At 44.7% G+C, this 56,088-nt stretch carries 65 protein-coding genes and 2 pseudogenes; 3 read left to right on the forward strand and 64 right to left on the reverse strand.

The window, feature by feature from the left end; genetic code table 11:
* Window positions 1–152 precede the first annotated feature (152 nt).
* From B5G11_RS16610 to B5G11_RS01880, 20 genes and pseudogenes are all read right to left on the reverse strand, one after another.
* A pseudogene (locus B5G11_RS16610) lies at window positions 153–290 on the reverse strand (ATP-binding cassette domain-containing protein); the annotation flags it as partial.
* A gap of 462 nt (window positions 291–752) precedes the next feature.
* On the reverse strand, window positions 753–3,344 hold the full coding sequence (locus tag B5G11_RS01790) for a transglutaminase domain-containing protein (protein WP_144289658.1): 2,592 nt from the start codon (window positions 3,342–3,344) through the stop codon (window positions 753–755).
* A 72-nt stretch (window positions 3,345–3,416) separates the two neighbouring features.
* On the reverse strand, window positions 3,417–4,163 hold the full coding sequence (locus tag B5G11_RS01795; protein ID WP_087251967.1) for a copper homeostasis protein CutC: 747 nt from the start codon (window positions 4,161–4,163) through the stop codon (window positions 3,417–3,419).
* Window positions 4,164–4,291: 128 nt separating this feature from the next.
* Window positions 4,292–4,750 (reverse strand): signal peptidase I, encoded by a 459-nt coding sequence (locus B5G11_RS01800; protein WP_087251968.1) that lies wholly within the window; start codon window positions 4,748–4,750, stop codon window positions 4,292–4,294.
* Complete coding sequence (locus B5G11_RS01805; RefSeq protein WP_087251969.1) at window positions 4,743–5,867, reverse strand: hypothetical protein; 1,125 nt, start codon at window positions 5,865–5,867, stop codon at window positions 4,743–4,745. The genes B5G11_RS01800 and B5G11_RS01805 overlap by 8 nt, the downstream gene beginning before the upstream one ends.
* Complete coding sequence (locus B5G11_RS01810) at window positions 5,864–7,861, reverse strand: isopeptide-forming domain-containing fimbrial protein (RefSeq protein ID WP_087251970.1); 1,998 nt, start codon at window positions 7,859–7,861, stop codon at window positions 5,864–5,866. Before B5G11_RS01810 ends, B5G11_RS01805 begins: the two co-directional genes overlap by 4 nt.
* Window positions 7,858–8,391 (reverse strand): hypothetical protein, encoded by a 534-nt coding sequence (locus B5G11_RS01815; RefSeq protein ID WP_087251971.1) that lies wholly within the window; start codon window positions 8,389–8,391, stop codon window positions 7,858–7,860. The genes B5G11_RS01810 and B5G11_RS01815 overlap by 4 nt, the downstream gene beginning before the upstream one ends.
* Window positions 8,392–8,409: 18 nt before the next feature.
* The gene (locus tag B5G11_RS01820) at window positions 8,410–9,063 is read right to left on the reverse strand and encodes a TasA family protein (RefSeq protein WP_087168922.1); all 654 of its coding nucleotides are present in this window, start codon (window positions 9,061–9,063) and stop codon (window positions 8,410–8,412) included.
* Window positions 9,064–9,318: 255 nt separating this feature from the next.
* Complete coding sequence (locus tag B5G11_RS01825) at window positions 9,319–9,501, reverse strand: DUF4250 domain-containing protein (RefSeq protein WP_087251972.1); 183 nt, start codon at window positions 9,499–9,501, stop codon at window positions 9,319–9,321.
* A gap of 16 nt (window positions 9,502–9,517) precedes the next feature.
* A complete protein-coding gene (locus B5G11_RS01830) occupies window positions 9,518–10,075 on the reverse strand; it encodes a 5-formyltetrahydrofolate cyclo-ligase (protein WP_087251973.1) in 558 nt (185 codons plus the stop codon).
* On the reverse strand, window positions 10,041–10,274 hold the full coding sequence (locus B5G11_RS01835) for a DUF896 domain-containing protein (protein WP_087168924.1): 234 nt from the start codon (window positions 10,272–10,274) through the stop codon (window positions 10,041–10,043). The genes B5G11_RS01830 and B5G11_RS01835 overlap by 35 nt, the downstream gene beginning before the upstream one ends.
* Before the next feature lie 18 nt (window positions 10,275–10,292).
* Complete coding sequence (locus B5G11_RS01840; protein ID WP_087251974.1) at window positions 10,293–10,676, reverse strand: hypothetical protein; 384 nt, start codon at window positions 10,674–10,676, stop codon at window positions 10,293–10,295.
* A 46-nt stretch (window positions 10,677–10,722) separates the two neighbouring features.
* The gene (locus B5G11_RS01845) at window positions 10,723–11,535 is read right to left on the reverse strand and encodes a pyridoxamine kinase (protein WP_087251975.1); all 813 of its coding nucleotides are present in this window, start codon (window positions 11,533–11,535) and stop codon (window positions 10,723–10,725) included.
* An 11-nt stretch (window positions 11,536–11,546) separates the two neighbouring features.
* Window positions 11,547–13,196 carry a polysaccharide biosynthesis protein gene (locus B5G11_RS01850; RefSeq protein ID WP_087251976.1) on the reverse strand — a complete coding sequence of 550 codons (1,650 nt, stop codon included), beginning with the start codon at window positions 13,194–13,196 and terminating at the stop codon, window positions 11,547–11,549.
* 11 nt (window positions 13,197–13,207) lie between these two features.
* The gene (gene ybeY / locus B5G11_RS01855; RefSeq protein WP_087251977.1) at window positions 13,208–13,729 is read right to left on the reverse strand and encodes an rRNA maturation RNase YbeY; all 522 of its coding nucleotides are present in this window, start codon (window positions 13,727–13,729) and stop codon (window positions 13,208–13,210) included.
* 1 nt (window position 13,730) lies between these two features.
* On the reverse strand, window positions 13,731–14,741 hold the full coding sequence (locus tag B5G11_RS01860; RefSeq protein ID WP_087168929.1) for a PhoH family protein: 1,011 nt from the start codon (window positions 14,739–14,741) through the stop codon (window positions 13,731–13,733).
* Window positions 14,704–15,939, reverse strand: a complete 1,236-nt coding sequence (locus tag B5G11_RS01865; protein ID WP_087251978.1) for a sporulation protein YqfD — start codon at window positions 15,937–15,939, stop codon at window positions 14,704–14,706. Before B5G11_RS01865 ends, B5G11_RS01860 begins: the two co-directional genes overlap by 38 nt.
* A complete protein-coding gene (gene yqfC / locus B5G11_RS01870) occupies window positions 15,933–16,265 on the reverse strand; it encodes a sporulation protein YqfC (RefSeq protein ID WP_242958866.1) in 333 nt (110 codons plus the stop codon). The genes B5G11_RS01865 and yqfC overlap by 7 nt, the downstream gene beginning before the upstream one ends.
* A 73-nt stretch (window positions 16,266–16,338) precedes the next feature.
* Window positions 16,339–16,830: a pyridoxamine 5'-phosphate oxidase family protein gene (locus B5G11_RS01875; protein WP_242958869.1), complete on the reverse strand. Its 492-nt coding sequence runs from the start codon at window positions 16,828–16,830 to the stop codon at window positions 16,339–16,341.
* Window positions 16,831–16,870: 40 nt separating this feature from the next.
* Entirely contained in the window at window positions 16,871–17,782 is a 912-nt protein-coding gene (locus tag B5G11_RS01880) for a tRNA-dihydrouridine synthase family protein (protein WP_087251980.1), read from the reverse strand.
* A 99-nt stretch (window positions 17,783–17,881) separates the two neighbouring features.
* Here B5G11_RS01880 and B5G11_RS01885 point away from each other — a divergent pair, with 99 nt between their 5' ends.
* Entirely contained in the window at window positions 17,882–18,712 is an 831-nt protein-coding gene (locus B5G11_RS01885) for a polysaccharide deacetylase family protein (protein WP_087251981.1), read from the forward strand.
* Window positions 18,713–18,792: 80 nt separating this feature from the next.
* Here B5G11_RS01885 and B5G11_RS01890 read toward each other — a convergent pair whose 3' ends face one another.
* The 6 genes from B5G11_RS01890 to B5G11_RS01920 form a co-directional block, all read right to left on the reverse strand.
* Window positions 18,793–21,132 carry a L,D-transpeptidase family protein gene (locus B5G11_RS01890; RefSeq protein WP_087251982.1) on the reverse strand — a complete coding sequence of 780 codons (2,340 nt, stop codon included), beginning with the start codon at window positions 21,130–21,132 and terminating at the stop codon, window positions 18,793–18,795.
* Between the two features lie 14 nt (window positions 21,133–21,146).
* Window positions 21,147–24,563, reverse strand: a complete 3,417-nt coding sequence (locus tag B5G11_RS01895; RefSeq protein ID WP_087251983.1) for a hypothetical protein — start codon at window positions 24,561–24,563, stop codon at window positions 21,147–21,149.
* Between the two features lie 64 nt (window positions 24,564–24,627).
* On the reverse strand, window positions 24,628–25,230 hold the full coding sequence (locus tag B5G11_RS01900; RefSeq protein WP_087251984.1) for an HD domain-containing protein: 603 nt from the start codon (window positions 25,228–25,230) through the stop codon (window positions 24,628–24,630).
* Window positions 25,215–26,294: a GNAT family N-acetyltransferase gene (locus B5G11_RS16615; protein ID WP_242958870.1), complete on the reverse strand. Its 1,080-nt coding sequence runs from the start codon at window positions 26,292–26,294 to the stop codon at window positions 25,215–25,217. The genes B5G11_RS01900 and B5G11_RS16615 overlap by 16 nt, the downstream gene beginning before the upstream one ends.
* A gap of 128 nt (window positions 26,295–26,422) precedes the next feature.
* Window positions 26,423–27,877, reverse strand: a complete 1,455-nt coding sequence (locus tag B5G11_RS01915; RefSeq protein ID WP_087251985.1) for a glycoside hydrolase family 32 protein — start codon at window positions 27,875–27,877, stop codon at window positions 26,423–26,425.
* Window positions 27,878–27,887: 10 nt separating this feature from the next.
* A complete protein-coding gene (locus B5G11_RS01920) occupies window positions 27,888–29,894 on the reverse strand; it encodes a PTS transporter subunit IIBCA (RefSeq protein WP_242958873.1) in 2,007 nt (668 codons plus the stop codon).
* Here B5G11_RS01920 and B5G11_RS01925 point away from each other — a divergent pair.
* A complete protein-coding gene (locus tag B5G11_RS01925) occupies window positions 29,853–30,626 on the forward strand; it encodes an AraC family transcriptional regulator (RefSeq protein WP_087251986.1) in 774 nt (257 codons plus the stop codon). The two genes, B5G11_RS01920 and B5G11_RS01925, sit on opposite strands and share 42 nt — an antisense overlap.
* Before the next feature lie 21 nt (window positions 30,627–30,647).
* Here B5G11_RS01925 and B5G11_RS01930 read toward each other — a convergent pair whose 3' ends face one another.
* From B5G11_RS01930 to B5G11_RS01975, 10 genes and pseudogenes are all read right to left on the reverse strand, one after another.
* Entirely contained in the window at window positions 30,648–31,133 is a 486-nt protein-coding gene (locus B5G11_RS01930) for a hypothetical protein (protein WP_087251987.1), read from the reverse strand.
* A 75-nt stretch (window positions 31,134–31,208) separates the two neighbouring features.
* Window positions 31,209–31,751, reverse strand: a complete 543-nt coding sequence (locus B5G11_RS01935; protein WP_087251988.1) for a GNAT family N-acetyltransferase — start codon at window positions 31,749–31,751, stop codon at window positions 31,209–31,211.
* Window positions 31,752–31,777: 26 nt separating this feature from the next.
* The gene (locus tag B5G11_RS01940; protein WP_087251989.1) at window positions 31,778–32,371 is read right to left on the reverse strand and encodes a hydrolase; all 594 of its coding nucleotides are present in this window, start codon (window positions 32,369–32,371) and stop codon (window positions 31,778–31,780) included.
* Between the two features lie 51 nt (window positions 32,372–32,422).
* Window positions 32,423–32,920 (reverse strand): dCMP deaminase family protein, encoded by a 498-nt coding sequence (locus B5G11_RS01945; protein ID WP_087251990.1) that lies wholly within the window; start codon window positions 32,918–32,920, stop codon window positions 32,423–32,425.
* A gap of 15 nt (window positions 32,921–32,935) precedes the next feature.
* Window positions 32,936–33,313: a DUF5655 domain-containing protein gene (locus B5G11_RS01950; RefSeq protein WP_087167945.1), complete on the reverse strand. Its 378-nt coding sequence runs from the start codon at window positions 33,311–33,313 to the stop codon at window positions 32,936–32,938.
* 22 nt (window positions 33,314–33,335) lie between these two features.
* On the reverse strand, window positions 33,336–34,091 hold the full coding sequence (locus B5G11_RS01955; RefSeq protein ID WP_087251991.1) for a class I SAM-dependent methyltransferase: 756 nt from the start codon (window positions 34,089–34,091) through the stop codon (window positions 33,336–33,338).
* A 110-nt stretch (window positions 34,092–34,201) separates the two neighbouring features.
* A pseudogene (locus B5G11_RS01960) lies at window positions 34,202–34,732 on the reverse strand (MATE family efflux transporter); the annotation flags it as partial.
* Window positions 34,647–35,171 (reverse strand): MarR family transcriptional regulator, encoded by a 525-nt coding sequence (locus tag B5G11_RS01965; protein ID WP_087251993.1) that lies wholly within the window; start codon window positions 35,169–35,171, stop codon window positions 34,647–34,649. The pseudogene B5G11_RS01960 and the gene B5G11_RS01965, both read right to left, overlap by 86 nt.
* A 104-nt stretch (window positions 35,172–35,275) precedes the next feature.
* The gene (locus B5G11_RS01970; protein ID WP_087167951.1) at window positions 35,276–35,878 is read right to left on the reverse strand and encodes a flavin reductase; all 603 of its coding nucleotides are present in this window, start codon (window positions 35,876–35,878) and stop codon (window positions 35,276–35,278) included.
* A gap of 9 nt (window positions 35,879–35,887) precedes the next feature.
* Complete coding sequence (locus tag B5G11_RS01975; protein ID WP_158099181.1) at window positions 35,888–36,541, reverse strand: ROK family protein; 654 nt, start codon at window positions 36,539–36,541, stop codon at window positions 35,888–35,890.
* A 298-nt stretch (window positions 36,542–36,839) separates the two neighbouring features.
* Here B5G11_RS01975 and B5G11_RS01980 point away from each other — a divergent pair, with 298 nt between their 5' ends.
* Window positions 36,840–38,390 carry an L-glutamate gamma-semialdehyde dehydrogenase gene (locus B5G11_RS01980; protein ID WP_087167953.1) on the forward strand — a complete coding sequence of 517 codons (1,551 nt, stop codon included), beginning with the start codon at window positions 36,840–36,842 and terminating at the stop codon, window positions 38,388–38,390.
* A gap of 76 nt (window positions 38,391–38,466) precedes the next feature.
* On the opposite strand, the gene B5G11_RS01985 is transcribed toward B5G11_RS01980, so the two are convergent.
* The 28 genes from B5G11_RS01985 to B5G11_RS02105 form a co-directional block, all read right to left on the reverse strand.
* Entirely contained in the window at window positions 38,467–39,480 is a 1,014-nt protein-coding gene (locus tag B5G11_RS01985) for an aldo/keto reductase (RefSeq protein WP_087251995.1), read from the reverse strand.
* Complete coding sequence (locus B5G11_RS01990; protein WP_087251996.1) at window positions 39,468–40,358, reverse strand: AAA family ATPase; 891 nt, start codon at window positions 40,356–40,358, stop codon at window positions 39,468–39,470. The genes B5G11_RS01985 and B5G11_RS01990 overlap by 13 nt, the downstream gene beginning before the upstream one ends.
* A 43-nt stretch (window positions 40,359–40,401) precedes the next feature.
* On the reverse strand, window positions 40,402–41,751 hold the full coding sequence (locus B5G11_RS01995) for an MATE family efflux transporter (protein ID WP_087251997.1): 1,350 nt from the start codon (window positions 41,749–41,751) through the stop codon (window positions 40,402–40,404).
* Between the two features lie 54 nt (window positions 41,752–41,805).
* A complete protein-coding gene (locus tag B5G11_RS02000; RefSeq protein ID WP_087251998.1) occupies window positions 41,806–42,747 on the reverse strand; it encodes a hypothetical protein in 942 nt (313 codons plus the stop codon).
* Window positions 42,748–42,808: 61 nt separating this feature from the next.
* The gene (locus tag B5G11_RS02005; protein ID WP_158099182.1) at window positions 42,809–43,177 is read right to left on the reverse strand and encodes a hypothetical protein; all 369 of its coding nucleotides are present in this window, start codon (window positions 43,175–43,177) and stop codon (window positions 42,809–42,811) included.
* Between the two features lie 301 nt (window positions 43,178–43,478).
* Window positions 43,479–43,847, reverse strand: a complete 369-nt coding sequence (locus B5G11_RS02010) for a nucleotidyltransferase domain-containing protein (protein WP_087252000.1) — start codon at window positions 43,845–43,847, stop codon at window positions 43,479–43,481.
* Window positions 43,848–44,023: 176 nt separating this feature from the next.
* Complete coding sequence (locus B5G11_RS02015; protein WP_087167959.1) at window positions 44,024–44,266, reverse strand: hypothetical protein; 243 nt, start codon at window positions 44,264–44,266, stop codon at window positions 44,024–44,026.
* Complete coding sequence (locus B5G11_RS02020; RefSeq protein WP_343215456.1) at window positions 44,259–45,026, reverse strand: FAD-dependent oxidoreductase; 768 nt, start codon at window positions 45,024–45,026, stop codon at window positions 44,259–44,261. Before B5G11_RS02020 ends, B5G11_RS02015 begins: the two co-directional genes overlap by 8 nt.
* 10 nt (window positions 45,027–45,036) lie before the next feature.
* The gene (locus B5G11_RS16940) at window positions 45,037–45,327 is read right to left on the reverse strand and encodes an FAD-dependent oxidoreductase (protein ID WP_343215457.1); all 291 of its coding nucleotides are present in this window, start codon (window positions 45,325–45,327) and stop codon (window positions 45,037–45,039) included.
* Between the two features lie 177 nt (window positions 45,328–45,504).
* The gene (locus B5G11_RS02025) at window positions 45,505–45,948 is read right to left on the reverse strand and encodes a hypothetical protein (RefSeq protein WP_087167961.1); all 444 of its coding nucleotides are present in this window, start codon (window positions 45,946–45,948) and stop codon (window positions 45,505–45,507) included.
* A 70-nt stretch (window positions 45,949–46,018) separates the two neighbouring features.
* On the reverse strand, window positions 46,019–46,438 hold the full coding sequence (locus B5G11_RS02030; protein ID WP_087167962.1) for a hypothetical protein: 420 nt from the start codon (window positions 46,436–46,438) through the stop codon (window positions 46,019–46,021).
* Between the two features lie 13 nt (window positions 46,439–46,451).
* A complete protein-coding gene (locus B5G11_RS02035; protein ID WP_087252001.1) occupies window positions 46,452–47,012 on the reverse strand; it encodes a serine/threonine-protein kinase in 561 nt (186 codons plus the stop codon).
* 35 nt (window positions 47,013–47,047) lie between these two features.
* Complete coding sequence (locus tag B5G11_RS02040) at window positions 47,048–47,467, reverse strand: GNAT family N-acetyltransferase (protein ID WP_087252002.1); 420 nt, start codon at window positions 47,465–47,467, stop codon at window positions 47,048–47,050.
* Between the two features lie 2 nt (window positions 47,468–47,469).
* On the reverse strand, window positions 47,470–47,856 hold the full coding sequence (locus B5G11_RS02045) for an SdpI family protein (RefSeq protein WP_087252003.1): 387 nt from the start codon (window positions 47,854–47,856) through the stop codon (window positions 47,470–47,472).
* Window positions 47,857–47,946: 90 nt separating this feature from the next.
* Window positions 47,947–48,408 carry a GNAT family N-acetyltransferase gene (locus B5G11_RS02050; protein WP_242958889.1) on the reverse strand — a complete coding sequence of 154 codons (462 nt, stop codon included), beginning with the start codon at window positions 48,406–48,408 and terminating at the stop codon, window positions 47,947–47,949.
* A complete protein-coding gene (locus tag B5G11_RS02055) occupies window positions 48,408–48,968 on the reverse strand; it encodes an AAA family ATPase (protein WP_087252005.1) in 561 nt (186 codons plus the stop codon). The genes B5G11_RS02050 and B5G11_RS02055 overlap by 1 nt, the downstream gene beginning before the upstream one ends.
* Window positions 48,969–48,993: 25 nt before the next feature.
* Complete coding sequence (locus B5G11_RS16465; protein ID WP_204229557.1) at window positions 48,994–49,158, reverse strand: hypothetical protein; 165 nt, start codon at window positions 49,156–49,158, stop codon at window positions 48,994–48,996.
* 61 nt (window positions 49,159–49,219) lie between these two features.
* Window positions 49,220–49,612, reverse strand: coding sequence for a DUF2500 domain-containing protein (locus B5G11_RS02060; protein ID WP_087167969.1), 393 nt, complete (start codon window positions 49,610–49,612; stop codon window positions 49,220–49,222).
* A gap of 37 nt (window positions 49,613–49,649) precedes the next feature.
* Entirely contained in the window at window positions 49,650–50,291 is a 642-nt protein-coding gene (locus B5G11_RS02065) for an HD domain-containing protein (RefSeq protein WP_087252006.1), read from the reverse strand.
* Between the two features lie 20 nt (window positions 50,292–50,311).
* The gene (locus B5G11_RS02070; RefSeq protein WP_087252007.1) at window positions 50,312–50,722 is read right to left on the reverse strand and encodes a TIGR04076 family protein; all 411 of its coding nucleotides are present in this window, start codon (window positions 50,720–50,722) and stop codon (window positions 50,312–50,314) included.
* Between the two features lie 146 nt (window positions 50,723–50,868).
* Window positions 50,869–51,021 (reverse strand): hypothetical protein, encoded by a 153-nt coding sequence (locus tag B5G11_RS16245; RefSeq protein ID WP_158099184.1) that lies wholly within the window; start codon window positions 51,019–51,021, stop codon window positions 50,869–50,871.
* Between the two features lie 24 nt (window positions 51,022–51,045).
* Window positions 51,046–51,303: a nucleoside hydrolase gene (locus tag B5G11_RS02075; RefSeq protein ID WP_087252008.1), complete on the reverse strand. Its 258-nt coding sequence runs from the start codon at window positions 51,301–51,303 to the stop codon at window positions 51,046–51,048.
* Window positions 51,304–51,384: 81 nt separating this feature from the next.
* Window positions 51,385–51,849, reverse strand: coding sequence for a helix-turn-helix transcriptional regulator (locus B5G11_RS02080; RefSeq protein ID WP_087252009.1), 465 nt, complete (start codon window positions 51,847–51,849; stop codon window positions 51,385–51,387).
* A gap of 406 nt (window positions 51,850–52,255) precedes the next feature.
* On the reverse strand, window positions 52,256–52,582 hold the full coding sequence (locus tag B5G11_RS02085) for a DUF3784 domain-containing protein (protein WP_087252010.1): 327 nt from the start codon (window positions 52,580–52,582) through the stop codon (window positions 52,256–52,258).
* A gap of 142 nt (window positions 52,583–52,724) precedes the next feature.
* Window positions 52,725–53,063, reverse strand: coding sequence for a DUF3784 domain-containing protein (locus B5G11_RS02090; protein ID WP_087252011.1), 339 nt, complete (start codon window positions 53,061–53,063; stop codon window positions 52,725–52,727).
* Between the two features lie 40 nt (window positions 53,064–53,103).
* On the reverse strand, window positions 53,104–53,793 hold the full coding sequence (locus B5G11_RS02095; protein ID WP_087252012.1) for a M24 family metallopeptidase: 690 nt from the start codon (window positions 53,791–53,793) through the stop codon (window positions 53,104–53,106).
* Between the two features lie 72 nt (window positions 53,794–53,865).
* Window positions 53,866–54,363 (reverse strand): VanZ family protein, encoded by a 498-nt coding sequence (locus tag B5G11_RS02100; RefSeq protein ID WP_087252013.1) that lies wholly within the window; start codon window positions 54,361–54,363, stop codon window positions 53,866–53,868.
* A gap of 609 nt (window positions 54,364–54,972) precedes the next feature.
* Window positions 54,973–55,962 carry a helix-turn-helix transcriptional regulator gene (locus B5G11_RS02105; protein ID WP_087167979.1) on the reverse strand — a complete coding sequence of 330 codons (990 nt, stop codon included), beginning with the start codon at window positions 55,960–55,962 and terminating at the stop codon, window positions 54,973–54,975.
* Window positions 55,963–56,088 lie beyond the last annotated feature (126 nt).

The raw sequence follows: 56,088 nt of genomic DNA on the forward strand, positions 1-56,088 counted from the left end.
GAGCTTGCAATTCCAAACATGGAAGTCCGGCATATCTATAAACATACTGTCCTGCTCTGGTTTGAAGAAAAAATAAAAATGAAAGATTTATCCGAACTGTACCGCAGTATTTTGGATGGTGACCGTAAAAAGCTCTCCGAGTTCCTTTCTGAATTCCCTGTTGGCTCATCCGCCAGTACCAAGTCTGGATTATTAATCAGTGCCCGGCAAATTGCCACTCTCTGCTTTTCTCCTCCGGAGAGCTCATACGGATTCTTTTTGAGCAGATGTTCAATCTGAAACTGTTTTGTATAACGCAGGGCAGCTTCTGTCATGACTTTGGCCTTTTCCTTACCAAGGATCATCGGAAATTTCTCTTTTATCCTCTTCCAAAATCTGTAGCAACAAACACTTTACTTCCAACTCATTTGCCCACTTGCTGATAATTCCCCTCTCCATGTAATCCAACACAAAAAAGTAAATATATACCCCTTCAGATAAAATACCAACTCTATGAAAAGAAAAACTCCCCAGACAGACTGGGGAGCCTTCAGAAGCTATACCTTTCGGTCATACGGCTTCGTTGAAACATTTATAAAATAACCACTGTATTCTGAAAACAGATGTGGGACTTAATCATAGTTTCTTCTTCATTTTTATTATATACTGTACCATACTATCTTTCTCCAAAAAATCATAGACATGCATAAAATCCGGTATCACTCTGCCTTCGTCTGTTTGTATGAAACTTTGAAATTCTATGGTAGTTTAATTTATCTTTTCCCCATCCGGCAATATTGTAATATTCCTGTGCTTCCTGATTCATTATCTCTCCTCTGCCTGTTATAGCATGTCTCCTCTTCCAAAATCCGCAACAGCAGATCTCCCAGGCCAACCTGATAGCCGCTTGTTCCATAAATCACATTGAGTCTGCCTTTTGTCACGGCGATAATTGGAAGTTTTTCATGATCCACATACAGTCTTCTTCCCACTGCCGGAACATGATCCTCAAAGTCATCTTCATACACCTGGATCTGTGGGAACGTCTCCATTACTTTGGCAAACAGAGGATGTTCCCATGCCTGCTTTGACCGGACAAACAGAAGAATCCGGGAAGCCCATGGAGTAAACCGTTCCTTCTCTTCCAGCATTTCATTGAAAATATGTTCCGTCGGCTCCTCTCCTTCCCCTGCCCAGATCAGCACATGACTTCCCTCTTCTGTCAGAATTCCGGAGGAAATTTCCTGTCCATTCAGATCCCTCACCGGAAATTCCGGAAGCGAGAGGGACTCCAGCATTTCGGAAAGTTTTTCTTCCCGGAGCTGCAGTGCAATCTCTTTTCTGCAGCCGGAAGAAAGCAGTATCTGACACTCCCTGGCGTGAACCGTTCCATTTGGCAGACGGACAGATGTCAGAATCCGGTAGATTCCATTCTCCAGATGGATTTCTCTCTTTCCATTATCCCATCCCGTGTCTGTAAGCCGGAGAGGATCTCCCTGCTCTTCCGTTAATTTTGTAATGCTCCAGTTCAAACCATACCGCCACATTTTTGGATTTTCCGCGTGTAGTATGAGAACTGCTGATTTTGTCCGGTCCGGATCAGCTGACAAAAATGTTCCGTCTTTCCAGTACTGAACTGTTCCGTCCTCCGGACAAAGCCTTGCCGGGATTCCAAAACTCCTTGCCATGGCAACAAAAAGAATCCGTTTCGAGCGACCACTGCCGCACCGCATCCGGTAACAGGCTGTTGGTGTCGTGAGTACGGTACTTCGCTCCTGTTCCGGACATTCCCGGACTTCCTTCTGAATCTTTTCCCAAAGTCTGCCAGGATCCTTTCGATACCTCTCCTGTTCTTCGGTGCTGATTTCCCTCTGAAACCATCCACGGTATTCCGTCAGTACTTCATCCTCCACTCTCGGATTCAAAAGTGCTGTCACAAAAATATCCTCCGGTACTGTATTCCAGTATGGAAGAACTCCTTCCAGATAATCCAGAAGGACGGTGCACCGGATATCTGTCTGATCTTTTGCAGTCAATGTCTCGAGTAACTGCTCTCCCAGCTTCCGCTCCTGCGAAGTTTTTGTTTCCAGACAGCTCAGAAATGCTTCCCTCTCCGGATTGACCCATTCTTTTCGCTTGTTCTCCTGTTTGTTTCTCAGTAAAGCAAGGCGCTCTTTTCCTTTTTCCTTCTGCTCCGGACTCGGCCTTTTGCCTAACGGCGCACGGTCGTGTGGCGGAATCAGGTCCAGATCTCTCCATCCTTCTGTCTCCGGACAGCAATCCAGCCGTTTTGCAAGTGTCAATGTACAGCTTCTGCTCTCTCGTGTATCCAGAATTTCGTCCGCATACCGTCCCTGTCCTGCTGCGAACAAATGAAGGCTTCCCGCCCCTGTGCTGAGAGAAACTTTGCCATGCTCATCCGTCCGGCACTGTGCGATTGGGCGAAATGCGGCATAATTAAACACTTCAAACCACACAGAAATTCCTGCGGCCGGACGTCCTTTCTCATCTACTACTGTCACTTCTATCTTCTTCACATCATCGGCATATCTGGAAAGCACGTTTTCCATCACGACCATTCCGTCTTTTCCAATCACTTCTTCCATTTCGCTTTTCCGGTCCGCATCCTCCTGTCCTGCAGATTCGATTCTGCCATCGAAACGTCTGGAATGAACCAGCATCGCCCGGGAAGCCGCATATTCAAACCAGCCCAGATCCAGAAGTGGTTCCGGCTCACAGGCTCCCAGAAAATGCCACGTTCCATCAATCCACACTTCTACCCAGGCATGATTGTCATCGCAATGGGACCAGTACGGCGCATACACCTGTCTGGCAGGAATCCCCGCACTTCTAAGGGCATTGACGGTAAAGACAGATTCTTCCCCGCATCGTCCATATCCTCTTTGCCAGACAGAAAGAGCCGAAAGAGTCCGGTCATCTCCCGCTTCATAGGAGACTTCCCCCGCACACCAGTAATTCACTTCCAACGCTGTCTTTTCTGCATCTTTACCTTCTATCTGATCTTTCAGTTCCTGATAGAACAGACTCCTGCACGGACGGATTTCTTCCTCATTAACCCGGTGGTAAAGAACATACTGCAAAAACAATTCTTCCGGAAGTTCCCGTACATACGTATTATGTTTATACAGCCACACTCCATGGCGTGCAAAGTCCAGAAACGTTTCCACCGGATAATTCCCTATATCACTGTACGGCATGGATGCGTAAAGATAGTGCATCGCAGCCGCTTCTGCTTCAGGAAGAGACCGTATATACTGATCCACCGGTTCCATAAAATCCCCCAGATCCTCTTTGACCTTACGGTATGCTTCCTCGATTTTCTTTCGGCTCTGTTCTGAAAACATCTGCTTTCTCTCCTTTGTCTCCTGCTCGATTTTTATCTGCTTTTCTCTTTCTCCTGTTTTAGACACTCTTTCCTACAGCCGCTTTAGAATATCTATAGCCTGACGTACCTTTTCTTCGGATGTCTGGAACAGCTTATATTCACTGATATCCGCAATCCCCATATGAACGTCCGGATTCCGGTATTCCATCCGGCTCTCAATTCCGGTTTTCGCCGACATATGCCATGTCCGGATTCCGGTCTGATAGAAAAGTGCTTCCAGGTTCTCCGGTGTCACTCCTCCGCCTGCCTGAATCTGGATCTCACCCCTACTCTCTTTTTGAAGTTCCCGTAAAAGATCTGCTCCTTCCATGCAGCTGTCCTTTTGTCCGGACGTCAGAATCGTCTGGATTCCAAGATCTTTTGCCGTCTGAAGTGATTTCAACGGATCCCGGCAGACATCAAAAGCCCGATGAAGTGTCACCGACATGTCTCCCCGCTCTTCCAGAAGTCTTTCCATCCTTTCCCGGTCAATGCTTCCGTCCGGGCTCAGCACACCGATGACAACTCCATCCGCTCCCAGTTCCCGGAACATTTTGATTTCCTCTTTTATTTGCTCCATCTCATAGTCCGAGTAACAAAAGTCACCGAATCTTGGTCGGATCAGCACATGAACCGGGATCTCCACTGCGTGTCGTACTATCTCAAAGAGTTTCGGGCCCGGCGTTGTCCCTCCGATAATCAGATTCTGGCAAAGTTCCAGCCTTGTGGCCCCGCCTTTTTCGGCCGCTATCGCAGACTCTGCCGAGTCTGCACAGATTTCCAGTATGTAGTCCTGCATATTCTTCCCTCTTTCTCCTGACCATCAGGCACATCATTCTATTTTTGTTTCAATCATTTCATTTTACACTTTTCGGTTATTATACCGCAGTTTGAAGGAGAACAACAGCAGGAACCGAAAATCTGCCGTCAAAATTTCTGGTGAACTATTGTTATCATGCGGATTCCGCTGTAAAAAAGCAGGATTCCAAGTGTTTTCCACGAAGTGATCTTTTCATACCAGACCGCTCCTTTAGGGAGACAGAATAAAAGTGTTCCGACTACGTTTGCAGGATCTGCCGTGCTGAAATCCTCGTGTTCATTGGCATCTCCCTTTGTAACGAGCCCTTCGGATGTCTTTTCAATCAGGCGGTGCAGCACCAGCTGATCATTCTCCGTCCGAAAGGCAATCACATCACCAGGCACGACAGCATTCTCCTTACATTGTCGGATATAGGCCATATCCCCTTCCAGAATCTCAGGTGCCATGGAGCCGGATAATACCCGGACAGGCAGGATTCCAAATGTGGTCGGGCAGGCGAACAGAAGAACATAGCATGCCGCACACAGAATCAGAATGGTATCCAGCCTTCGGAACCACTTATTCATCAGCTCTCCTCTTTCTGATCAGGAGGAGAACCAGACAGGCTGATCCCATCAGCAGCAACAGCAAAAACAAATGGCTTTCTTCTCCGGTTTTCACGGTTTCCCGCCGCTCCTCCTGCAGGAAGTCTGCCTCCTGTGTCTCGGAAACTGCCCGGAATGTCCATGTCATCTGACCATTCAGAAGCCGGTAGAGATTATCCATTTCTTCCGGGAAATGAAGCGTGAACATCAGACTGTCTTTCTCCTCCGGTGAATAACGCCCAAGCAGGGCAAACTGATCTGTCTGGTATTCCTGAATGGTTCCCTGATACAAAATTGCACCGCTGCTCTTTTCGATTTTGAGTTCCACCGGATTTAACAGGGTTTGCTCCTCCGAATCCAGTTTCCAGTATACCGCTTCTGTCTGCTCACACCCGTTTTCAATCTGAATTTCTCCCTGAACCGTATCTCCGGGAACGACCGTTCCCAGTTCCGAAAAGAAGCTGTCCGGTACGGTGATAATCCGGTCCCCTTCCACTACAACACGACAGAGCCCTTTTTGAGGTACCGCTACACGAAGCTGATTTTCTTTTTCCTCTTCCGAAACTTTCTGGACTCTCGTATCTCCCCATGGATTTTCCGATTCAAAATCCGGTGTGAAATTTCGGCTTTGAATCGCATCGGCTGTCACATAAATACGGATTTCATCCTCCTCTTCCTGCTCCCATGTTTCCGGAAGCATAAACGCAGTAAACAGCTCCTCCTTTTCACCGTGTTCTAAAATTTTCGTATCATAAAAATACTCTCCCTTTTGCACACAGTCATCCGGCAGGCCCCGAAAAGAAGCGGAAGGTATTTCCCGCTTACTTTCTGCTTCCGCCCTTATACGGTAACGGATAAAACAGTCTTCCCCCAGGTTCTCAATCTCTGTAATCATGGGAATCTCCTGCCCCGGCAGAATGTCTTCGACATCTTCCCATTCCTGCTTTTTTTCAGCGTCACCGTACCGGTTCATCCGGATGCTGACCCCGCCGGACTGGATATCCGTTGTCACAGAAGCCTCTTGTTCCGCTGCCGCCGCATGAATACCGCTAAGCATCCAGATGGCAGCCATCACTGCAAGTTGCCTTCTTTTTTTCACCTTCCCACCTGCTTTCCAAATACATTGATCTCAAGATCATTGTGGCTGAAATCTCCATAATTCACCAGTTCGTTGCAGAATGTTGCCTTTGCCGTATCGTGATCCTTTGTGTCCAGCCTGACTGTACTGCCCTCGATGCTTCCATTTTCCACCTCTTTGATTCCTGTCATCCGGTATCTGGAAACCGGAATTTCCCGGACCGTCCAGATCCCGGCAGGGATCTGCATAATAAAGGACTTCCTGTAAACACCGTCTTCTTTAAACTGTTCCGGAATTTCCAGCGCCTCATAATACGTCCGGCTGATTCCGTTATAATCTGTTCCCGTGATCTGGAATAAAAAGACAGGAGTTCCAAATTCGTCCCATTTTCCTTTTACTTCTTTTGTGATTGTAAGAATGGGATTTTTTTCGTATACGACCCGGATATGATGATCTGCATTGACTTTTGTAAAAGAATAACCCGAAATGTGCTGATTTTTATCGGTTTCTTTCTGATCGACGGTAACCGACTTCAGATAGTATCCCGGAAGAGGAGAATAGGTGACCTGCATCGTTCCTCCCGCGGGAACTTTCAGATTGGAAGCGGTAATCGAACCATTCTTCGCTTCCGTTGTGATTTGATAATAGAAGGATGTCTTGACCTGCTCTGTTTCTTTCGGTGTTTTCTGATCTACGCTCAGCCCGGCTTTGTTGGATACCACATTGGATTTCCCGAAGATGTACTCCGGCCGCTTATGAACCTGAATGCGTATTTCAAAACTTCGACCATAGATCCATGCGGAGGACGTATCTCTTGCAGATACTTTCACCTGATCCGATGTCCCTTTTGTTATCTGGATATGAAATTTTGTGCTGACATCCTGCTGATTGTCCGCATCATATACAACGACTTTCTCCACCGTCAAAGCCTCCGGCATCGGATCTGTCAGAACCAGACTCTGATAGTAGTCAGCCGGCTGACATTCCGGCACTTTAAAATTAATCCGGTATGTAAACGAGTCCTCTCCATGGACTTCTGTCCGGTCTACGCTCTTTACCGGAACCGGCGGAGTAAACGGACCATATCCTCTTGCGGAACCTGCAATCCATCCAAGTATTGCTCCCGCATTCGTTGATTCTTCTACACTTGATTCTCCGACCAGATGATCCCGAAAGCGTTCGTAATCTTTTTCTACTTTTTCCGACACATATTTGGTGTACGTAAAGCTGCTCGGAAATGCGACACCGCCGCCAACACGAAGGGTAAATGCAGAAGCATTTTTGTACTGTACCTGTACACTGTCTTTTTCGTATTCATTGGAAGCAATATTGTCCGCATAAAAATAGTAAAATCCATCCCGGTCGATATAATATACCCGGCTGTCTTCCGGAACCGCAAGTCCGGATATGGCATCACTTTTTTTCACGCCGAAGATCTGTCCGAAATCCAGATCATCCGCCCGGTAGGTCATATTGACGGCAAGGGGACGTCCCTGATCATCCAGAATCTCCATCTTTGCCTCATACCAGATATCGCTGAAGATCAGGCCGTAAAAATCTGTCGTAAGAGAAAGTGAGACCCCGAGAACCGGATAATACCGTTCCCCCGACTCTGTCCGGTAAGACGGCCAGTCCGTAAAGGTGATCCTGAGATTCGTATTTTTCCCTTTGTAACTTCCCATATTCGTCAGATAGCAGGAAATCTTTCCCTTCTGGGCATCGCTGGTCACCATCTGTCCCCACCGTTCAATTCCGTTTCCTGTCTGATGAATCAGCTGCGGATCGGCGATTCCACTCGTATCTTTCCAGGTACAGGTTGTATGTTCAGTCCTTTTCAGTCGGAAGGAAAAGCTGGAATCTTCCTCCTCCCCGTACTGTTTCACTGTAATCGGTGAACCGGCCTGTTCTGCCGCCTCCAGCGCACTGACATGACCTGCACTCCTTACATTGACTGTTCCTGTACAGGCCAGCAACAATGCCAGAACCAGCCCCTTTTTCCATCTGCTCTTTTTCATACACCACTCTCCTGTTCTCCCCGGATGGAAGCAAATGCTTCCTGGGGCGTCTGAAATCCCTGCGCCTGTACTGTCTCCTCATAAATCAGAATCCGAAATGTCTCTTCAGTCTTTCCGGTTGTTACGCTGGTAAAGAGCGGTTCTGTCTTTTTCTTTCCTTCCAGAACTGTCCGGTAGTAATAATAGCCGTCCGCCTGTTTTTCCGTCCAGTGTTTCCTGTCAAACGCAATGGACAGCGGGATCTCCGACTGATCTTTCTCTACAAAAACCCGGACGTAACATGGCGTGTCGGTCTGATTTCTGACAGAAACGGTTTTGTTGTAAGTTGTATCCGGGGTGACCGTATCCGGCGGATCGAATTTCTCTTCAATCGTAGATGTATTATCACCGACCTGAAGTACATTGTTCTTTTCATTGCGGTCCGCGAAATAAGCTGACACTTCCGGCATATGAATCAACTGTACCACTATTCCGGTCAGCACCAAAACCGCCAGAGCCCGGCCACAGGGAGTTCGTTTTCTTTTTCTCATTGTAATCTCCCCTTCTGTTTACTGGTTCTGTTTCATGTAAATCTGGAATACGTCTGAAGGTACTTTGGACTCTCCAATGTGTTCCGCCTGAATTGCGTAGCTTTTCACCGGAATATTCAGCGTTTCTTCGTCAATCTGCCCCTCAATGGCATTGACCAGAGTAACACTGTCAAAAAGTGGAGTCGTCGTCTCTCCTTTCTTCAGAACCGTACACTGGGTTTTTGTTCCATAGGCGTAAACATAGCTTCTTGCCGTCACCTTCCCCGATGTGGTAATATCGGAGCTCCGGACTTGTACCCATCCGTCATTTACTTTATAAGTAAAGAGCTCTGTATCTGCTGCCGGCAGCTTTTTCCCGTCTGGACCTACCGTAATAATCTTTTTCACCGGAACCTGAATTTCCAGAAATGCGTACGCATCATTCGCTCCGGTATTGGTGATCCTCGGATCCTTTTTGATCGTCTGGTTCGGTGTAATATCTGTTTTTTCGTCCGATGGAACATCTTCCCACTCCGGCTCCTCCAGATCTGTTTTTACACTTCCTACAGTCAATGTATTGGTTTTCTCCTGGGTATCCGTAAAATACGCGGAAATCCCGCCAATCGCAGCAGTTGCTGCAGCCACTGCCAATGCAATGACCGTGATGTGTTTCCATATTCTTTTTTTTCTCATAGTATTTCCTCCATGTCATATCTACTGGCTACACAAAATATGATCAGACAATCAACGGCCTCACCCCCTCTGAACATGAAGTTTTCTTTTCTTCGGGATTCCGAAACAGAATTCGTCTCGGTCTCAAATAGATAAATATAGAAAAATAGATCAGGGCAATGATCTGCCCCTGTTAGAAATGTCTAAAGTATAGCATGCCCTCCGCAAAAAAGCAAGAAAAAAGACTGCCTATTTTGCAGTCTTCCTTTTGCTTTCTTATACAAATTGATTCCGCTTCGGATCGTACTCATAGTCGATTCCGGAAAGCGTGCTGCAAATCCAGTCTTTTCCAACTTGAAGATCTTCGCACAGCGCATCCAGAGTCGGATAAAAATCCCGCAGTTTCATATTTATGGTTCCAAGAAGCATCACTGGATCTTTTGGCAGGTCTGTCATCATCTCTCACATCCTTTTCTTATTCGTAACAATGCTGATCGGTAACTATGATCCGTGGCCGGATATCATACGGTCCGGCGGGTATCTGTTCCACAATCTGCTCTTCAAAGCAGACTGCCGCAGTCTCAAGGCCCGGATGGTTTGCCAGATACCGGTCGTAAAACCCGCCTCCATAACCGATCCGGTTTCGGTTCCTGTCAAAAGCCGCTCCTGGAAGAATCACAAGCGCCTGCTCCTGTGGGTCTTCTTCAAAGGCAGGGCACTCCGCTCCCGGTTCCTCGATTCCAAAACATCCCTGTTCAAAATCTTCCCATGTCCGGACCAGAAAAAACTCCATTGTCTTTCCTTCCACACGGGGACAATAGACTCTCTTTCCCGTCTTCCAGGCCTGTTCCATCAAAAGAGTAGTCTCTGCTTCAGACCGGAAATGGCGGTAAATTAAAATAGAGGACGCCCCTGCAAAACAGGGCATCTCGCAAAGCCTTTTTGCAATCCGGATACTTTTTTCTCTTCGCTGTTCTTCCGGTATCCTGTCTCTCCTATCAAGAACCTTTTTTCTGATTTCTTTTTTTTCCATATTTTTCACCAAGATTAACAATCGTACCGTCTTTTTCTTTGATTGAAATATTGTTCAGCTGTCCTCTGAGATTTTCACGAAATGATTCGATGTATTCCTGACGCAGAATTTTCTGCTCTTTCTTCTCCTCCTCAGTCAGCCCCTCTGCTTTTGACTTATGGTATAGCTCATTAATTCTTCTGATTTTTTCTTCTTTCATCTTTTTGTACCTTTCCCGTCAACTGGAGTAATTTTCCAGAAATCCGTACAGTTTTTCCACTGTCCGGATTTCCTTTCCCTCCTGAATTTCCTGCCTGATATCTTCAGGCAGATCTTCTACAACAATATTGGTATATTCATAAATCGTTTCTTTATCTGATCTATATACGGCGACAAATCCGTTCAGATCCATAAGGTAAAAAACTTCCCCTTTACTGACATCACCTTCCGCCGCCACGGCGTCCTCCTCTTCTTCTTTTACAGATTTCATGATTTCCTGTTTCAGTCTTGCTTCCTCTTCTGCCTGTCTTTTTGAATACTGAAAGCTAAACTGATAAGCCGCGCCGATCAGCGCAACACAGCCGAGAAAAAGGACGAAAAGTCCGATACTGTATTTTTTCATAGAAGCACACTCCTTTTTTATACAGTATCTGCCTTCTCGCTGAAATTTATACAAGTTTTCCCAGAAGACGTTCAAACGGAAGTCCTGCGCGTTCTTCGCCCGCTTCCACTGCTTTCGCCCTTAAGCAGTCTGCAACAAATGCATGGGCCTTCCGCGCAGAAGCCTCAAGCGAAACGCCGCCAAGAAGAGCTCCGCATAGTACCGCGTCAAACAGATCCCCGGTACCATGAGAATGATACGGAATCTCCGGCTCTTTGCAGATTTTCATGTTATTTCCTTCCAGAACCGCCATGCCGATCTCATCTTCTCTTGCTTTTGTTCCGGTAATGACACCGTCTTTCATTCCCATTTTCCGAAGTTTCTCCACAACTTTTCCCAGTCCTTCTTCCGACTGACATTCGGAATAGGGAATTCCGCTCAAAAAGGCCGCTTCCGTCAGATTCGGAAGCAGAAGATCCGCTTTCCCAAGAAGGGGAAGCAGGGCTTCCTTATATGTTTCATCAAAATTAGAATAATATTTTCCGTGATCCCCCATAATCGGATCCAGAATCACCAACGGCCTGCAATCCATCTCCAGAAGTCCGGAAACGGTCTGTGCCATTTCCGTATTTCCCAGATACCCGACAAAAATACAGTCAAACCGGATCTGTTCTCTCTGAAAATGTTTAAGGCTTTCTTCCAGATACGTCCCCGGTACCGGAAGCATTTCCGGCCTGCCGAATCCTCCGGTATGGGTTGACAGCAGCATGGTCGGAAGCGGACATACCTCCATTCCCATAACACTTAAAACCGGAATCATATTCATCATGGCCGCTTTCCCGACCGAGCACAGATCATGGATCAATAACACTCGTTTCATCTCGTGCACCTCTATTTTAACAAATGTGCTTTCTGCAGAACTGCCGCAATTTTCGCGCCCTTCGGAAGTGCAAGAATCTCCGCTTCTGTCAGTCCGCCGATTGCAAGGAGGCTGACCGCATAGATGCAGACTCCAGCCACAATCGAAATGACCGTTGCAACAGCATCACTGATCACAAGAGCCAGTACAAACTGAAGTACGAAAACAACGACCCCCATAATGACAGCAGCTACTGCCGGGTATACAAAGGTCCGTTTCTTTTCCTGTACGTATCCGACCGCTTCCCGAAGATCATGTGAATTTAAGATGCACATGGCAAGACCAAAGATCACCTTACTTGCAACAACTGCATAAATGCTCCAGTGGAAAAATACAAGCATGATAAACAGTGAAACAACATGAATCACAAGGGAAGTCGCCGCATTTTTCACCGGTGACATCATCTTGTTGACTCCCTGCAGCACTGCATTGGTCAGAGTAGATGCCGCATAGAAAATGATCGAAATTGCGCCGATCCGGAACAGATTTGCTGCCACTGTATTATCAATAGATCCCCAGATCAGATCCAGCATCGGCTTTGGTATTACGATAAACGCAACTGCACTTGGCACTGCAATCAGCATGGTTACGCGCATTGCCATCTCAATCTTCTGATGCACCTGCTCCCGGTTTCCGTTCTCGTATGCACGTACAAGCGGCGGTACAATCGATGAACCGAGCGCATTAGCCATGAAAAGCGGCACGTTAAACAGCGTATAGTACTGTCCCAGACTTCCAAGCAGATCCGCGCAATGCTCCTCTGAAAATCCCTGTGCGGACATAATGCTGCTGAACATGGCGCTGTCAATCACATTCTGAATATTGTATACGGTAGAGCTTAAAATAACCGGTGCGATCGTAAGAATCAGCACTTTGAAAATAAATCCGAAGCTCTCCACCTCCACGGTTTTGTCCCGTCTGATTTTATTCCGCAGTTTTCCGCGATACGCATAGAAAATCAGCACAAGGAAAATCAGTGCGATCAATCCTCCGGCAATAACGCCAAGTGTAGCACCTGCAGCTGAAAAAGCCGGCCCGTAAAGATCATCTCTTTGCTCAGAGCCTACGGTTTTTCCGTACTGAAGCAGAATATATGCCCCGATGATACTGACAATCGCATGGACAACCTGCTCCAGAATCTGTGATACCGCTGTCGGCACCATGGATCCGCGCCCCTGGAAAAATCCTCTTAAAACTCCCATCACGGAGACAATGACAAGTCCAGGTGCCAGAACCCGGAGCGCGTAGGCACTCATGCTCATCTTCATAACCCCGCCTGCAAGAACATCTGCTCCAAAGAAAATAATCAGACTGACAACTCCACTTACCACTAATGTCAACAATAATGCCGATTTAAAAATCCGGAACGCATTTTTTTCCTGATTTTTGGAAAGCCTTGCGGAAACAAGTTTGGAAACCGCAAGCGGCATACTGTAGGATGTAAGAATCAGTGCAATACTGTAAATCTGATAAGCAACCTCGTAGAATCCCTGACCGGTCGTCCCCATAATATTGAGCAGTGGAATCCGGTAGATCATCCCTATGATTCTGGAAATCATTCCAGCCGCCGCAAGGATTCCGCCTTGTACCAGAAATTCATTTCCGTTCTTCTTTTTACCCATAAAACACCCCGCTATTTCGTTTCGTCTTTTGCAGTTCCTGATCTGGAGATGCCGAGGCGCTCCAGAATTTCATTTTGCTTCTTTTCCATAATAACCCTCTCCTGCTCTTCCATATGGTCATATCCGAGCAGGTGAAGCATGCTGTGCGCAATCAAAAAGGCGTACTCCCTCAAAGGAGAATGTCCGTATTCCTCTGCCTGTGAGAGTACTTTTTCCTTTGAAATCACAATATCTCCAAGAAGTGCTTCCCCGGTTTCCGGATGAAAGCAGTCCGGGCGCTCTTCCAGAAAATCGAATTCTCCCGCTTTTTCATAATCAATCATCGGGAAAGACAGTACGTCTGTCGGCCGGTCAATTCCTCTCTGTTCCCGGTTCATTTCCCGGATTGATTCATTATCGGTGAGCAGGATTTCTACTTCCGCTTCATATGGGAACCCCTCATAATCAAGAGTTTCCTCCACCACCTGCTCTGCTGTTTTCCGGCAGTCTACCGGAAGTCTGATTTCTGATTCTTCTTCTAAATATATCGTCATATCAACCTCTGTGTCTTATACTTTTTCTTCTGTTTCCACGCTTTCCGCTCTCTTCTTTTTTCTCGTAATTCTCATATGCCTTTACGATTTTCTGAACAAGCGGATGTCTTACAACGTCCCTGCTGGTCAGGCGGCAGACGCTGATCCCTTCCAGTCCGTTTACAACTTTGACTGCCACATCAAGGCCGGAAGTCTGTCCGGACGGCAGATCCTTTTGTGTCTCGTCACCGGTAATAACAACCTTTGATCCGAACCCGATCCGTGTCAGGAACATTTTCATCTGGGCCGGCGTTGTATTCTGCGCCTCATCCAGAATGATAAACGCATTGTCAAGTGTACGTCCTCTCATATAGGCAAGCGGAGCCACTTCAATGAGTCCTTTCTCTGAATTCTTTACAAAGCTCTCTGCCCCCATGATCTGATAAAGCGCATCATAGAGCGGCCTCAGGTACGGATCGATTTTGCTCTGCAGATCTCCCGGAAGAAATCCAAGTTTCTCCCCCGCCTCGATTGCCGGACGGGTCAGAATGATCCTTCCCACTTCATTATTTTTGAATGCTGAGATTGCCATTGCCATTGCGAGGTAGGTCTTCCCCGTACCGGCCGGTCCAAGTCCAAAGACAATCATATCCTTTTTTATTGCATCCACGTAGTTTTTCTGCCCCAGAGTCTTCGCCTTGACAGGCTTCCCCTGAACTGTATATGCGACAACCTCTTTATCTATTTCCAGAACATCGCCCTTTTCATCATCTTCCATAGCCAATGAAATGAGATAGTCTACATTTTGTTCTGTGATCACATTTCCCCGCCGGGACAGCTCCAGCAGCTTTTCCAGAATCTCTTCTGCTTTTCTGGTCCTTCCCTCTTCACCCATGATTTTGATCTCGCCGTTTCTCTCGATCAAAGTCACATGGAACGTGCGTTCAATTTTCTTTGCGTAGGCATCCAGCTGACCGAACACATTTGCCTCATGCTCAGCTGGTATCTGCATTGTTCTCTCCAAGATTCCCATGTTCTGTCTTTCTTTCCTTTCCGCATGATTCCAGAAGAATCAGTGTTCCTTTTGCTTTTGCACTTTGCGTGTCCTTGTATATTTTAACATCATTCTCCAGAATTTGAACCCCTTTTTTTCTTAAATCCTTGCAGAAGCGTTCAAATTCTCTGCTTAGAATCTCCTGACATTCCTTTTTTGTATAGGTTTTCTTCACTTCCCGGTACTGTTTCTCCTCCCGGACGCCAAATGAAAACGGGAGAGGAAAGCTTTTTGAAAACTGAGGGAGGACCTCAAACGAAAAGATTTCTTTTTTCTCCCCTGCTTCAACTTTCTGTCCCAGAACGTATTCTTTATCCGAGAAACGTAAGAACACCTGACGTTTCTTCCGTTTTTCATATCTCTTTACCGTATAGGATAAATCCAGCGTATCTTCATATGCTTCTTTTGTCTCCATCCGGATATCCGCATCCGCATTCTGGTACTGATATCCTACGACTTCCTGACTGTCATTTTTGATCTCCACACGTCCCGACACAAGAATATCTCCGGTTTTTACTTCATCTCCGGCATGAACCATCGGAACACCGGACCTGGTGACAATCTCTTTGATCACGCCGTCCTTTTCAGCGATGAGATCGGTTCCTTCCTCTGTCATTTCCTCTTCCTCAATCTCTCTGGAATCACTGTTTTCCTTAATGTCAATCTGGATTTTACTGCCCTTCAGAGATGCCGACACCCAGATGACATCATCGTACTCTTTCCGGATCATCCGTGCAATCCCGGCACAGTCCACAGAAGAAGCCGGCATTCCGCAATGCACATCCTGTTTTCTTAAAAAAGCCAGAATGGTCTCATCCGTCCGGACATGATTTCCGCTGATCTCAATATTCCATATAAAAAGGGAAAGGATATATACGAGCAGAACGCAGCCCGCTGCTCCGGCAAAAAAAATCTTCCTTTTACGGTGCCGGAAAAGGAAAAAAGGAAGTCCGATTTTCTCTATGATTCGTAAATTCGTGCCGGTTTTTTTGAGAATCGGTTTTAGTTTCTTCATGCCGGCTATTGTAATATTCATGTCATAAAAATTGCGGCCCGGCAACAGTCCCCAGACCGGAATCTTTTTGTATTTGCACAGATTCAGAAATCGTTCAGGAGAATATCCGGTGATCCGTATCCGGACATACCCTTTCACATACCGCAGGATCCGTGTCAGCAATGTGTATCCTCCTTCTTTTCAAACTCTACCTTCCAGATCTTCCCGGTAATTTTCATCTCATCGTTCATATAGTATTCTATGCACATTCTTTTTCCGATAATCCGGATCGTTCCGGATTTTGTTTTCACACGGATCAGTTCCTCCGTATATTCCAGAATCCCTCTATAATTTTCTATACAGATTTCACACTGTCCGGTCAGATGGATCAGCGGAAGCCCCATGATCACGTCTTTTGGTGCATCTGCAGTCTCCGCGATCTTTTTGCGGATCACGTCCCCTCGTGTCTCTTCCTGCCTGGTCTGGTCTCTTCGTCTGCTTCCCATCATGCTGCCGCACACCTTGCTTTTCTAGCAATATATGCGGCAGTCTCCAATCCTATACACCATCTGTTTCCAAAAGCTACTGTGCCTTTCTCTCCTTCCCGGTAAAAGAAAGGACCTCAATGCAGTACACATCCGCCGCTTTCAGCAGATTTTCATCAAATTTTAATTCTGCCTCCGGTGCCAGATGCTCCATAATCTTTTCGAAACCGTAACGCTTTTCGCTCTCCGACTCCAGCTTTCTGATCTTTCCTGTCCCCATAATACTCTGGTAGGCATATGAATAGGAACAGGTATAATCTCCACGGATCACCCCGCCTTCCCGGTCAAGTTCCAGCGCTGCTACCGGCTCTTTTGCAAAAGCCTCTGCTTTCCTCCCCTGAGCCGCGGAATGAAAATACAGTTTCCAGTCAAGTGTCCCGTCTTCTTTCTCCAGTAATTCATATCCATAATTCACCGGCACAATAAACATTCCTTCTTCATCCGCCGCGCCGATTCGTACAACACTGCATCCGTCAATCAGGTCTCTTAAAACCTCTTTGTCCCGAATCTCTCTTTTCTTTAATCTCATAGTCCGCATCCTGTCTTCCTCCTTTTTTTCTGATCATCTTCTATTCAAAATGCAGAAGCTCCGCATATTCTTTCAACGTATTTGTTCTGTAAATCTTCTGAATCATTTCCCGTTCTTCCCGGTGTACCAATGCACGGTATGTCCAGAATTCTTTCAGTCTCGACAGCACATGCCGCTCCTCCTGGATTTCTTTCTGATATGCGAGATAAAGCTCATACTGAAGCTCCATCCAGGTATGGGCCGGCCTGTGGTTTTGTTTAATTTTAGATAACAAAAGCGGATCGCCAAGTATTCCTCTCCCAAGCATCACCGCATCGCTTTGTGGAAATTTCTTCTCCCAGTCTTCGTACTGTTCTTTCGTAAAAAGATCGCCATTATAACATAATGGATGTCTGCTTTCCTTCATTGCATACCGGTAAACTTCCCGGTGCGGGCTGCCTTTATAAAATTCTTTCCCGGTACGTGGATGGAGAATCAGCTCCTCGAGCGGATACCGATTATACAAATCCAGCAGTGCTCCGAACTCCTCCACATCCCTCACTCCGATTCTGCTTTTAATGGAAATCCGGATATTGGATTTTTCAAAAATTTCATCCAGAAATCTGCGCAGACCGTCCGGATCCGCCAGAAATCCTGCTCCCCTTCCTTTCGACACCACACAGCGGGAAGGGCAACCCAGATTCAGATTGATCTCCTCATATCCAAGGCTGCCAAGATACGCCTCTGCGCTCAGGAATTCTTCTGTTTTATTTGTCAGGATCTGTGGAACCGCATACATTCCTTCATTATTTTCCGGAAGTACGTCCTGTCGCTGCCGTTTGGACAGTTTTCCATTCTCATTTGGCGTAAGAAAAGGGATAAAATATTTATCCATCGGTTCAAACAGCTTATGATATGTTCTTCTATAGATATGATCTGTGATCCCTTCCAGGGGAGCAAGATAATATTTCATGTTCGTGTATTCCTTTCTCTTTTCCTTTTCTGAACCTGCTTCTATTTTCTTTTAATTCATCATACACTGAAACCAACAATATTTTCGGGAATCAAAACTATGAAACATGCTCCTGAATTAAAAAAAGCATTGCTTCTTCTCCTGCTTTTTGTAGCCGCCTACTGCGCCGGAACCGGCGTCGGATTTCTTATTTCCTCCTTCCGGGAAGCCCCGGCCCGGGAGACGTCTGCCGAAGCCTCCGGGAACTGGGGATTAAGCTTTCCAAACGAAGGAGAACGCCCCGTCGGCAATGCCGATATTTCCGAGCTCTCCGCTCTGAATGCCGCGTACTGTGAAGATACGGATGAAAAAGTCATCTACCTGACTTTTGACTGCGGATATGAAAACGGAAATACGGAAGCAATCCTTGATGCCCTGAAAAAGCATGACGCTCCCGCGGCTTTTTTTATTGTAGGCACCTTTCTTCGTGACAATCCGGACATCGTAAAACGGATGGTCAAAGAAGGGCATACAGTCGGAAATCATACGTGGCATCATCCGGATATGTCCGCCATCTCTACAGAAAGCGCTTTCCGCGAAGAACTGGAAAGCGTAGAATCTCTTTTTGAAGAGACAACCGGACAGAAAATGAGCCCGTATTATCGACCTCCGCAGGGGAAATTCAGTACCGCAAATCTACAGATGGCAAAAGAACTGGGATACTCTACCTTTTTCTGGAGTCTCGCCTACGTAGACTGGTACGAAGACGACCAGCCCACCAGAGAAGAAGCATTTGAAAAGCTGCTCGGACGTATTCATCCCGGCGCAGTCGTTCTTCTCCACAACACGTCTTCCACCAACGCGCAGATTCTGGATGAACTGCTGACCAAATGGGAAGAAATGGGCTATCACTTTGCTCCGCTCTCACAGCTTGTAGAAAATCAGCTTTAGCAGAAGAGGGATATGGTCTTTGAACCGTATCCCTCTTTCTTATTCATATTACTTTTCCATTCTGCCCAACCAACGGATCATCAGATCGTCGGGTCGGTCGGATCCCAGTTCTGATAAGCCGGAATCTTCGCATATACCGGTTTTCCAAGCGGTCCTGCTGCAGAACTGTTGTAAATGGTGACTGTTGTGCCGGAAGCACAGTTGTCATAAATCCATTTCGCGTCAATGGCTCTCAGCCGGATACATCCGGAAGATGCCCATGTTCCAAGTCTGTTGTACTGATTCGGCATCATTGTCCGGTTGTTGAAATGTGTGTATGGAAGAGAATGGAACAGGATGTGTCCTGTAATTCTCGTACACCATTGGCCCTGAGCCCCATACAGTGCATGCCAGCGGTATTTGTCAGAGGTATGGAACGTACCGGTCGGTGTTCCTGCTCCCGGTGAACAAGCAAATGCCACAACCGGGATGATATATCCTCTGCTTCCATCTTTTGCATAAACTGTCACGCAGCTCATCTGTTTGTTAATCTTGATCAGATAAGAGGACTGCTTTCCGATGATATTACGGATATCTGTCTGTCTGACACCGGACTTGTAATAATACTTATATCCGTTTTCGTAGTACCATCCATTCTTACTCTTCACAAATGGACGTGACGTGGAACCCGGTGCTGCCGCTCCTTTCTTTACCAGACGGATCTGTACTGCCTCCAGGCGGTAGCTGCATCCTTCGGTACCGGCGCTTGCACCGTTCTTTGCCCATCCGAGCCAGCCATACTGCTGCGCATGAACGCGGTAATAAATGTCAAAGTACTTTGCCATATTTCCTGTCAAGCGAATCTGAATCGCTTCCAGGCGAAGACTTTTTCCCGTTGTTCCGCTTAAAGCGCCATTCTTTTTCCAGGATGACTCCCACCCAAGATTCTGAATATGGGAACGATACTCAATATTTCCGCTGATATCCTGATTTGCCAGACGGATTTTGATGGATTCCATGCGTTTATACTGTCCGACGGTTCCACCTGTGCCCCCATCTTTCACTTCGCTTTTCCAGCCGTCATTCTGTACATGTGTCTGATAATATACAGATGGAAGCTGATGGAATGCAGATGCTGTACTTCCCGGCGCCGCTTTTCCTTTTACGACCAGTACCACCTGGAGTCCCTCCAGCCGATAGCCAAATCCGGCTGTCCCTGCACTCTCGCCATTTTTCGCCCAGCCAAGCCATCCAAACTGCTCCGCATGAACCCGGTAATACACATCAAAACGCTGTGCCATTTCTCCGGTCAGACGGATCTGAATTGCCTCCAGACGGAGAGCCTTTGCAGTCGTTCCGCTCATAGCTCCGTTTGCTTTCCAGGATGATTCCCATCCAAGATTCTGAATGTGGGAACGGTATTCAATATTCCCGCTGTATGCCTGATCTGTCAGACGAAGCTTTACAGACTCCATTCGTTTGTACTGTCCAACGGTTCCGCTGATGCCACCGTTCTTTACTTCTTTCTGCCAGCCGATTGACTGAACATGAGACTGGTAATAAACCGACGGGCGCTGCCAGAATGCATCGGCCGTATTTCCCGGTGCCTGGCCTCCCTTTTCCACAAGAACAATCTGAATACCTTCCAGCCGGTAACTGAATGCTGCCGTTCCGGCACTTTCTCCATTCTTTGCCCAGCCAAGCCAGCCAAACTCCTGTGCATGAACACGGTAGTAAATATCATAATGCTGTGCCATCTCTCCGGTCAGACGGATCTGAACCGCCTCCAGACGCAGTCCTTTTCCAACAGTACCGCTTGCAGCACCGTCTTTTGCCCATGCGGATTCCCATCCGAGATTCTGCACATGAGAACGGTATTCTACGCTGCCTTTGTAAGACTGATCCTCCAGACGGATTTTGAGCGTTTCCATTCGCTTGTATTCTCCGACCGTTCCGCTTGTAGCACCGTCCTGTACTTCATCCTGCCAGCCGTCTGTCTGAACCTGGGACTGATAAAAGATATGCGGCGTGCTGACTTCTTCTGTTTCCTCCGCCTGCACCTGCGGCACTTCCGCTGCTTCTGATTCTTCAGATACTGCTTCTGATTCCGAAGCAGTATCTGTCTGGTTTTCTGTATTTTTCACCGGTTCCTGCACATCGATGTCCGAATCAGTCTCTCCGGTTTCTTCCTGTTTATCCGCTACGGACTGGTCACCTGTCTCCCCGGCAGGTTCCACCGTCTCTTCTGCCTGACTGTCTTCCGATTCAATCAGAATCTCCTGCCCGCTTTCTGCCGGATTTTCAGCTTCCTGCTCTGATAAAACAGCTGTATCTGTTGTATTTACGGACGAATCAGCTGCCTGTACTGAAAAAGATCCCATTATCATTGTCAGGCTTAAAATAACTCCGGTCATTCTTTTCATGACCTTTTTTACATTCATAGTTCATTTCCTCCCTATTCTGTTACGGATGCAACTTTTATGTAGTTTCCCTGTGCATCCTGCCCGTAGTATGTAAGCTCTCCAGTATCTGCATTGAAAATTCCAATGTCGTATTTGCTCCTGCTTAAAATTTCATCCGAGAACTCAAGCAGATAGCAGTCTGCTCCATCCGGACATAATGCTGCAATCCTGCTGTCCACATTATCCGGATCAATTACGGAAGCAAACCAGTCAATTCCGGAATAGTCGATGCTGCCTGCCTGACCCAGCGCCTCTGACTTCGTTGAACTGAACAGCCCGCATGCCATTTCTCTGGATGCAGAGTTAAATGTACTGGAACTGTAACCGGACATACTGATTCCCGGATTGAAGAATAAAATCAGCTCTGCCGCCACTGAGGAATCTACGTCAATCATTCCCAGCCTCTCTAACTGCTCCTGTTTTGCCGGATACATTCCGGTCGGGGTATTTGGATGACCTTTGTAATAATAAACATACTCATCCCCGTAATAAAGCATTGTCAGTCTTGCATAGTTTTCAAATGTCTCTTCGTTGTATGCATAAGTACCTAAAAGCATCATGGATTTCTTATTCTGAATTTCGGATTCCGCAAAATATCCATCATTAAAATCATACAAGGCTTTAAAGGCATTTACGGTTCCCTCGCCTTTTGCCTGAAGATCCTGGAGCATTGTGTTAACATTTTTCACTGTCACATCTGCTTTGATCTTCTCGGCAAAAGCATTATTGTCCCCGCTGGTGAACAGATTGTTTCGTGCTACCCACCATTCGGTTCCAGGTTCGCACGCAAGCACTGCGTACATACAGTCCCAACGCTTATGCCATCCCCATTCCGTTGCAACCTTTCCAGTCTCGTAGGCATCCTGTTTTGCACTCTTCCATTCATTAATCAGCTGCTGATGTTTTGCGGAAGGATCTGCCACATTATAAGTCTTATTCATAATGTTGAATGTTCCGGAACCATCCGACATCATTGTAATTGTATATTGCTTATCCGGAATCCGGTTTGCATAAATCAGTGAATGAATCAGGGTACAGGTAATATCATTAATATACAGGTTAAACCTGGAATCCGGACTTACCTCATACAAATCCTTGACATACTGTGCATACATGCTGTAATTATATGTCTTCTGCATCTGTTCATCTGTAAGATAAGGCATTCCATAAACACCTTCCGGAAGCTGATCCCAGTTATACGCTGAAGGTCTGTCCAGCATTACAATCGTTGGAATTGTTTTTCCTGTCTCCGGAGAAGTGGTAATATCCCACAGGGACAGTGAAAAGTATACAACCGGGAAGGATGCGGAAACCGGTGCCAGGTTATATTCGCCTGCCTTTACGCCTGCGATCTGCTCTTCGGCTTCTATAATTTTCCCATTCTTTTTATAAGAAATTGAAACATAATACTTTCCGTAGTAGCCCACATTCATGTTGAATCCGGCGGATGATATACTGTTCAGATCCACTTCTTTCTTTACCTGACGGACAGTATTCCCCCGATATTTCATTGCTGCGGTTACTTCTATACTTGTAGCCTTTCCGGACTTTTTGAGCTGGTCAAGCTTATTCGGTCTTATATTAATTGATGTGGAATCTCCAATCTGTCCAATCTTCGTTCCCCATCCGGTTGTAATGTATGGATGGTCTGTCGAGCCGGGTGCTTTCGCGCCTTTTTCTACCATCTGAATTTCAATGGCTTCCATCCGTTTGGATAATCCTGTTGTTCCGGCAATCTCTCCATTTTTTGCCCAGTCAAGCCAGCCATAATCCTGCACGTGAACTCTGTAATACAGATCATATTGATCTGACACGGTTCCCGTCAGCCGGATCTGAAGCGCTTCCAGACGGAGTGATTTCCCAACACTTCCACTGACAGCTCCATTTTTCGTCCATTTATTTTCCCAGCCAAAATTCTGCACATGTGTACGGTATTCTACTTCTCCGGCAACATCCGCATTATTGATCTGAACTTTAATTGCTTCCAGGCGTTTTGCTTTTCCCTTTGTTCCGCTCATCGCCCCGTCGTTGACATAATTCTCCCAGCCGAGATCCTGTACATGAGACATATAACGGATCATCATTTTCACATACGGTGTATCCGTTTTTCCAGGAGCCTTTTCTCCCTTTTTCACAAGCTGAATCTGAATTGCTTCCAGCCTGAGATTCAAACCGGAAGTTCCTGCGCTTTCTCCGTTTTTCGCCCAGTCAAGCCAGCCGTAATTCTGTGCATGGACTCTGTAATACACATCATACTGTTCGGCTATTTCTCCACTTAAGCGGATCTGTATAGCTTCCAGGCGAAGTGCTTTCCCTGTTGTCCCGCTCAGTGTTCCATTAGATTTCCATTCTTTTTCCCATCCAATATTCTGAATATGAGTCCGGTACTCTATATTTCCAGAAGGAGCTTCACTATCCAGGCGAATCTTGATTCCTTCCAGGCGTCTGTATTTTCCAACTGTTCCACTGACTGCCCCATCTGCTGCTGAACTCTGCCATCCTGCCGTCTGAACATGGGTACTGTAGTTGACAAGCGGATGCACATAGGCATTTTCTGTAGTGCCTGGTGCCTTTCCTCCTTTATCGACAAGCTGGATCTGAATTGCTTCCAGACGTTTTGACTTTCCGGATGTTCCTGCATTTTCACCGTTCTTTGTCCATCCAAGCCAGCCATAGTCCTGCGCATGAACACGGTAGTAAACATCATACTGTTCGGCAGCCTCCCCGGTCAGCCGGATCTGAATTGCCTCCAGACGCTTTGCCTCACCTTCTGTTCCGCTCAAAGCGCCGTCTGCCTTCCATCCATTCTCCCATCCATACTTCTGAATATGAGAACGATACTGAATGCCGCCCGATACACCTTCCAGCTTAATTTCGATCGCTTCCATACGCCTGTACTCTCCGACCGTTCCGCCCAGAGCTCCGTCTGCTGCTTCTTTCAACCAGCCTTTATCCTGTATATGCGTTCTGTATACTACATGTGCTCCCGCTGCTCTTTCAGTCTCCGCCGTTTTAGTCTGCTGCTCTTCCGGAGCTGCTGCTTTTGCAGCCTCTTCTGATGTTTCCGGAGTACTGTTCTCCTGCTCCTGAGTTTCCTCTGCAGCCGGCCTGGTCTCGTCTGAAGGCTGAGTCTCCGAAATCGTTTCTTCCTGAACATCGTCTTGCGACTCTGCCGGCAGTGCTTCCTCTCCGGAAGTCATATCCTGTGATTCTTCCGGCTCTTCCGAAGTTTCACTGTTCAGACTGCTTCCTTCTTCTGTACCGTCCTGCTGCATGTCTTCCTGCATGGTATCTGTCTGAACTTCAGTCTGCCCATTCGGAGTTTCCCCGGCATAAACCGGGACAGATGACAAACACAGTGCTGCGCATAAAGATGCTGCAAGCATTCTCTTTAACTTTGTTCTAATCATTCCCTCATCTCTCCATTCCTAAGCAAAATTCCTGCTAACTTATTATAACGTACTTCTACCGGAACTACAAATCTTTCTGCGGCTTTATCCGGCCTTTTTTCAGATTTGGTTCCAGCCAGTTCTTCTGTGCATATTCCCAGAGCACAGAAGCGCCCTCACCCGTCCGCGCATTTCTTTTCATAATCTGGTCTATTGACACTTCGTGCTCTACCCATGCCTTCCCATCTGTAGCCGCATTGAGCATCATCGGCTGAAGATTGTCCATGGTCCGCGCAAATTTTGCTTCCGGTGTTTCTCTTGCCTCAAATTCCTTCCACAATTCCATCAGGTAATTACCCTGTTCCTCCGGAAGCAGCCCGAAGATCCGCTCAGCCGCTTTTTCTTCTCTTTCTTTCTGCGTCTTCTTGGCTTCTTCATCGTAGGCGTAGGTGTCTCCTGCATCAATTTCTACAATATCATGAATCAAAAGCATCGAAATCGTTCGGAGAACATCGATTTTTTCATTGGAATATCCGCTTAAGAGCAGTACCATAATCGCCATGTGCCATGCATGTTCTGCATCATTTTCTTTTCTCTCACCGTCCATCAGATACGTCTGGCGTCCGATAAACTTTTCTTTGTCAATCTCTCTGATAAAATCAAACAGCTGATCTAATGCTTTATCCATCTTCGCTTCTCCCTGTCCAGTTCTCTCTGATTTGTGATCCGCACCACTTTGGATCCATACTTTCGCATCACACGTTGATACTCCATTTTTGCCTTCCCGCTTCTTCCCTGATAAAGAATCCAGAAAACAAATTCCAGATCCAGTTTCTCTGTACATCCTTCTGTGATGGAGGATCTCGTTTTTCCATGATACCTTCTTGCCCGTTTCCATGCCCGGTAAAGACAGACAAGTCTTGGAAAATCAAGGAAAAGAATGCGGTCTGCTTCCTGCATCCTGCGCTCGTATTCCATACTGTGATAATTCCCGTCAATCACCCAGGAATCATGACTGTCAAGAAATTCCCTGACTATTTTCTGTTCCTCTTCTTTCGGACGTTCTATCCACCCGGGCAGCCAGTGAACCTTATCCAGATGAAGAAGCGGAAGTCTTCTCTTTTTGGCAATCCATGCCGCGATGGTAGATTTTCCGCAGCCGCTGTGTCCGATAACCGCTACCTTCAAGCTTTTTCCCACTTTTCTTTTCCAATCGTCTTCCAGCATCGCCATCAAAATGACATCCCTATACTGTCTTTCATTTTTTATCGCATCCCGCAAGATCCCCTCTCTTTGAAATCCAGCTTTACGATAGACTCTTTCTGCCCTTTTATTAAAAGAATACACATCCAGGCTAAGACGATGTAACTTCAGCTCCTGAAACGCAAAGTCACGCGTTACTCGTACCGCCCAGGATCCAATCCCTTTTCCACGTGCTTCCGGACGAAAGATTGCAATTCGGAAATTGGCACATTTAAGCGTTTCGTCTAGTTCGTTGATTACACTCTCCCCAACAATCTGCCCGTCTTTGTCAATAATAAGAAACAAAAAATACTGTGGATCCTCTACCGCTTTCCTGAAAAAGCTTACAACTTCTTCTTTCGTATAAGACTCTTTACTTCCTGTCATGCGTATGATTTCTTTATCAAGCGGTCTGTAATTCTGCTCATAATAGGACTCTGCATCCTCGAATCTTGCAGGCCGCATCACATATCCTTCATACCTCCAGACCAGATTTTCTTTCCCCCGCATTCTTTTCTCCGCCTTTCCTCCTTTGCTACAGTATATTTTATCTGAAATTTCCCCTGATGTAAATGTCGGATCTTCACCAAAAAAAGAGAAGCTTCGACTTCTTTTGAAAGTCCTGCTTCTCTTCTTTTTTATTCTTCTGTCTTCCAGATTTCACATGTCCGGCATCCGTTTACCGTAATCATCCGCTCCGGTTCTTCCAGATAGATCCTGGTTGTCATTACCACTTCTCCATCATTTACAAAAATCTCCGCAATGGAATTATCAATCAGTACAAATGCATGCCTGATTTCCGATGCCGTCCGACCGATCCGTGTGGTTCTTCCTCCGCCGCAGTCAGATGACTCTCCCTTTTCATTTAAAAAAGTCATTTGGATGCGGTCTGCTTCCATATGAATCGTCAAACCATTCTCTTCCGTTCCAATCCGGATCTCTGCCGGGACTCCTTCCTGCAATGCAGTTTCGATTTTTACCATCTCTCTTCCAAAACGGCAAAGGGTACCTTCTTCTCTATTCCAGTATAGTGTATCAATCTCACGTACCGGCCTCTGGTATACTGCTCCGTTTTCTATATGAAGCTCTCTTGGAATCGTCAGGCAGTGCTGCCATCCATTCTGTACAGACAGATTCCGGTGCGTCTCAATGGTATCCGGCACTCCGGCCCATCCGATCAGAATTCTCCGTCCGTTCTCATCCTCGAATGTCTGAGGTGCATAAAAGTCAAATCCCAGATCCCATTCCCGGAAGGTCTTTTCCGGAGTTTCGCCGTTTGTCAGAATCGAATAGCCGGACTGATACAGATTCTGGCAGCGTTCCGGTTCCGCAGGGAGTCCCTGTGGACAGTAGGAAAGAATTTTCTCTCCATCCAGTTCAAACAGATCCGGGCACTCCCACATGTAGCCAAAATTTTCTTCCGGTAGAATCTCATGATCCAGCTTCCATTGTTTCTTATTATCCGAAACATAGACCAGCGCACAGCCGGTATCACGGCGTCTGTCACCATCGAAATCCCGTTTTCTTGCGCCAAGAATCATGTAGTAATGCCCCTGATCTTTCCATACTTTCGGATCCCGGATATGTGCTGTCATGTCTTCCGGATAATCTTTCATTCCAAGAAGAACCGTTTTCTCTGACATATGCTGCCCATCTTTTGAACTTACCATCAGCTGGCTGGAAATTCTTCCTTCATCAATATAGTCATAGTCACCCGGCAGTTTGACATTTCCGGTATAAAAAAGATACATCGTTCCATCTTCTATCAGTGCTGAGCCGGAATACACTCCGCTTCGGTCTTCCGGCCGGTCTGTCGTAAGAACCGGATCCTGATACTGCCAGTGCAGCAGATCCTGACTGGTACAATGCCCCCAGAAACCTCCTCCACCATTCACACTGAGCGGTGAATATTGAAAGTAAGCCTGATAAGTACCCTGAAACTGACACAGTCCGTTCGGGTCATTCAGCCAGCCGACCGGCGGCATGATGTGATACTTCATCCGGAAAGGACAGCTGTTCAGTCTGTCCTTTTGCCGGTTTTCTTCTGCTCTGACTTTATTCACCCAGTTTTCATTTTCTATTTCTTTTCCCATATCGGTTCCTCTACTTCACGATTTCCAAAATCCGGTCACCAACCTGAACCGGTTTGTCTGCTTCTTTCTCAAGACGGCTGTCTGCCGCTGGTTCTGTAATGATCAGACTGGTCGTTGTATCATATCCTTCTGCCTTGATCTTTTCCTGATCAAATTCCAGAAGCAGCTCTCCTTTTTTCACGCTTCTTCCCTGCCCGGTATGAAGAGTGAAATACCTTCCTCCAAGATTAACCGTATCAATTCCTACATGAATCAAAATTCCATTTCCTGCTTTTGTGCGAAGTCCCAGAGCATGTTTCGTATCCATAACAATCTCAACATCTGCATCTGCCGGGGCATAAATCGCTCCTTCTTTTGGTACAATCGCAATTCCATCGCCGAGAACTTTCCGGGCAAAGGTCTGGTCGTTGACTTCCTCAATTCCGATCAGATCGCCTTTCGTAAATGCACCGATTTCTTCCGGAAGTGCTGCTGTTTCTTCCTGAGCCTCTTCCCTGGCTTCGACTGTTTTTACTGTTTCTTTCTGTTCTACTGTCGATACAGGTACTGCCTGTACAGCGCTCTTTTTATCAAATCCGATTCCGATCAGGAATGCAAAGAGGAAGCCTGCCGCAAGCGCAATCACATGAGCAATGATATAATTGATATATCCATTGTGTGCCGGGTCTGCAAGTGCGATTCCCGGTACTACTGTGGTTCCAAATCCAAGTGCCGCAAGATCTGTGAAATAAACAACTGCACCTCCAATTGCTCCGCCGATACATCCGCCGATCAGTGGATAACGATATCTTAAGTTCACACCAAACAGTGCCGGCTCCGTAATTCCAAACAGTACGGAAATAAAACTTGGAATACATAATTCTTTTGCCTTTGCATCTTTTAAATTTCTTGCAAGATATCCAAGTACTGCCCCGCCCTGTGCAATGATTGCTACAGACATCAGCGGATTTAAAAAGTTTCTTCCGGTATCGACAAGAAGCTGTGATTCAATCGCGCCAAATACGTGATGAAGACCGGTAATAACGATTAGCTGCTGTACCCCGGAGAATGCCGCGTATCCAATCACTCCAAGGTTCTGAGTCATCCATACAAGTACGCTCGTAATTCCATTTGCAAGTCCTCTTCCTACCGGTCCGATAATCATAAACAAAAGGAAGGAGCTGACAAGTGTTGTCAAAAGTGGTGATACAAGCAGACGGATCACTTCCGGTACTTTTTTCTCAAAGAAAATATCAAGTTTTGCAGTAACAATACCAATCAGCAGCGCGACAATAATACCGCCCTGGAAACCGATCAGGTCAACCGGAAGTCCAAAAATATGGAGTGTAGTTACTTCCACCGTTCCCTGTGCTGCCGCACTGGCATCTGCCAGACTGTTCGTCAGCATGATACAGCCGATTACAATACCCATGATCGGCCTTCCGCCAAACCGTTTGACAGTACTGTACGCAACACACAGAGGCAGGAATCCGAAGATCGCACCGGAGGAAATATTAATCAGCCGTGCAATTCCATAAAGTGTTGCGTTGTCTTCCACAATCTGCAGATTTCCAAGTACACTGGAAAGTCCGGTTAAAAGAGCTGCTGCCAGGATTCCCGGCATGATTTCAATAAATACATCAGAAAGAGCCTTGACTGCTCTCTGCAGTGGATTCATCCTCTTATTTGCTTTTGTTTTCAGATCTCCAAGGCTCATACTGTCCATATGGATAGATTCTGCAAGCACCTGGCATACATCATTTACCAGCCCTGCTCCAAAAATGATCTGAAGCTGATCCCCTGCCACAAACACACCTTTTACCAGATCCACATCTTCAATCGCCTTGATATCTGCCTTATCATTATCTTCCAGAACAAGTCTCAGACGTGTCGCACAGTGGGCGATTCCTAAAATATTGTTTCTTCCGCCCGAAAGCCTGACAAGTTCGGATGATATGTTTTCATATCGTTGTCTTTTTCCCGCAATCTCGACGCCATGATCTATACCTGCGGTTTTGAAACCTGTGTGCCGTCCCACAGTTATGGCCCTGTTGTGCGCAGCGGCTATTTAATTCATTATATTTTAAAAGGAAAAGGTATTTATAAAACAGACGGACATCTTTACCATCTTTCCGAGGGAGATGCCTTTCTGATCCGTCCCAATACGCTGATTTACTATGAAGCGGATAAGTACGATCCATGGACCTATACCTGGATTGGTTTCCAGGGTATCAAGATCGAAGAGTATCTGAAACGAACCTCTCTTCTGGAAACGCCTTATTTCCACTACGGGAAGGACGACCGTGTCAGACTGTGCCATGAAAAAATGTTTGAAGCGTACCAGCTTCCGGAAAACCGCGACCTCATGATGAACAGCATCCTTTATGAATATCTTTACCTCCTGGCGAGTAAATTCCCACGGGCATACATCCCGCCGAAAGAAAAAAAGATCTCTTATGTGGAGGAGGCACTGCGCTATATTGAGAATAATTACGCCCATCCTGTCAATATTCAGGTCATCGCCGACCATCTGAATATTGAACGCACTTATCTTTACCGCCTGTTCAAAGATATCACCGGCAGTTCTCCTCAGGAATATCTGCTTGACTATCGGATCCGGCGAGCCTGCATACTGTTAAAAGATACCGACCTTACAATCAACGATATTGCCAGATCTGTCGGATATGATGATGCGCTCTACTTTTCCCGCCTCTTCAAACAGAAAAAGGGCCGCACTCCGACCCAATACCGAAAAGAGAAGAAAGGCTGATGCCCTTCTTCTCTTTGTTCCTTATGCTGTATGGTACACGATCTTTTCAAGCTTTCCGACCCTCTCCTGCAGATCAGATACATTTTCTACAAGGAGCTGAATCGTTCCTGTCTCCATCTGAATCCCATTTACTACTTTTGTTAGATTGTCGATCTTCATATCCAGACGATTGTAATGCTTCGTACTGATTTCCTGGACACGATCCACCTCTTCCAGGATACTATTTTCCAACTCCCGTCCCTTTATATCCATTCTGGCTATCAGGTCATCCCGAAGTTTTTGGTTCTGTTCATCCATTCTTGTTGTCAGGTCATCCCGGAGTTTTTGGTTCTGCTCATCCATTCTGGTTACAAGTTCATCTCTGAGTTTCTGATTCTGCTCATCCATTCGGGCCACAAGCCGGTCTTCCAGATTCTGGTTCTGCTCATCCATTCGGGCCACAAGCCGGTCTTCCATACCAAACATCAAGTTTTGAATACTTTGTAAATCTTCCTGTGTTAATGCCATTTTTCTCTCCCCTTTCTCCCCCTCTACTAGTTATTAAGTATAGCATACTGTTTGATACCTGTCTATTTTCCTTCATTACAATTTTTTCATCATCCAGTATGCATCTGCATAGGTGCCGTCCAAATATTTCATATTATCAGGCAGCTTTCCGTACATCTGAAAGCCAATGCTTTCATAAAGACGAATTGCTCTTTGATTGTCAGCAACTACTTCCAGTTCCATCTGTTCGTATCCTTTTTCCTTTGCAATCTCCAGAAGTTTTTCGATCATGGCACGTCCGATTCCCATGCCTGTGTATTTCTGGTAGAGTGCAATGCCCATCGTTGCTCGGTGTCGATAACGGGATGTCGATACTCCGGTGAAGGAACAGTTTCCTATAAAGGTTCCATTCAAAAAAGCAAGAAGCATCAGATCTGTTTGGGAATCATTGGTTCTTTTTATAAATTGTTCTTCCTGCTCTACTGTCATCTGAATTTCCTCCGGTTCTTTTGCAAGAAATCTGGTTTCCGCACAGGTCTTTTTCAGATAGTCAATCAGCATCTGTGCATCCTGCTCCGTGGCAGTCCGTAAAATAATCGCTTGTCCTTTTGCGCGAATTGTCATTTCTGGAACTCTCATTTTTCTACGCTCCTTCCCTTTCCTGTCTAAGAAGCGGAAATCTCCGCCATTTTTTCTTCGATCTCTTTCTCACCAGCCTGCATGGCACGAAGTGTTTTATCGAACAGATCGTTTAATTCCCATCCAAGCTGCTCTGCTCCTGTCCGGATTATTTCTCTGGAGCATCCGGCCGCAAACCGTTTGTCTTTAAATTTCTTCTTCACACTGGATACTTCCATATCTGACACACTTTTCGATGGACGCATCAGAGCTGCCGCCCAAATCAGTCCGGTCAATTCATCTGCTGCAAAAAGCACTTTTTCCATCTCATGCACCGGCTCCACATCACTGCACACACCATATCCGTGGGAGCAGACCGAATGAATCAGCTCCTTACTCGCTCCTCCCTTTTCCAGAAGTTCCGGCGCTTTCTTACAGTGTTCTCCCGGAAACTGTTCAAAATCAATATCGTGAAGCAGACCGACGATTCCCCAGTATTCTTTCTCCTCTCCATATCCGAGTTCCTCTGCATACCAGCGCATAACAGTCTCCACGGTAACCGCATGACGGAGATGAAACTCCTCCTGATTATAAGTTTTTAAAAGATTCCACGCTTCTTCTCTTGTAAGATTGCTTTCCATTTCTTTTCTCCTCCCTTTTACTTTCTGACTTATTATATTCTAAATTTCAAATTAAACATTACTGTCGTCCAGATACCATTTTAACTCCTTTGCCGGAACAATCGTATATTGCTCCGGTCCTTCTCCGGTTCTCATAATGACATTCCGTATCCCTGCCTGAATGATACTTCTGGCGCACATCGGGCATGGATTCGCCTTATGAATCGAATTATCTTCCGGATTGACACCGGTAAGATATAAGTCTGCTCCTATGGTCTGAAGTCTGGAACAGTTTAACAGCGCATTAGCCTCTGCATGAATCGCTCTGCATACACCATACCCTTCTCCCTGATGCATATTTTTCTCCATTCTCGGACAGGTCCCCTTATCACAGCAATTCTCAAAACCTCTCGGCGATCCGTTATATCCCGTTGAAACGACCACATCATCTTTTACAATTACCGCACCGTACTTCCTTTTCAGACAAGTACTTCTGTATGCAAATGTCTCAGCACAGTTTAAATAAGTATCAATTTTAGATATCCGCTTCCCTTTTTCCGGTTTTACCATGCAAATACACCCTCTTTACTTTCGTAATGCAAAATCGCTGGCTTCCTTTATCCAGTCCATTAATTCGTCATCCACTTCCTCCACACTGGAAATCAGCACATGATGTGTCCATCTGTTCGGATATGGTTCCGTAGCTGCATCAATTCTTGACGACTCCACTTTGTACTCCAGACCAAAAGTCACAACAAGCCATGGATCCGGCCTGTCCTTTACCTTTCGCACTTTTACAAACGAAACACAAGCAAAAAAGTGCTTATTAATAAAAGAAATCTGTGTCTTTTGCACTTTCATCTGCACACCCGGAATTTCATCCAGAATCCGTTCTTTGAGTTTCTCATATAATGGAAGCGCATTCGGATATTTCTCAAAAAACAAAAGTTCTGCATCATTCATGTTTTTCTCTCCTCCCCTGGTGTTACAGTATCCCAAAATATGCAGCCGTATGGTTACCCATTGTCAATATTCCATCCTTCTGATACTTCGCAAACAGATCCCGCAGTGCTTTCAGATATTCCTGATAACGTGCATCTCCTTCTTTCAGCGAATAGGAGCCGGACAGGCTTCTGCTGATAAACGTCTCTTCTGAGTAATAAAGCGGATTTGCAAACTCTATGTACTGATATCTGTCATCAAAAAATGCCCGGATTCGTTCATCGTCTTTCTGAATTCCGCCGCTGTACCCTTTGAAATCCGGACAGTAGTTCCGGTAGATTTCGTATGCCTCCTGATTCAGTTGGTCGTTCATATCCCTCACATTCCAGATCAGAAAGACCTTTCCGCCGGGCTTCAGGATTCTCCGGCACTCCTTTGCAAAAGCCGGCACATCAAACCAGTGAAATGCCTGGGCGGTTGTGACGAAATCAGCGGAATGATCTTCCAGAGTGGTTCCGGCTTCTGTTCCTTTTACCGGGTAGAACCGCACAAATCCGGAAAGTTCTTCCACTGCCTTTTCCTTCATATCATCGTTTGGCTCTACACCATACACAGTACACCCGCGTTCCAGCAACTGTCCTGCAAATTTTCCGGTACCGGACCCGATGTCTGCAATAACCGAGTCACTGGAAAATCCATAATCCCGGAACAATGCCTCCACAAATTCCTGCGCATATACCGGTCTGCCCACAACATAATCCTGCGCCCGCCCGTCAAACTTCTGCAATGTACTTCTCATAACTGGACCTCCCTTTTGGTTCACTTCTGCTGCTTTTCTATCTATTATACTGGAAAGTAAAACTTCTGTATAGCAAAAGAACCCTGACATTGCAGGATTCTTTTCGTTGCTTATTGTAATTTTGCGAGTGTCTTCTTAAATCGGAAATAAAACAGTATTGCTGTAAATGTAACGGCAATGATATCGGCAATCGGTTCTGCCATGTAGACTGCTTTTACCGGATCGGATGACAGAAGCTCCGGCATCAGATAGATCAGCGGAATCAGCAGTATGAATTTTCTTACTACGGCAACTACGATGGATTCCACTGCGTTTCCCAGTGCGTTAAAGGTCATCTGACATGCAATCTGTATTCCGAAAATCAATGTCGCCGCCATATAAATACGAAGTGCGGTTTTTGTAAATTCCATCAGTTCCGGATCTGTTGTAAACATTGCGGCAAATGCCTGCGGGAACAGCATAATCAGAAGCCACAAAAGCACAGAATATGCCAGACTGACTTTCAGAAGCAGCTTATACGTTGCCCGTACCCTGTCCACGTTTTTGGATCCGTAGTTATAACTGATAATCGGCTGCGCGCCCTGTCCAAGACCCTGAAGCGGGAGCATTGCAAACTGCATAACACTGGTCAGAATGGTCATACCCTCTTTCTTCTCCGATTTTCACATTTTCAAGAATACGCCCTTTCAGGTGAATATAAGTTTCATATTCTTCTTCTGAAAATCCATCCAACAGTTGAGCCGCATAGGACTCCTGCACTTGTTGAACATCATACATAATCGGCTGCGCATCTTCTGTTAAAATCAGATGTACTTTCCGCCTGTCTTTTTGATCCGGATTCCGTTCCAGAAGCCCTTTTTGAATCAAAAGTTCTGCTCCTTTTGAAACAGCTGCTTTAGAAAGCATCCTGAATTCTACAATATCCGCCGCCGTATCTTTCATGGGATGATTTTTCAGAAAAGCTATAATATCTACCTCTACCATCGATAAGCCATATTTTCTGCATACATTTTTCATCATTTTTTCATATAGCCGCAACATACTTCGAAGTCCGTTCCATAGTTCTCCGAATTTATACATGATTTCACCTCCCGGTTCATTTTTAGCGAAAATAATAGTTCACTAAGAAACCGTTTCTCAGTGAACTATTATAGTACGGTAATTTCATTTGTCAACAGACTCTGTCAGATTTTTTCAAAATCTTCCGCCCCATGCTTGCAAATCGGACAGATAAAATCTGCCGGAAGTTCCTCTCCTTCATAAATATATCCGCATATCCGGCATCTCCATCCGGTCTTTTTTGTTGTTTCCGTTTTTGGTTTTATCACATTTTGATAATATGCATAGGTTGCAGACGGGCTTTCCGATATTACTTCGCCATCTTCCACCTCTGCAAGAAAAAGCGTATGCGATCCCAGATCTATCGACTGAATTACTTTAGCTGAAAGCCATGCATTCGTTCCTTCGGTAATCACATACAGTCCATTTTCTTTCCGTTGAACATTTTGAAAATCTTCGAATTTATCCTTGTCTTTTCCACTTTGAAACCCAAAATGCCGGAACAGATCAAATGAAGCCTGTTCAGAAATCACGGAAACACTAAATTTTCCTGTATGAAGAATCATATCATGTGTGTAGTTTTCCTTGTTCACTGCGAGAGAAATTCTATTAGGTGATGAGGTCACCTGCATTACCGTATTGGTAATACATCCATTATCCTTTTCCCCCTCCTTTGCAGTTACAACAAAGAGCCCATAGCTTAATCGATACATTGCCTTTTTATCCATTTTTCCTCCTTATCTCCCGGCAGTTTCCGGGTACTTCTGCATAAATACTGCTGCAGCTCCGGCCAGATTGGCATCTTTCCGATAACTGCATACTCTTACATCCGGAACAATAACTTTTGTCCCTGCAGCTTTTTCCACCTCCTTCGCAAGATCCTGAAGATATTTCTGCACTTCATCCGAAAAGTTTTCGCGGCTGCTGATTCCTCCGCCCAGCAAAATTCTCTCAGGATCATAAACATGCTGAATATTATAAATTCCTTCGGCAAGCTTTCTGTAAAAGCAGGAAACGGCAGCCCGGCAGACGGAATCATTCTTTTCCGCTTCCTCAAACACCCGTCTTCCATCCCATTCCTGATCTGGATAAACCTTCCGGACTCTTCGCACAAGTGACATTGTAGAAGCCTGTAAAGAAAACGTACTAAGCTTTCCCTCGTCATCTCTCATCACCATACAACCAAATTCCCCGCCATACAAATGTGAACCATGACAGATTTTTCCATCTATCACGACTGCTCCGCCAATCCCCGTACCGCATACTACAAAAGCCAGATTTTTACATCCTCTCCCGTTTCCAAAAGTTACTTCGGCCATAGCGGCACAATTTGCATCATTTTCAATACTTGCCGGCAGTCCGAAGCATTTCTGAAGTTCCTCCAATATCAATACATACCAGTAAATTTTTCATTCTTTCCTCCCTTGTTTCCTTACTTTTATGGTTAGATTGTACCACATTTTCGTTTTCTTATCTATCCGCAACGTTTCTTTTCAACTTTTGAGTTTCCCTTTTTTTGTTTGCATATTTATGCTCTTTTTCTACGTTTTTTCAAATGTGTCTTTCTTCATCAATCGTCTTTTTTCCCCTTTTTATCAGTTTTCGTCAAATTAAAGCATTGACGTGCGAAATCGAAAATGATAATATATTTGTTGTAGTGTAAAAATATACAAAACAGGAGGTATATGCATGTTAAAAGGATTTAAGAATTCACCAGAATTGGATTTTTCGATTCCAGAAAACAAAGAAGCAATGCTCAAAGCATTTGAACAGGTAGATAAAGAAAAAGGCCAGGATTATCCTTTGATTATCGGCGGCGAACGCATTATGACAGACAAAAAGATTGTTTCTATCGCGCCATCAACGAAAGAAGTCCTCGGACAGGTCAGTTCCTGTGATCAGGAGCTTGCAGATAAAGCGATTCAGACAGCACATAAAGCATTTCAAACATGGAGCAGAACTCCTGCCGAGGAACGGATCTGCTGTGTTCGCAGACTGGTGGACCTCATGAAGAAAAACCGTTTTCTCATCGATGCCTGGAGCATTGAGGAAAGCGGCAAAAACTGGGGCGAAGCAGACGGAGAGCTCTGTGAAGCTCTGGACTTTTTCAACTCCTATATCATGCATATGCGTGAGCTTGATAAAGGCCTGGAACTGGTAGACACAGAAGAAGAATGTAAATGCATCTACATTCCGATCGGAGTCGGTGTAGCTGTTCCACCGTGGAACTTCCCGCTTTCTCTTCTTGCAGGCATGGTTGTTTCTGCCGTCATCACAGGCAACACTATTGTTTGCAAGCCGTCTTCCGACACACCGATCGTAGCTTATAAATTCGTAGAACTCTGCGAAAAAGCAGGTTTCCCGGACGGCGTTATCAATTTCATTCCTGGATCCGGTTCCGTCATCGGGGATTATATTGTACAGCATCCGCTGACACGCTTCGTAAACTTTACCGGTTCGAAAGAAGTGGGACTGCGCATCAGCCAGAAGGCAGCAGAAGTTTCCGAAGGCCAGATCTGGATCAAACGTGTCGTAGCAGAAATGGGTGGAAAGAATGCGATTATCGTAGATTCTTCCGCAGACCTGAAACGTGCCGCTGCCGGAATCGCAAATTCAGCGTTCTCTTTCCAGGGACAGAAATGCTCCGCATGCTCCAGAGCAGTCGTATTAAGCGATGTATATGATGCATTTGTAGAAGAAATCGTTGCCTGCGCAAAAGAACTCAAAGAAAATCAGGGAAGCGGACGTGATGATCTTCCGATGGGCCCGGTCATCAACCAGAACGCATTTGACCGGATCTCCGGCTACATCGAAACAGCACGCAAGGAAGGCACGATTGTCTTTGGCGGAAATTATGACGATTCCAAAGGCTTTTACATCGAACCAACCGTTGTCCGTGACATTACAAAAGACGCTGTCATCGCAAAAGAAGAAATCTTCGGACCGGTACTTGCTGTGATCCGTGTGGATTCCTTTGACGAAGCACTGGAAGTTGCAAACGGAACCGAGTATGGTCTGACCGGATCGGTATATACAGAGGACAGAGAACATATCCAGAAAGCAAAAGTAGAATTCCACGTTGGAAATCTCTACTTCAACAGAAAGTCCACCGGAGCTGTTGTTCTGCAGCATCCATTCGGCGGCTTCAATATGTCCGGTACGGACGCAAAAACAGGAACAAGAGATTACCTCACCAACTTCCTGAATCTGAAATCCGTATGCGAGGATCTGACATATTAAATTCATATCAAGACAGACATATGGCAGGAAAATCAAATTTTCCTGCCATATCTGCGTTTTGTCATTCTATGTATTTTTATAAAAATGTTTTGTAGTCTTCATAGTTCCGTTTCAAAAGCTCCGGTGTATTCAGACCGTACGGACACTTCTTCATACAGCTGCCGCAGTGGAGACAGTTCTCGATCTTTTTCATCTTTTCCTGCCACTCCTCAGACAGCCACGCTTCCTGTGGCGCACGTCTTAACATCAGACTCATTCTTGCGCAGTTATTGATCTCGATTCCTGCCGGACACGGCATACAGTAACCGCATCCGCGGCAGAACTCTCCCGCCAGCTGATCTTTATCTTTCTGTATTTCCGCCAGAAGCGCTTCATTTAATTCCGGAGCCTGTTCCTGATAGGAAAGGAATTCATCCAGTTCCCATTCTCTTTGGATCCCCCAGATCGGCTCTACATGGGCAAACTGCGGCTGGCACATAAATGCATAAGCAGAAGCAGAATTGTGGATCAGGCCTCCGGCAAGTCCTTTCATCGCGATAAATCCAACTTCTTTCTGACGGCAAAGTTCTACAAGTTCCACCTCTTCCTCAGATGCAAGATAAGAAAATGGAAACTGCAGCGTCTCATAAAGACCGGACAGAACCGCTTCTTTTGCCACAGCGATCCGGTGGTTGGTAATTCCGATATGCCGGATCTTTCCCTGTTCCTTTGCCTCCAGTGCCGCCTCATAAAGGCCGGAACCATCCCCCGGCTTCGGGCAGAATGCCGGATTGTGGAACTGGTACAGATCAATATAGTCGGTCTGGAGCTTTTCCAGGCTCATTTCCAGATCCTTCCGTAAGTCTTCGCCATTCTGAGCCGCCGTTTTGGTGCTGATAATGATCTGATCCCGCACCTCATGAAGTGCTGCTCCCATTTTTTCCTCACTGTCGGAGTAAGCCCTTGCTGTGTCAAAATAGTTGATACCATTCTGGAATGCCTTCTGCAGTAAAGCAACTGCGTCCTCTTTGGAAATCCGCTGAATCGGCAGCGCACCAAATCCATTTTTATTGACTTTCAGGCCTGTCTTCCCTAATACTACATGTTCCATGTTTCTTCCTCCTTTTGCCATGCTGTAAACTCATCTTCATGCTCTTTAAAAAACTGATAATACGCCCTCACATTTTCCAGCTGCGTCCATTTTTTCACATCCACGGGATCCTCATCCAGGTCATAGATTCTGGCTCCCTTCATGGACAGTAAAAATGGTGAGTGCGTAGAAATCACAAACTGACATCCGAAAAAACGTACCGCATTTTCAAGAAACTGCACCAGTTCCTGCTGTTTGGCCGGTGACAGACTGTTCTCCGGCTCATCCAGCAGAAACAGTGCATTTTCCATAATCTTCTCTGAAAAATACAAAAAAGCACTCTCTCCGTTGGAATACTCCCGGATATTATCCATCAACTCCGATCTCACAAACTGGGACTGGGTTTTGCTCCTTGCTTTATTCACCCGTTTCAGCTGCTCATAATCATCCAGTGAATTCATCCGGAAATGAGAATATTTCACATCCAGATAATCTTCAAACAACTCTTCCTTCTTCCGGTCAATTCCCTCGTTCATACTCCGGATATTGAGCATATAGTCAAATACATCGTCACTTGTAATGATCCGGCTTCCCTTCGGAACCGGTATCTGTGTATCATAATCACAGAAATCCAGATAGTCTCCGAAAAAACTGGATTTATTAAAGACCGAATCCCTCTCCAGATTCAGTTTTTCCGCAATGACATTGATAGCTGTCGTTTTTCCGCTCCCGTTTCCTCCATAGAGAATGGTAACCGGTGCAAAATCAATTCTCCGGAAATGATGCCTGGACAAAATCTGAAACGGATAGTAGGAATCATAACAGGTACGTTTCTGCTTCAGAAAAAAGTCAAATTCCTTTTCACTGTCCGGAAATGTAAACCACTCCAGATAGATCATTATCCTTCCCGCCTTTCCATATCTTTTTCACTCATTTGGCCCATCAAATTCCTTCTGTCTTTTTCAATTTTCTATAAAATCTGCCTGCGACAATCAGGGAGATAGTATCCACAATCGGCTGAACCCACATACATCCATTCAGTCCCAGAAGCGCATTCATCAAAAACAGAAGCGGAATATCCAGAACTCCTTTTCTCAAAATGGAGCAGACCATAGACTCCTTGAATTTTCCCATCGTCTGAAACTGGATAATCATTGGATAGCAGACCGACATCATCGGCATGGCAGTCACCATTCTGCGTAAAAATCCTGCGCTGTACTGGATTGTGACCGGATCCTTGATAAACAGACCCGAAAGCTGCGGTGCAAAAATCTCGTAAACAACCAGGCACAGAAGTGAAAAGGCAAGAGAAATCATACATCCCAGCCGGAATACGCCCCTTCTGCGCTCCTGATTGCCTGCCGAATAATTGTATGCCAGAAGCGGAAGAATCCCGTTTGACACTCCAATCGAGAAATAAAGCGGCAGCTGATCCAGCTTCTTGACAATCCCAAGTCCTGCCACCGCCTCTGTGGTGTACTGTGCCACAAACCGGGACTGCGCCGCAATGGCAACCACAGTCAGGGCATACTGCACAGCCGATGGGAAGCCCGTCGACAAAATCGTCCTGAGATATTGTTTCCAGTATTTGAGTCCCGACGGGGTAATACTGATCGCAGATTTTCCTCTGTTTCTTGCAATATAAATGAGAAAATAGATCGTTGCCGCCACATTCGAGACAGCCGTGGCAAGCCCCGCTCCTGCTGCTCCCATGGAAAGGAATCCCGGAAGTACAAAAAAAGGATCCAGAATGATATTCAAAATTCCTCCCATGGATACGCCGATAGCAGCCTGCGCTGCACTTCCCTCCGCACGTACCAGATTCGCCAGCAGTGTATTTAAAATCGTCCAAGGTCCTCCAATCACAACAACCCATCTAGCATAGGCAAATGCAGTCTCATATGTTGCCCGGGTTGCTCCGCAGAGAAACAGGACCGGACGGGCCAAAATCAAAAATACAATCGCGAACAAGATACCGCATCCTAGTCCTCCCCAAAAGGAAATTGACGCAATCCTTCTGGCATCCTCCGTCTTTTTCCCGCCGAGCGCTCTTGAAAGGGCACTTGCACCTCCCACTCCAAACAGATTTGAAATGGCAGTCAGCATCACGAAAGATGAATACACAATCGTGATGGCTGCTGTCTCATTGGGATCATTCAGCATCCCTACAAAATATGTGTCTGCAAGATTATAGATTAACGCGATCATCTGGCTTGCGATTGCCGGTACAATCTGCTTTCTCACTGCCTGTGCAACCGGCATCGACTCAAACACCGCTGTGTTCTGGTTCATGCTGTCTTCTTACCTCCTCTGAATTTCTCTACTCTGACCAGTTTTTCACAGTCTTTATCCTTTCAGCACAATCTGCTCAAGTTCTCTTCTTTTCTGTTCCTCTTCCGTATGAAGCTGTTCCTGCATCTTCCTTAGCTGTTCCAAAATACCCTGTATCTGGCTGTATGTCTGCTCAGCCCGTTCCTTTGACACTTTGATCTTGTCATAGACCATCCAGTCTGTAAAAATCCCGTCAAAAAAGTAGTCTGCAAAATGAAGGAACTCTCCAACCTCTACCTGAAGCGGCCCTTCAATCCGGCTTGAAACATCTGAAAGTTCTGTCCGGAACGTACGCAATGCCATTTGGAGCGCACTTGTTCTGTCCTTTACCGATTTCAGTTTATCATATTTGATAACATCCGACATAATACCACCGCCGATGAGATCCACCATTCCCCAGTTTTTAGCACTTTGCAGACCTTCCAGCGTCTCTTCTGCAATGGAACGTGCTCTTTCCCCGGCGCTGATCGCTTCCTTCACTTCTTTTCTGCGATTTTCTATAGCGGCAATCTGTCTTTCCATTTCCAGGATTTTCTCAGCTTCTATATTGCCCGATTCTTTGATCTCTTCCTTTTTCGCCTCAAGCATCCTCTCATATTGAAGCTTGCAGTCCGGAAGCCCCGATGCCTGCTTTTTATAGTATGCAATATCGTCTTCAACAGCCTGCAGCTCCTTTGCAGCAGCATCGTATTTTACAGCAGCCGCAAAGGCCTCCTTTTCTTCCTTCGAAAGCTTTTCTCCCATCTTTCCGGATGCCCGGTATAAAAACGCAGTAAGACTTTTTCGGTTCAGCCGGTCCACATCCTCCTGCTCATCTTCCATGATCTTCTTTAGATCTGCCGCCTTCTTCTCCAGCTCATTCTGCTGGATATAAAGATCCGCCAGCTTTGCATCTGCTCTTTCTTTTTCCATCATCTCCTGCTGGAGACGCTGAAGTTCCTCGTCATAATAGTTCATACTTTTCCCTCCTTTGCTTCTCTTTCCTCTGTTTTCTGTTTCTACTGCTAAGCCCGGAAATTCATTCGCTTAATATTCTCACCAGATTTTTATATCGCTCAGAGTTCTCTTCCACATCTTTTCTGGTAACACTATAATACCTGTAAAGGTCTTTGACGATCTCCTCTCCCTGTTTCCATGTTTTCCGGTTACCCTGATGAGAAATGTTCAGGATATTCCAATAAAAATCAACCGCCATCTCAATTTCTTCATTTCCTTTCCGTATTTCATACAAATGAAAATCCATCGGTAGTTCATCCTCTGGATCGGGTCTTTTCAGAAATACAAGTCCTTCTTTGTGCGACCTGCGTACCTCTATAAAATTCCTTGCATCAGAGGTTAACTCCACTGCATGATACTTTGCCTTGGCATATCGTATCACTTCTTCCATGCTATGCGGATTTACCGTAATTGTTTTTTTGATCTTTTTCTGCTTTCTTTGATTTCGCCAGTCTTTGAACCATTCTATCAACGACAGCCTTTTTCTTTTTCCTGCAAGGAAGATACTTGTAGGTCCGTCCGCTCCGCTCAGAATTACCACATTTTTTCTTCTTTTGGTCTTCATCTCTTCTCCCTGCTTTCCTACCGGATTTAAAGTTCAAGATTTTTTAATTTATTCACTGTACTCCCTGTTTTCAGTACAGATTCCAGATATTGCAAATCATTTTCTGCAATATCTATATAGGTATTTTTTATCTTTCTATCACCTCCAAAATTAATTTTTTATCTTTCTCTACTTCTCTTTGAAAAACCTGACTGGACAGACATCCTTCTTCATAAGTAAACAGCACATCCGTCCTTACACCATCCAAGTCCTCGTCTAATGTCCATCGAACATCTGCCTTCAATGACCTGTCCATGAGCTGAGTTTTCGTTACAATCAGGAGGTCGATATCACTGCTGCTTCGAACTTCCCCTCTGGCGCAGCTTCTAAAAAGATATATTTTTTTCAATCCTGGGATTTCCGCTTTTATCAGGTAGTTCAGGTCGCTTTCCAGTTTCTTTTGAAACCTTACTGGAAGTTTTTCATATTCTTTTTTGTATACTTTTACCTGTTTCAAAAAACAACCTCCGATCCATCATACTATCAACTGACGTTTCTAATATTATATCATCCAGGCTTCGGACTGTCATTTCTTTTTGCCAAATCAAAAGCACAAAAGGAACGCCCCGACGAAGCGTTCCTTAATGACTATAAAATAATTTTCTTCTCAAGCTCCTGTTTTTCGTTCAAATTCTATTGCCGCACAATTCGGATTCCTTTTCTGGAAAACAGGTTTTCTCCAATCTTCATGCTCCCTTTTTCCCTGTTGATTCGAAACTCCTGAATCGGAAATGTTCTGTAATAGCTTCCGTTTTTTGTAATAACCTGAATCGAACAGGATTCCTCTGTTTCTGACAAATGCACAGCCGGAATGACAGCCATGCTCCCGTCTTCTCCCTGACACCGAAAATACCATCCGTAAAAATAATTATTCATATTGAATTCCCTCCTGCGCCGGCCCGTCTAACAGATTTCCTCTAACATCAAACCTGGAACCGTGGCACGGACAGTCCCAGGACTGTTCATCCGGATTCCACGTCAATTCACATCCCAGGTGCGGGCAGACAATATCTACTTTGAACATTTCCCCTTCCTCTGATTTGTACACTCCCATCTTCCCCTGAGATGTCTCAACTATGGCCCCGTACCCTCGCTTCAGCACATTTGCAGTTTCTTCCGGCACATGAAAAAAACGTTTGGCCAGTCCTTTCACTGCGTGTCCGCTGTCTCTTGCTATCTGTGGGATCTCTTCTGTCGAAAATCTAGATGGAGCAAAGGTTTCGGCATACGGATTTTCGATATTACAGATCTTGTCACAAAGAAGCATTGCCGATGCCATCGACGAGCTCATACCCCATTTCTGAAATCCAGATGCCACAAGCCATCCGGGTCTGTCAGACGTATACGCTCCGATAAACGGAATACTGTCCGCCGTAATACAATCCTGAGCAGACCAGCAGGCCGCCACGCGGCTGTCCGGGTAATATGCCTGCGCGGCTTCTTTCAGCTTTTGATAGCATCCTCCACTTTTATTTTCTCCGGTCCGGTGCCCCTGTCCGCCAAGCAGAAGATAACGATCATACTGCCGGAATGAAAGCTTCTCTTCTCCGTCCCCAATGTACATTCCCTCTATTCTTCCGGTATTCTCCAGCGCAAGTACATAGGAGCGCTCCTGATGCATTCTTGTAAAATACATACCCGGGAAATTAATGAATGGAAAATGTGCAGCAAAAACGATGCAATCTGCTTTTCTCAAGAAATGTATGACAGAACAATCCATGCTGAACCGTAATTTTAGCAGTGGTATTTTTCGTCTGTCCCTGACCGATCTGATCTGCCTCTAGAACAACGGTACGGACTCCGGCCTGTTCCAGCTGCCATGCAGTCAGAATCCCCGCCATTCCTCCGCCGATTACAGCCACATCCGCCTCTATCTGCCTGTCCAAAGCCGGCCTTTTTTCTCGATGATTACAGGTCTGAGTCCATATCGATTCCATCATTCGCCTCCTGAATCCTTTTACTCATAAGATTTCCAGGAGGAAAAGATTTCATACTTGTTCTTTATTTTTCCTACCAGAAATTCCGGCTTAAGAACAAAAAAGAACATAGTACAGATATCATCCTGCATCCATGTTCTCTTTCCATCCTATTTCCCACTATTCATTCCAAAAGCATCACACAGTATTGCGCTTTTTATATATGATAATTTCAGGATCTGTACCATTGCAGCCGTATTCGCATACAAGCAGATAAGATTCATCCGCGACAATTCCATAGCAGCGGTCCGAACCAGGCCTTTCGATCTGATTTCCCAAATAGATTTTCTTATCTTCAAGCAATTTTACAGACTGACCATTTGCGAGCGGGTATTCCAAATTCACAAAAAAGCCATTCAATAAATGAAGCTCTTTTACTTCAAGCCCCTCTATTCCTAATGCATGGAATTCCGAGATCAGTGTATCTTTTAACTTCAAAAACTCTTCCTGTCCACCACGTTTAATACATTCAGCAGCAATGCATGTTCCGCCAAAAGGATGTCCGTCTACTTTTTGGCATCCGCCACATTCTTCTCTTCTGCTGCATTCCTTGCAACAGTCCAAACCACAAATTGAACACATAAAATGCCTCCATCTATGCTCATTTCATCTGACTTACTTTTTCCGCCATTCACATGTGCCATATAATTGATCAGTATCCCCATGTGAGTAATTCCCAGTCTTCCTTTCCACTTCTTGCCAGATACCATTGCCATCCTGTATAATCCTGATCCGGATTCCATGCACCACTATCTTTCTTTGGGGAATGAAAAACAGATTCAAAAACAATACACTCACTAAAATCCGCACCATCTTTTAATTCATTACAATAAGAAAGTTCTTCTTCTGCCCGTTTATCATCCGTATATGACACCGAAAGAAGCTTTGCTCCTTTCCAGGTTTTGAATTCTTCTTTTATTTTTTGAATTGCAGAATCCATATCTTCCCGCGAATATATCGAAGATTGTCCATAATCAATCTGTACTTTACTTACATCCCCTCCGTTACTGCATCCCTGCAAAAGCAACAGGATCAAAAAAACAATCCCAAATCTTTTTCTCTTAAATAGCATGGTCTTTCTCCTTTCAGTTTGCCTGCTTAGCGGTCACTTTTTCCTGTTCTTCTACATACCTGATAAATTCCGGTGTTTTTGACCAGTACCTGATTCCCCAGTTTTCAAAGTTCCACTCTTCCATATAGGCATTACATTCGTAATCTACATAGTACAAAATCCCGTCCTGCAGGATAAAATTAGTCGGGAAATAATCAATATTGATTTCTTCCCTGTAGAGAAGCCTGCACATCTTATTCACCTGTTCCAGACAAGTGTCAGGAAGACAGCCCTTTCTCACCATTTCAAATACTGTATCTCCGGCAATATATTCTTTTACAATTCTCTCTTTCTCTCTGTCAACATCCAGCATTTCAGGAATCATTATTCCAATTTCCTTCAACCGCTTATAGTCCCTAATCTCCACTTCCAGTTTATCGCCAAACCTATAATAGGAACACGGCTCATGATGAATCTGTTTTACCACTACTTCATGTTTCCCGTCTGATGCCAGGTAGGAATATCCGCCTTTACCTTTTCCCAGAAGTTTGATCACTTCATATGTTTTTTCATTTACATCCAGTATTTTGTCCATACACTTTTGCTCTCCTTTTTAGGGGCCTATCCTGTCTAAATTTCCTTGATCAGAAACAGTTCCATCGGCTGTGCATAGGCAGGAATATCAATCACAAACCCTCCACAGTCTTTGTATCCAAGTTTCCGGTAAAAGTGCTGTGCCGTTTCGTCCACCTGCGTGGATGTTAACAGCATACCATATCCCTGCCGTTTCATGTCCTGCTCCCAGTACTCCATCAGCTGTTTTCCATATCCTTTTCTCTGATACTCTTCTTCGATAAAAAGAAGCGTACAAAACGGCGTATTGTCCCAGAACAGATTATATCTTAAAAGCCCGATTGGTTTATCGTTCAAGCATAGAATATAGGCCCTCTTTGTCTGCACCTTATGTTCAAATTCCGATTCCGGCATATGCTGGTCAACACTAAACCAATATTCTTTATCGGAGTATTCCGCGTATCTGATTTTCACCATCCTTATCCCTCCTGCTTTCTGTTCCCTTTCTTGTCAAACATGTGCTTCAGCGCCCTTTCCGTCGGCCAGATCGGTCCTACCAGAAAAATCATCTGGATCACGCAGAGAATTCCTCCGGCTGTTCCAATTGCATCTTCTGATTTTCCAATTACGAACAGCATGACAAGAATGGAAGGTAGCAGTAATATACTTCCGCAAATATGCCAGAGTTTTCCAAAATAGTTGTGGGCAAATGTCCATGTATCTCTGTTTTTCATAGACCGCTTTGTGCGGTAGCCAAACGCTGCATTGATCTCTTTCGGCGCCTTTTTCTGAAAATATCTTCCAAGCCCAATCATGGTAAGAGGTATCCACAGAGTCATCAGAAACATAAACATCCAGAATCCCATACAAATTTATTCCTTTCCATTCATAAGAAGGATGATACTTTATTATCCGGATGATGTCCCGCAAACAATCCTTCCGCTCCAAACTACTTATTAAAACTGACACTCGATCGTTTTCATCATCTCGCGAAAACCGTTCCGTTCATAAAATCGGATTCCCTCTGTATTTTGAGGGAAAACCTGTGTTCTGATAAAATCCGCACCGTGCTTTTTTCCATATTCCTTACTTGCATTCATGAGAAGTGTTCCGATTCCTTTGCTTCTCTCACTCTCCAATACATCCAGATCCTGTATGTATACGACTGTCTGTGGTTTTAAACACGCCACTTCTTTCTGTTTCAGAATCATAACATGAGAAAATCCAATCACTGTTCCCTCTTCTTCTGCCACAAGAATATCCTGATTCCCGCTCTCAAAGATCTCCCGAAAAAAATCGTCACTCCGATAACCAACGACAAAATGTTCGGGCTGATATTTTACTCCGTCAGCTTCCAGTTCCCGGTACAGCCTCCTTAATGGTTCCACGTCGTTTTCATTTGCAATTCTGATCTGCATCACTTTTTTACCTCCGAAGATAAACGCCGATATGTTTCTATAATTACTTTTGTATTCTTTTCTAATGAATCTTCTCCATCGAGTTTCAGCACCGGACATCCTATCTGATTCAGCCATAACTCATGCTGGCTTTTGTTACAGGATGCTGCATTTCCATCATAATTTGCTGCATCATTTAGAAACTGCTGATGTTCCTCATACATATCTCCGCCGGGCAGAATGCGGGCGCCAAACTCTTTCTGTTCTCTTTCGTGGATGCGTTTTACACGGACTTTTGCATCTGCTATCAGATAAACTGCCAGCAAAAACATAGGATCAAAGTACTCATGAAAACTGTTCATGGAACCGGCCATAACAAATTCCTCCGTTTTCTGTACCGCTCCCATAAGATTACGGATTTTTTCCTCTTTTGAATACATGACCGAATATGGCTTTTCCGTATCATTCCGCCAAATATATTCATCAATATCCAGAAAAGCAATCTCCATTTTGTCGGCAACATACTTACCCAACGTCGTTTTTCCCGATCCCGCAGGGCCCAGAATAATCATTCCATGCATGATAATAACCCGCCTTTCAGTTCATTTATTTTTTCCCTTTTCCTTTAAAATCCGGCATGCATCCAAACGCTACACCCAGACATAACCCTAATGCCAGATTGTCAAATAAAAGGCCAAATGAAAGTCCAAGACAAAGTCCAATGGCGAGTTTATTATTCTCTTTATTATCATCGGATTTTTTATTCTTCACAGATTTTCCCTCCTTCACTTCTGCCACTGTTCCGCATCTTTTCTTCCAGTTCTATTTTTTATTATTCTTCCTGCTGTCCTTCTCTTTGGAAAGATAGATATCTTGTTCCCTGAAAAGAGAGCTTTCCCTGATCCCCTTCCACCAGCATTCCATATTCGCTTCCGCTGACCGAAAACTCCATCCTGTCTCCGCTCTCCACTTGAAAAGTGACGTAATAGATCGTGTTGGAAGCAACATGAGCGGTATGGTTTACATTTGCATGATGATGATAAGACACATCAGAACGTTTTGCGACCACAACAGCCGACACTGTCAGTCTAGGAGAGTTGTTATTTTTATTCCAGGTGCTAAGTCCTTTTACTGCCATGACAACAAATGATCCAATCACCAGAATAAAAACAATAGCAAACATGCCTTCAAATAATCCATATGCTGTATCAAATTCTGTATACATCTTCTTCCCTCTTTCTGTATAAATAAACTTTTCCCTGTTACCGTTTTCCCACCCACTCAAGGAGGAATTCATCTACATACTCATGCATAAACCTGTCCCGGTGCTCTGCAATTTCTTTTGCAGTCGAGGTATTCAAAAGCTCTTTTAAGCGAAAAAGCTTCTCATAAAAATGGTTTATGGTTGTTGAGATATGCTTTCTGTATTCGTCTCTTGTCATATTCAGAGACGGTTCTATCTCAGGATCATACATGGCTCTATTATGATTTCCGCCATAGGAAAAGGCACGTGCAATACCGATTGCCCCGATAGCATCAATTCTGTCTGCATCCTGCACACACTTTCCTTCCAAACTCTGTGGTGTCACGGAATTTCCCTCATAAGAAACATCTTCAATGATGGTACAGACATCAGAAATAATTCTGTCATCTATGCCACATTGTTTCATAAAAGAAACTGCGTTTTCCTTTCTTTCATAAGTATCGGGAGATATTTTTCTGTCATCTACATCATGCAAAAGTGCCGCAAGGCGGACAATAAAAAGATTCGCCTGCTCTTTCCTGGCAATTTCTTCTGCCAGTTTATAGACCCTAAACGAATGCCAGTAATCATGTCCACTGTAGTCATCAGCAAAATACTCTTTAATATACTGAATTGCTTTTTGAATCACAGCTTCTTCCATAAGCGGGCCTCCTTTTCCAATCAGCCTGTGTAGGCATCGCTGGCATCATTTTTGAAATTCTGTTTTTCAAGCCATTCCTTTTCTTCTTCCGTTTCCGGAATGTCAATTCTTTCGATCTTGAAGATCACCGGTCTTGTACCGTCGTTACAGCAGGCAATCATCATTCTGTCATCATTTGTCCAGTTGCGCATAATGGAGCCTCCCTGTAATGCGGTATACACATATCTGCTGATCGCATCCCATGCTTCACCACAAAATTTTCCGTTCATCAGATGATAGAAATCATCCTGTTCATTTGTTCTTTTTAAGACAAATGTATCCCCTTTCTTGAAAAACGGGCAAGGTCCTGATTTCGGATCAGCAAGATACTTCTCCTGATACTCAGGAAATACTTTTGTTTCTAATACTGTAATTTTACATTCATGCTGCATCGCTTTTATCTCCTGTTCTTTATAAATTTGGATTTCCTTTTCTGATTTATATTCACTATTATACCATCCATCATGCAGATAAACATCCTCTTTTTACAACAGAAAGCAAGAGAGCAGACCAGACTGTCCGCTCCCTTATAATGTTTCTATTCTTCTTTTTTTATGTTCTGTCCAGCCCACTGCTCTGCAGTGCGGAGCATCTGCTGTTCGGTTTTCTCCTGCCCGATTTGAAGCAGTACATATTCCTCCGGATTCAAGGCTTTCTCTTTTGACCCCAGATACGCAAAAGTCTGATCCATCACTTTTTGCGAACGCAGAACAAATCATTTCAACGCTTCCGCACCGTCCGGCGTCGGATAGACCGGAACCGGCTGCATCGTACTGTCAAGCCCTGTCACGATCGGGATCTCTTTCCCCACAGTCCTGCAGACTGCGTCAGCAACCGCCGCCCGTTTTTCCGGCTCACCACAGACCGTTGTGATCCCAATCAGATCACACTGCGGCTCTTTCAATAAGTAGGCAAGGCATATCGCATCATCGATATCTCCACCAATATCTGTATCCAGTAAATTTTTTTCCATTTTTTAATCTTCTCCTGTATTTTAATCATTGATACAAGAGTGTATTGAAATTCCCATGAGCCCCCTCCTTAAATATCATTTTTAATGCCCGGCAATGGTTCTGCCAAGCATGTAAACCCCAACCAGCATCTCTCCCACGGCTAATCCCAGGAGAATCCCGGAGAGAAAGTCTTTTATATCGGTTCCTCCCAACGTATAGGAACAGGCCTGCAGGGCAATTCCCATTACAATCAGCAGAATCCCATATAACAGCTTTTGCTGTTTCTCCAACTCCTGTGTCCGCCTTAGCAGATCCATAATCTGATCTTCATCATAGGAACGAACACTTTTCTCTTCTGCTTCTTCTCCATCCATCAGCTCCGCGACTGTGATTTCCAGTTCCTCGCATAAGCTTTTTACAACAGCATAATCCGGCATACATTTACCGGTCTCCCATTTTGAAATTGTTTTATTCGATACACCGATCTTCTCTGCCAGCTGCTCCTGCGTCAGATTTTTCTCTTTCCTTTTTCGCGCCAGAAATTTTCCTGTAGTAAGTTGATTCATTCGATCTACCTCCATTTTCTATCAATCTTAATGGAAGAATATCCTTTTTCCGCTCAAAACACGACCTCTTGTTTGGAGAATTTACGTGGAATTGCGGATTCTGATCGGACACCCGATCCTACTCCCAATCCCAGCGTTTTATTAATTATTATACCATCCGGTAAATATTCTGTCATTGATTTCCTTCCATCTGAACAGGAGAGGAACCAAAAAGAAAAACCGCCACTATGGTGTTCCCATACGGCGGCGTTTATGGTTTTAGATCAGGAATGCTCCAGTGAAATGCTGAAAAGCCAGTATGCTTAATATAATTCCAATTCCAACAATGGTCCATGAACATTTTCTGCTACTTATAAAAATTCCAAGTTTCATCTGTCATACCTTCTCTGATCCAACTTTCCATTTACTATTTCACAAAGTATTTTTCTTCTATTTTATGATAATACCAAACAACGAAACCGATACCCACAGTACAAGTCAGCAGTAAAATTAAAATCGAAGAAATTGGTAAAATAAATTCCACAATTCCACCCACAAACATAGGTATAGAAAATACACACCACATCTTCCCTATTGCTCGATTATACGCTTTCACATCATTGATATCAGATTCAGAAATTGGGGAACCAGACCAAAGCCACATCGGTTTTTTTCTGTTCATTGCATAGATACCAATGATAATAAATAGTATTGCTGCTATCCACATTACAATTAAATACATAAGATTATCCATAACCATTCCTCCAATCTCCAATATTTAGTTTGATATTTTTAAATTTACAGAACTATTTTTATATATTATAACACCAGATTATTTTTTGTCACTTTATTTATCCGCTTTCCAGATAGAAGAGCAACATATTATGCATTTGTTCTTATGATCTCTTTTTACAAATGGTACTTGAAAGAACCATAATAACAAAAACGTCGACGCAAATGATTCCGATTGCAACATAGGCAAATTCTACAGGCAGCTTCTCTTCATACATGCCCATCACAAACAGGAGAACCGTGATCACTGCCATCCCACCTCCCATTGTTCTGCACAGTCTCTTCTCATAATATTTTGCTTTTTCCTCTTTTGTCGCTGTATTATATCCTGCAATCATCCAGCTTCCATGCCCGGAAAGCAGTGTAACCGATATTGCGAAAAGCACTATAATCAAAATCCAGATCAGCCAGTCAGGTCCCGAAGAAACATCTGATAATTTCATAAATTCTTCTCCCCGGAAAACGGAAACAAGTTTATTAATATTACAATGCCTTCAGTTTTCCATCTTCAAAATAATAAATATTTTCCCACTTATAGCCGAACATGGAATCCTGTTTTGCGATATGCGGCTCAAAAGTGAAGTATTCTTTATCAATCAGTTTCGTCTGATTACCTTTTTCTATGTATATCCGATCTTCACTTTTTTTCTCAATCGAGTGACCTAAATTTCCCAGAAAATCAAGGTTGATAAAGTGCGCTTGAGCAATCTTTCTGTTCATATGATAATATAGTTCTTCAAATGTTGTGGCATCGTTTACGAAGTCTATGAGCTCCTGATGAAGCATCTGCTCAAGAGCCAGACCTTCTCTCCATTCCTCATTTTGAACAGCATCCAATGATTCAATGACTTTGCCTTCTTCAATGATGATTGTTCTGGCATAGTCTCCCCAAATATGATTACGCTGAGGGCTCAGATCAATGGTCACTATATCATTCTCTTCTATATATTTGTCAGCCGTCTCATATTCTTTTCCTGAAACAGATTTTGTTGTTTCATCGCCCGAAAAAATGAATGTTCCAATATCCCAATACCAAAAAGAGTCCGCACCCAGTTCCAGCATTTTCTCTTCACACATTTTCCTTACTTGCGTCAGCTTCATTCCAGGCGTTATGACGTTCTTGATATAATCCATTGTCTGTTTTGCAATGAACTGCACTTCTTGATTAGTCATACTGTACCTCCCGTAATATATGATTGACTCTATTCATAAGCAGTGATTATAGAAAAACTTATTTAAACCAAATTACATATTGGCCAAAATCAGCATCGCTATAAACGCAGTTAAGACGATTGCGCAACTGATGCTGACTATATTAATTATTTTTATCCAGTGTTTTGCTGACAGTTTCGAAATAAAGACTGCAATAATAATTCCGATCATTCCTCCCAGGGAATTTGCGATCACATCTGTAATATCCGTTGCTCCGACAGCAAAAAGGAATTGAATGATTTCATATAAAAGGCTTACTGCAACAACAGGTGCCATCTGCTTTATCAGGGGCTTTTCTTCCCAAAGCACATGCATCAATACGCCAAAGGGTATAAATGCCAACGCATTTTGAATAATTTCGCCGAAGTTCATTTTCCCGTTTATAATGACAGATTCGCCAAATGGAATTAAGTTTATATTTCTTATGTGCGGCAAATTTTCAAAGGAAAACTGTAACTTAAAAATGATGATCCATGTCAAAACAATTAAATAAAATATCAGCAGTCCCATAGTAAATTTTTTGGATTTCATTCTGATTCCACCTTTCTTTTTGTATTAAAAATAGCAAAAAGTATTTGGTTTCCCTTTAATGATTTCCAAATAATTTATGAAGATCCGCTCTCCATCATGTTTTTAACTGTGCAATCCCCTGTTCACCTGCAAGGCGGCTCTAACGATCCAGTTCTTCCTTTACTAATTTCAGAACAAAATCACCGAAATCCTCTGCCAACGTTTCAATGTGGATATATTCCACTCCATTATATTCCATCATCACAATACACAGTTCCCCTCCATCTCATCAAGATGATCAGGATCTGCGCCGAAAATCTCATTTCCATAGAAAGACAAGTAACCATATTTCGCATTAAAATCCCAAAACTGATTAGAAAATTTTACACCCAGCAGTTTTTCAGCATTTTGAATTTCTGCTGTCGTTTTTCCAGATGCAGTCGTATAAAATCTGCATTTTTAGCCAATTCCATTGCATTTTCATAGTTTTCCCAACTCATCCTTCTCTTCCTCCCCCTCATCTCATCTGACAGTCATTTTTTCTTTATTATATCACCCGCCATTCTTCCTGTCATATCCCTTACGTGAAAAAAGAGAGCAGATCCTGATTTGTCTGCTCTCCCTTTGCATCTATTTTCTCCTATTGTTCTCTATTGCATTCGCAATGGCGATCACCGCCGGGAATAATACGGCAGCTATCACCCAGACAATCCATCCTTCTTTCCAGCTTTCTGTCGGAAGACTAAATGACAGATAAATTGCTGTTGCGACCAACCAGTATACGGTTGTAATTACTGATTGGAAAGAACGATGCTCTTTCTTCGTTCTTGTGTAATCTCCTTCCTGAAGCAGTTTTTTAAAGCTTTCCCAAATAATCCCGACTGTGATGAAGAAAACAACACCAATTCCGGCGATTACAAATGAAATACAAAGCATCAAAGCCATAAGCAGGTCGTTGTCTTCATTAATAACTACACCGCCAAACAACGGGATCAAAGCCGTTACGCAAAGACATGCACCGATCATATTGCTTCTCACATAATCACTTTTAAACTGGTCTCTACGCTCTTTTACCATCCCGGTCACGCCGTACTCTGTCTCAAATACTTCCTTTTCCAGATATTCATACGGCGCCGTTTTGCTGCCGCTGTGTATAAATATTGCCACAGCGATTGCAACCATGACCAACATAACAATCATACCGATACCGCCTGCAGTATTCTCCGACACATTCAGGCTTGCGATTTCACTGGCAGCTCCTAATAGAAGGAGGCACACCGGTGAAAGAATACATAAAAATGTAGCCCCGGCAATCGTCTTTGAAGTTTCTGCCTTTACTGAAAGAAACGCGTTGGCTTCTTCCATGGACACATTTCTTACCGATGTTTCTTCCATATCAGTAAGAATCGCTCCCGTCTCTTCGATCTCGTCTTTCAATAAGTAATCTGTGCTGACACCGAAAAGTCTTGACAGGCGTATCATTTTCTCCAGGTCAGGAACCGACTGGGCTCCTTCCCATTTCGAAACGGATTGTCTCGATACATTCATCTGTTCTGCCAGTTCTTCCTGTGACCATCCTGCTTTTTTACGAAGCCGGACCAATTTTTCTGCAAAAATCATATAGAATCCTCCCATGCATTATTTTTTATAGCCTGATTTTAGATTTTTTTGCAGTTGCATGCTACCAATCGGTGCTTTTCAATGTGTCAACTGGCAGTTGCATCTTTTGTAACCCCGCTTATTGCG

It is taken from the genome of Drancourtella sp. An57 (genome assembly GCF_002161525.1).
Classification (GTDB): domain Bacteria; phylum Bacillota; class Clostridia; order Lachnospirales; family Lachnospiraceae; genus Sellimonas; species Sellimonas catena.

Excerpts from the sequence above, each read along its gene's own strand:
- B5G11_RS01995 (WP_087251997.1), bottom strand. The coding sequence starts at position 41,751 with ATGAACCAGAACACAGCGGTGTTTGAGTCGATGCCGGTTGCACAGGCA.
- B5G11_RS01895 (WP_087251983.1), bottom strand. The coding sequence starts at position 24,563 with ATGATTAGAACAAAGTTAAAGAGAATGCTTGCAGCATCTTTATGCGCA.
- B5G11_RS01980 (WP_087167953.1), top strand. The coding sequence starts at position 36,840 with ATGTTAAAAGGATTTAAGAATTCACCAGAATTGGATTTTTCGATTCCA.
- B5G11_RS01940 (WP_087251989.1), bottom strand. The coding sequence starts at position 32,371 with ATGGAAAGCAATCTTACAAGAGAAGAAGCGTGGAATCTTTTAAAAACT.
- B5G11_RS01790 (WP_144289658.1), bottom strand. The coding sequence starts at position 3,344 with ATGTTTTCAGAACAGAGCCGAAAGAAAATCGAGGAAGCATACCGTAAG.
- B5G11_RS02060 (WP_087167969.1), bottom strand. The coding sequence starts at position 49,612 with ATGTATACAGAATTTGATACAGCATATGGATTATTTGAAGGCATGTTT.
- B5G11_RS02085 (WP_087252010.1), bottom strand. The coding sequence starts at position 52,582 with ATGGATAATCTTATGTATTTAATTGTAATGTGGATAGCAGCAATACTA.
- B5G11_RS01990 (WP_087251996.1), bottom strand. The coding sequence starts at position 40,358 with ATGATCTATCTGGAGTGGTTTACATTTCCGGACAGTGAAAAGGAATTT.
- B5G11_RS02040 (WP_087252002.1), bottom strand. The coding sequence starts at position 47,467 with ATGGTGAAAATCAGATACGCGGAATACTCCGATAAAGAATATTGGTTT.
- B5G11_RS01850 (WP_087251976.1), bottom strand. The coding sequence starts at position 13,196 with ATGGGTAAAAAGAAGAACGGAAATGAATTTCTGGTACAAGGCGGAATC.
- B5G11_RS16940 (WP_343215457.1), bottom strand. The coding sequence starts at position 45,327 with ATGGAATCGATATGGACTCAGACCTGTAATCATCGAGAAAAAAGGCCG.
- B5G11_RS01965 (WP_087251993.1), bottom strand. The coding sequence starts at position 35,171 with ATGTATAAATTCGGAGAACTATGGAACGGACTTCGAAGTATGTTGCGG.
- B5G11_RS02095 (WP_087252012.1), bottom strand. The coding sequence starts at position 53,793 with ATGACTAATCAAGAAGTGCAGTTCATTGCAAAACAGACAATGGATTAT.
- B5G11_RS02030 (WP_087167962.1), bottom strand. The coding sequence starts at position 46,438 with ATGCTATTTAAGAGAAAAAGATTTGGGATTGTTTTTTTGATCCTGTTG.
- B5G11_RS01935 (WP_087251988.1), bottom strand. The coding sequence starts at position 31,751 with ATGAGAGTTCCAGAAATGACAATTCGCGCAAAAGGACAAGCGATTATT.
- B5G11_RS02105 (WP_087167979.1), bottom strand. The coding sequence starts at position 55,962 with ATGATTTTTGCAGAAAAATTGGTCCGGCTTCGTAAAAAAGCAGGATGG.
- B5G11_RS01825 (WP_087251972.1), bottom strand. The coding sequence starts at position 9,501 with ATGATGACAGACCTGCCAAAAGATCCAGTGATGCTTCTTGGAACCATA.
- B5G11_RS01835 (WP_087168924.1), bottom strand. The coding sequence starts at position 10,274 with ATGAAAGAAGAAAAAATCAGAAGAATTAATGAGCTATACCATAAGTCA.
- B5G11_RS16245 (WP_158099184.1), bottom strand. The coding sequence starts at position 51,021 with ATGGATCAGACTTTTGCGTATCTGGGGTCAAAAGAGAAAGCCTTGAAT.
- B5G11_RS02080 (WP_087252009.1), bottom strand. The coding sequence starts at position 51,849 with ATGAATCAACTTACTACAGGAAAATTTCTGGCGCGAAAAAGGAAAGAG.
- B5G11_RS01890 (WP_087251982.1), bottom strand. The coding sequence starts at position 21,132 with ATGAATGTAAAAAAGGTCATGAAAAGAATGACCGGAGTTATTTTAAGC.
- B5G11_RS01955 (WP_087251991.1), bottom strand. The coding sequence starts at position 34,091 with ATGAGAAGTACATTGCAGAAGTTTGACGGGCGGGCGCAGGATTATGTT.
- B5G11_RS01930 (WP_087251987.1), bottom strand. The coding sequence starts at position 31,133 with ATGGCATTAACACAGGAAGATTTACAAAGTATTCAAAACTTGATGTTT.
- B5G11_RS02055 (WP_087252005.1), bottom strand. The coding sequence starts at position 48,968 with ATGCATGGAATGATTATTCTGGGCCCTGCGGGATCGGGAAAAACGACG.
- B5G11_RS01800 (WP_087251968.1), bottom strand. The coding sequence starts at position 4,750 with ATGAATAAGTGGTTCCGAAGGCTGGATACCATTCTGATTCTGTGTGCG.
- B5G11_RS02015 (WP_087167959.1), bottom strand. The coding sequence starts at position 44,266 with ATGAATAATTATTTTTACGGATGGTATTTTCGGTGTCAGGGAGAAGAC.
- B5G11_RS01810 (WP_087251970.1), bottom strand. The coding sequence starts at position 7,861 with ATGAAAAAGAGCAGATGGAAAAAGGGGCTGGTTCTGGCATTGTTGCTG.
- B5G11_RS02075 (WP_087252008.1), bottom strand. The coding sequence starts at position 51,303 with ATGGAAAAAAATTTACTGGATACAGATATTGGTGGAGATATCGATGAT.
- B5G11_RS02070 (WP_087252007.1), bottom strand. The coding sequence starts at position 50,722 with ATGCAGCATGAATGTAAAATTACAGTATTAGAAACAAAAGTATTTCCT.
- B5G11_RS01885 (WP_087251981.1), top strand. The coding sequence starts at position 17,882 with ATGAAACATGCTCCTGAATTAAAAAAAGCATTGCTTCTTCTCCTGCTT.
- B5G11_RS01820 (WP_087168922.1), bottom strand. The coding sequence starts at position 9,063 with ATGAGAAAAAAAAGAATATGGAAACACATCACGGTCATTGCATTGGCA.
- B5G11_RS01985 (WP_087251995.1), bottom strand. The coding sequence starts at position 39,480 with ATGGAACATGTAGTATTAGGGAAGACAGGCCTGAAAGTCAATAAAAAT.
- B5G11_RS01795 (WP_087251967.1), bottom strand. The coding sequence starts at position 4,163 with ATGCAGGACTACATACTGGAAATCTGTGCAGACTCGGCAGAGTCTGCG.
- B5G11_RS01840 (WP_087251974.1), bottom strand. The coding sequence starts at position 10,676 with ATGAAAAAATACAGTATCGGACTTTTCGTCCTTTTTCTCGGCTGTGTT.
- B5G11_RS01925 (WP_087251986.1), top strand. The coding sequence starts at position 29,853 with ATGATCTATACCTGCGGTTTTGAAACCTGTGTGCCGTCCCACAGTTAT.
- B5G11_RS01970 (WP_087167951.1), bottom strand. The coding sequence starts at position 35,878 with ATGGATAAAAAGGCAATGTATCGATTAAGCTATGGGCTCTTTGTTGTA.
- B5G11_RS01875 (WP_242958869.1), bottom strand. The coding sequence starts at position 16,830 with ATGAGATTAAAGAAAAGAGAGATTCGGGACAAAGAGGTTTTAAGAGAC.
- B5G11_RS16615 (WP_242958870.1), bottom strand. The coding sequence starts at position 26,294 with ATGCGGGGGAAAGAAAATCTGGTCTGGAGGTATGAAGGATATGTGATG.
- B5G11_RS01950 (WP_087167945.1), bottom strand. The coding sequence starts at position 33,313 with ATGAATGATGCAGAACTTTTGTTTTTTGAGAAATATCCGAATGCGCTT.
- B5G11_RS01915 (WP_087251985.1), bottom strand. The coding sequence starts at position 27,877 with ATGGGAAAAGAAATAGAAAATGAAAACTGGGTGAATAAAGTCAGAGCA.
- B5G11_RS02035 (WP_087252001.1), bottom strand. The coding sequence starts at position 47,012 with ATGGACAAAATACTGGATGTAAATGAAAAAACATATGAAGTGATCAAA.
- ybeY (WP_087251977.1), bottom strand. The coding sequence starts at position 13,729 with ATGACGATATATTTAGAAGAAGAATCAGAAATCAGACTTCCGGTAGAC.
- B5G11_RS01945 (WP_087251990.1), bottom strand. The coding sequence starts at position 32,920 with ATGGTAAAACCGGAAAAAGGGAAGCGGATATCTAAAATTGATACTTAT.
- B5G11_RS01860 (WP_087168929.1), bottom strand. The coding sequence starts at position 14,741 with ATGGGAATCTTGGAGAGAACAATGCAGATACCAGCTGAGCATGAGGCA.
- B5G11_RS02090 (WP_087252011.1), bottom strand. The coding sequence starts at position 53,063 with ATGAAATTATCAGATGTTTCTTCGGGACCTGACTGGCTGATCTGGATT.
- B5G11_RS02005 (WP_158099182.1), bottom strand. The coding sequence starts at position 43,177 with ATGGAAGAAGTGATACGATATGCCAAGGCAAAGTATCATGCAGTGGAG.
- B5G11_RS02000 (WP_087251998.1), bottom strand. The coding sequence starts at position 42,747 with ATGAACTATTATGACGAGGAACTTCAGCGTCTCCAGCAGGAGATGATG.
- yqfC (WP_242958866.1), bottom strand. The coding sequence starts at position 16,265 with ATGATGGGAAGCAGACGAAGAGACCAGACCAGGCAGGAAGAGACACGA.
- B5G11_RS02045 (WP_087252003.1), bottom strand. The coding sequence starts at position 47,856 with ATGGGATTCTGGATGTTTATGTTTCTGATGACTCTGTGGATACCTCTT.
- B5G11_RS02025 (WP_087167961.1), bottom strand. The coding sequence starts at position 45,948 with ATGTGTTCAATTTGTGGTTTGGACTGTTGCAAGGAATGCAGCAGAAGA.
- B5G11_RS02065 (WP_087252006.1), bottom strand. The coding sequence starts at position 50,291 with ATGGAAGAAGCTGTGATTCAAAAAGCAATTCAGTATATTAAAGAGTAT.
- B5G11_RS01900 (WP_087251984.1), bottom strand. The coding sequence starts at position 25,230 with ATGGATAAAGCATTAGATCAGCTGTTTGATTTTATCAGAGAGATTGAC.
- B5G11_RS01815 (WP_087251971.1), bottom strand. The coding sequence starts at position 8,391 with ATGAGAAAAAGAAAACGAACTCCCTGTGGCCGGGCTCTGGCGGTTTTG.
- B5G11_RS02050 (WP_242958889.1), bottom strand. The coding sequence starts at position 48,408 with ATGCAGATCAGAATTGCAAATGAAAACGACGTGGAACCATTAAGGAGG.
- B5G11_RS02100 (WP_087252013.1), bottom strand. The coding sequence starts at position 54,363 with ATGAAATCCAAAAAATTTACTATGGGACTGCTGATATTTTATTTAATT.
- B5G11_RS01845 (WP_087251975.1), bottom strand. The coding sequence starts at position 11,535 with ATGAAACGAGTGTTATTGATCCATGATCTGTGCTCGGTCGGGAAAGCG.
- B5G11_RS02020 (WP_343215456.1), bottom strand. The coding sequence starts at position 45,026 with ATGTATTTTACAAGAATGCATCAGGAGCGCTCCTATGTACTTGCGCTG.
- B5G11_RS01830 (WP_087251973.1), bottom strand. The coding sequence starts at position 10,075 with ATGGAAAAAAAAGAAATCAGAAAAAAGGTTCTTGATAGGAGAGACAGG.
- B5G11_RS01880 (WP_087251980.1), bottom strand. The coding sequence starts at position 17,782 with ATGAAATATTATCTTGCTCCCCTGGAAGGGATCACAGATCATATCTAT.